This window comes from Glutamicibacter sp. NPDC088483, assembly GCF_044753145.1.
Lineage (GTDB): Bacteria > Actinomycetota > Actinomycetes > Actinomycetales > Micrococcaceae > Glutamicibacter.
This window is the reverse complement of sequence record NZ_JBIVMP010000001.1, coordinates 801290-858412: the sequence shown is the minus strand read 5'-3', so window position 1 is coordinate 858412 and position 57123 is coordinate 801290. Positions and strand designations below refer to the sequence as shown.

Genomic DNA, 57123 nt, shown 5'->3' with positions numbered 1-57123 from the left:
CTCTTGGACCCAGGCAGCGATGACCGGTTCGCGCTTGCGCCCGTGATCGGTGTAGGGATTGCCGGAGAAGCCATTGCCGTATAGCTTGTCCCATGCGGCGTTCTTGATGGACTTCTCGGTGGACAACTTGGCCACGTCCGTTGCGGTGATGCCCTGGGCCCGTGCGCGGAGCCACTCAATGCGGTTGGAAGAGTCGGCTAGAACACGTTCGAAGCATTCATGTTGGACGCCGGGCACAGTAATCACTTGACCTATTCTTCCCCATGAATGGGCAAGAACCGTGCACCTTGGGCTTCGAGCTGGCGTGAGACTAGTCGCTGGCTTCAGCGATAGCGCTCAACAGCTGATTGATAGTCGGTGTCTGGCTGGCACGGAATTTCTCCGTGCCTTCCTGCAATAGCCGAATGACCGGGGTGCTGGTGATTCCCATTTCCTCGCCGCGCTCCACCTGCTCCACGACATTGATCTCCTCGACCTCCAACGCGGGCAGCAGTTCCTGCACGCGGGCGACAGCCAGCCGCGTGCGCACGCACGGTGCGCAGAATGGTTGCGTATACAGTTCCAGCTTCATCTGTTGCCTACTGCTCCTGCTGTCGTCGTGAACTAGCTGCCGGCTGCTCCTACCGGGGGATGAGCCTGGCCGGAGGCTACTTGGAACCCTGCGCTGATGTGCGCGGGTGCCATTTGTTGAAAACATTGGGTCATGCTTGAAAATTCCCTTGGCCAACCTCCCGTACTCGCCGCTCACGGACTCTACCGCAGCTTCGGTTCCACCACTGCACTGAACGGCGTCGATCTGCAGATTTCACTGGGCCAGTCCCTTGCCATCATGGGCCCCTCGGGTTCCGGAAAATCCACGCTGCTGCACGCCTTGGCCGGTATTGAACTTCCCGACGCCGGCAGCATCATGCTGAACATCCCGGGCCGAGCACCGGTGGATATCCAAGGGCTCAAGGATAAGGCGCGCACCAGGCTGCGCCGTGAATCCTTCGGCTTCGTCTTCCAATCCGGACTGCTGATTCCCGAGCTCACTGCCGAAGAGAACGTGGCCATGGCCTTGATGATCAACGGGGTGCCACGCAACACCGCCATTTCCAGTGCCGGGGCCGCCTTGGCAGAACTGGGTCTGGCAGGAATGGAGCAACGCCGCATCGGCCAGCTCTCCGGCGGGCAGCAGCAACGAGTAGCCATTGCCCGCGCGCAGGTCACCGGGGCGATGGTGGTCTTTGCCGATGAACCTACCGGCGCGCTGGATTCAACCACGGGCTTCGAAGTGCTGGAGATCTTGCTGCAGTGCACGGTCGGTGCCGGAAAATCCCTGGTGATGGTGACCCATGATCCCAATGTCGCCGCGCGCTGCGACCGTGTAGTGCAACTGCAGGACGGCCAGCTGATCAGCGACAGCCTGCACCCATCGGCCACCGTGGATGGCGGTGCCCAGAAGTGAATATCCTGCACCTGTCATGGATGCTTGGCCGGCCGGCGAAGTCCCGGCTGGCGCCACTGGTCCTGACCGCCAGCGCCTACGCCATGGTCAGTGCGATCCTGCTGATCGTGCTGGGAGGCGCCTACTCCTTTACCAGTTTCGAATCCGCGGCCCAAGGCATGTACCTGCCATTGGCAGCGTTCGCCGTAGTGCTGCTGGTGGTCCCATTGCTGGTGCTGGGATCGGCCGCTGCCCGGCTCTCCGCGCGGTCAAATGACCGCGCCCTGTCGTCCTTGCGCTTGCTCGGCGCGACCGGGGCGCAGATCGGCCTCGTGGCCGTGCTGCAAGCCGCCGGCACGGCGTTGGCCGGCGCACTCGCCGGAATCGTACTCTACCTCCTGGCCGCACCATTGGCTTCGCTGATTCCGTTCCAAGGTGCGCCGATCGGTTCGGCCATCTATTTGCCGCTGTGGGTGCTGGCGACAGCAGTAGTCGCTGTCGTGCTCCTCTCGGCAGGCAGTGCAGCTGCCGGCTTACGCAAATTGGTGATCACCCCGTTGGCGGTGGCAACCCGCAGCACGGTGCCCACCCCCAGCTGGCTGCGCGCGGTGATCACGCTTGCCGGCATTCTGGTGCTGTACATGGTGTTCTCCAACATGGGCCAATTCGTGCAGTCCATCGCCGCGATCATCGCAGTGGTGGTTGGCGGTTTCGGCTTCGGCTTGCTGGTGATGAACCTGGTCGGTCCGTATCTGGTGGCGAAGGTGGGCAAGGCCAAGCTGCGCAAGGCCAGAACTCCGCAAGAGCTGCTGGCAGCCCGCATGATCCTGGAAAGCCCTGCCGAATCCTGGCGCCAGGTATCCGGGGTTGCCATGGCTTCGTTCGTCGCTGTGGTGGGCGGCAGCGGGGCCGCCTTGATGGAGCTGACCGGAAGCGAACTCGATCAGGGCACCTGGCTGGAGCATGTGCCCGCCGATGTCACCACCGGCGTGCTGGTGACCTTGGCGATCAGCTTCATCTGCGTGGCCGCTTCGGCGGCGATCTCCCAAAGCGCCAGTACCCTGGATCGCGCTGAGCTGTATCGCGGGCTGAACCGGTTGGGCATGCCCTACGAAACGATGAACGCCGCGCGCACCAAGTCGATCATGATCCCGGCGCTGGCTGCCTCGATCGGTTTCGCCATCGCCTCCACGGTGCTCGTGCTGCCCCTGGCCGGGGCCGCCATCCTGCTCAAGCCGCTGACGGTCATCACGGTAATTGTCTCCGTGTTACTCGGCTTGCTGCTGGTGCGGGGAGCAATTTTGGTGGCTGATCCGCGGAAGCTGCTAGCAACTAGAGAATAAAGTCTCTGGTCAGCCCACCGAAAAAACCGCCCGATTTGGTTAGGGTCACTTCAGGGTCGGTGATTAGGGACGGTTCGTGTTGCGTAATGCGCAGAGAAACGCGTATCGTGGCATACGGCCCGGATAGGCTTGCCTAACCTAGCTAAACAAAACGTTGACAGAACCTCGCATAGTCTGGAATCACCGACCCATGAAAAATTCACGTCGCGCCGGAATTTTCGCCGCTTCAACTGCCATCCTCGCCTTGGGCCTGACCGCCTGCGGCGCGTCGAGCAACTCAGCGGATCCGTCGGCTGACACTTCAGCCAAGGCCGCAGAAGACTTCACTCCGGTCACCATCGAGAACATCTATGGTGAAACCACGATCGAAAAAGTCCCGGAACGCATTGCGACCATCTCGTGGGTCAACGCAGATACCCTGCTGGCTCTGGATACCGTGCCGGTCGGCATGGACACCGACACCTACGGCATGAACGAGAACAACTCCACCGCATGGAAGGACGCCGCTCTGGAAGAGCAGGGCGCTTCCATCGGCTCCGAGAAGGCGCCCGTGCAGTACAAGGTGGGCGATGACATCGACTACACCGGCATCGCCGCCAGCAAGCCCCAGGTCATCTTCGCTCCATACTCGGGGTTGAAGAAGGAGCAGTACGAGAAGCTGCAGGAAATCGCTCCGGTCGTTGGCCCCATCGAGCCTAACTACCTGACCAGCTGGGAACAGGTCACCGAAGTTGCCGGCCAGATGCTGGGCAAGGAAGAAGAAGCCGACGCCCTGATCGAAGAGATCGAAGGCAAGCTGGCCAAGGTCGGCGAAGACAACCCAGCGCTGAAGGACACCACCTTCATCGCAGCTGACCTCTCGGCGCCGGATACCGCCTACGTCTACTCCGAAGGCGACACCCGCCCGCGCTTCCTGAGCGCACTGGGCATGACCCAGGCCGAGTACGTGCAGAAGAACGCCGCCAAGGACACCTTCTTCTTCACTGTTTCCCCGGAAAAGGTCAACGAGTGGGATTCGGACATCGTCTTCGCCTCGGCTGTTGCGGACAACACCATGGAAGACGTCGTCAAGGGCCAGCCGCTCTACGGCCAGATCCCTGCCGCGAAGAACGATGCCGTGGCACTGCCAGGCACCGATGAAGCAACACTGGCGATCTCCGCGGCTTCGCCGCTGTCCATCGAATGGGCACTGGATAACGTAGTTCCCGGCATCGTGAAGGCTGCCGACAACGCAGCTGCCGCGAAGTAGATCCGGCTAGGGATTCACTGACAGATATTGCAATTGGGCTTCCAGGGAATGGGTAGCTGCGCCCACCAAGCGCGCATCGAGGTCGGGGTAGACATGCTCCAGCAATTCAGCTGGCTGCGTGTGGACCCCGGCCTTGCCGAGTTTCTGCAAAGCCGCACGCACCTGGTCCAGCCGCGCATGCCGATGCTTGATGTACATCTGCAGCAGCGGATGCGAGGAATCATGCTGCTCGCCGTGCGCCGGATGCAAAGCCATATCGGGCAGCGCGAGCAGCCGCTGCAGGGAATCCAGGTAGTCGGCCAATGTGCCGTCCGGGTGTTCCAAGATGGTGGTGCCCCGGCCCAGCACCGTATCCCCGGTGAACAAGTGGGCAGCCCCGCCCTGGCGGATGAAGCACACCGAGTCCGAGGTGTGGCCAGGGGTGAAGACCACCTGGATGCTGGCACCGGCGGCGCTGATCGTTTCGCCATCGGTGAAGACCGGGGCATCCCGGCAGTACTGCTCCAGCGTGGCACGCACCGGCGCACCGGTCATCCCGTAGAGCGCATCGATGCCTCCCGTGTGATCGGCATGCCGATGGGTAATGAGCACCAGCTGGATGTCGAAGGCCGCCAAGGCCTGCAGATGGTCCTCGAGCTCAGGGCCCGGATCAATCAGGACGACCGGAGTTCCAGGAAGAAGTTCGTCCACAGCAGGGTCGAACAGCAGATAGGAATTAGTCCCGTCCAACGTCATTTCAGAAGGGTTCTGCGCGCGAAGCAGGCCGATGCCTGGAGCGATAATAGTGGGCAAGGGAAGAAGAGCCATAGCAATGAGTGTAGGAACCAATGACCGCGACTGAAAGTATTACGCGCCAAGCACCGGGGGCCAAGTCGCCAAAAGCCGGCCGGAAGCTCGGCGCCTTGCTGCTCCTTGCCCTGTTGCTCGGGCTGGCGCTATTCGCTTCGCTGCTGCTGGGCGCGCGAAACGTCTCGATGGGCACCGTGATCGATGCCATCTGGAATTTCGACCCGTCCAATGGCGACCAGGGCGTGGTCGCGTCCCGCTTCGCCCGCACCATCGGAGCCATCGTGGTTGGCGCTGCCCTGGGTTTGGCTGGCGCCGGATTGCAGGGGCTGACCCGCAACCCGCTGGCCGATACCGGGATCCTGGGCTTGAATGCCGGATCCTCCATGGCCGTGGTGCTGGCGATCGCGTTCCTTGGCGTCAGCTCCCTGGCTGGAATCATGGTGGCCGCCTTCCTCGGCGCTGCTGGGGTGATGGCCCTGGTTTATCTCGTGGCCAACGTGGGCCGTGAAGGCGCCACGCCCATTAAGCTTGCGCTGGGCGGTGCCGCCATGGCTGTGGGCGTGGGCGCGATTACCAATGCGATCCTGATGATTTCCGATGCCACCATGGACCGTTTCCGCATGTGGCAGATCGGCACGTTATCCAGCAACGGCATCGACACCTTCCTCGGGGCCATTCCCGTGGTGGCCGCCGGCGCACTGATCGTGCTGTCCACCGCCAAGGTATCCAATGCCGTGTCCATGGGCGATGACACCGCGATCGCCTTGGGCTTCAACTTGAACCGCGCCCGGCTGATCGGCTCCATCGGGGTGGTCATTCTCGCTGGCACCGCCACCGCCGTGGCCGGGCCCATCGCCTTCGTCGGCCTGATGATCCCGCATGCCGTGCGCTTGCTGGTCGGTTCCGACTACCGCTGGCTGATGCCAGCGAGCCTGATCGCCGGGCCGATCCTGCTCTTGCTGGCTGATACGGTGGGACGAATCATTGCCCCGCCCAGCGAGATCCAAGTAGGCGTCATGTGCGCCATGCTGGGTGGACCGATCTTCATCATCATGATGCGCAGCGGCATGAAGTCGGTGAGCCTGTGAGCACGAGCGAAATGGCAGCAGCGAACATGACCCAGCCCCGCAGCACCACGGAAACGGCCGGACCGGCGACGGCCCCGGCCTCGAAAGCCGCACCGGCGCTGGCAGCCCGCCGCAGATCCCGGGTGCGCCGCACCGCCTTGTGGATGGCCCTGGCCCTGGTGCTCGCCGTGGCGGCCTACCTGTTCTGGGGGCGGGACCGCCTTCCAGCTGCCGAAGTCTTCCAGGTGCTCAGCGGTGAAAAGGTGCCGGGCACCAGCTTCATCATCATGTCCGACCGCCTGCCGCGCATCGCGGTGGGTGCCCTGGCCGGTGCCGGCTTGGGCATTTCCGGTGCCTTGTTCCAGCGCTGGCTGGGCAACCCGCTGGCCAGTCCCGACGTGATCGGCGTGGGCTACGGCGCATCGGCGGCCGCGGTTTTCGCGATGATCACCCTTGGCTATACCGACTGGAAGCTCAACGCCTTCGCACTGGCCGGCGGGCTGCTGGTCGCTGCATTGATCTACTGGCTCTCGGCCTCGGGCAAGCGGACCGGTCCCCGGCTGATCCTGGCGGGCCTGGCCATCGGCGCGATGCTCCAGGCGCTGATCCAGTACCTGCTGACCCAGGCGCAGGTGAATACGGCCAGCGATGTGATGCACTGGCTGACGGGTTCACTGGCCTCGAGCAACTGGGAAAATGCGCTGCTGCTTTTGGCGTCCCTTGGCGCCATCGGCATCCTGTTGCTGCCCCTGGTGCTTCGCCAACTGAAAATGCTGGAGCTGGGCGAGGACACCGCGGCGGCCCTGGGGCTGCACGTGGGCTGGGCCCGGGCGATCTTGGTCTTTGTTGCGGTGGCCATGGGCGCCTTGCCGATTGCGGTCACCGGGCCGATGGCGTTCGTTGCCTTCCTGGCCGGCCCGATTACTGCCGCGCTGACCCGCGGCCCGATCAACATCCTGCTTTCCGGCCTGACCGGGGTAACGCTGGTGACTGTTGCCAATTTCTTTGCCGCGAACCTGTTCGCGGATCTTTCGCTGCCGGTGGGCGTTATCACCGGCGCATTCGGTGCACCCTTCCTGATTTGGATTCTGGTGCGCGCAAACTCAACTGGAAGCGGGGCATAACCCATGGCCACTTTGCAGGCAAGCGATCTGACCCTGGCCTATGACAAGGTCACCATCGTCGACGAGCTGTCGCTGGATATCCCTGCCGGGCAGGTGAGCATCGTCGTCGGGGCCAACGGTTGCGGCAAGTCCACCCTGCTGCGCGCACTGTCGCGGTTGCTCAAACCAGCCGGGGGCCAGGTGCTCCTGGACGGCGCGGACATCCACTCCAAGCCGGCCAAGGAAGTCGCCAAGACCCTGGGCTTGCTGCCGCAATCGCCCACCGCTCCGGACGGCATCACCGCCCGCGAGCTGATCAGCCGCGGCCGCTACCCGCACCAGGGCCTGTTCAAGCGCTTCTCTGCCGAGGACGAGGCAGCGGTTAATCGCGCCATGGAGCTGACCGGCACCACCGAGCTGGCCGACCGCTCGGTGGACGAGCTCTCCGGCGGTCAGCGCCAGCGCGTCTGGATCGCCATGGCCCTGGCGCAGGAGACCGACCTGCTGCTGCTCGACGAGCCGACCACCTTCCTGGACGTGGCGCACCAGCTCGAAGTCCTGGATGTGGTCAGCGAGCTGAATCGCAGCCGCGGGATCACCGTCGTGATCGTGCTGCACGATTTGAACCTGGCCGCCCGCTACGCCGACTACCTGGTGGCGCTGCGCCACGGCAAGATCTACGCTGCCGGCCATCCCAACGATGTGGTCACCGAAAAGACCGTCAAGGATGTTTTCGGCATGCCCAGCCGCGTGATCCCCGACCCGGTGGGCGGCACTCCGCTGGTGCTTCCCATTGGCCGCCACCGTGTGCTGCGCACCGAGCAGGTGCTCGCTTCCCAGGGCATTTTCCGTACCGAAGCTTCTGCGAAGAAAACTGCGGTGAAGCAGGCGGCAAATGTGAAGCAAGCTGCCCAAGCAGCCGCCGCGCTTGATCCGCAATCGGAGCGCCCGGCCCATGAGCATGTGCCGACGTTGGCCTTTGATACCACTGTGGTCAATAGCCAGCAGCTCGCGCCATCCTTCCGCCGGGTGACCGTCAGCGGCGAGGACCTGGAGTACTTCGGCACCAACAGCCACCCGCTGGATATGCGCATCAAGCTCTTGCTGCCACCGGCCGGCGGTACTGCGTTGACCGACGAGATCGCCTCGATGCGACCCGGGGCGATGACCAGTCCTGCCGAGCAGCAGGGCTGGTACAAGCGCTGGTTGTCGATTGATCCCGATACCCGCGGCCACATGCGCACCTATACCGTGCGGGCCTTCCGCGAAGCCGGGCACCGGGACAATATCGGGGCCACAGCCGAGCTGGATATCGACTTCGTGATGCACGGGCACATGGTTGACGGCCAGCTCCAGGGCGGGCCGGCTACGGAGTTCGGCGACCGGGCCAAGGTGGGCGACCAGCTGTTGCTGCTGGGCCCGAACAAGACCCTGAACGACTCCAGCTACGGCGGCATCGAGTTCCGCCGCGGCGAGGCAACCCGCGTGGTGCTTGCCGGTGACGAAACCGCCGCCCCGGCGATTTGCGCCATCCTCGAAGCCTTGCCCTCCAACGTCACCGGCCATGCGCTGATCGAGGTCCCGGAGACCACGGATATCCTCGGTGCCTCCACCCGCTCCGGCGTCTCGGTGCAGTGGCTGACCCGTGGCAGCCATGAGCATGGTGAATTGCTGCAGTCGGCATTGCGCCAGGTAGTCGCGATTCCAGCAGCCGGCGTGGTCCATACCAACGCCGAGCCGGAAGATATCGATGTTGATGCGGACATCCTGTGGGAGACGGGCCAGGAAAATTCCGCACCGTTCTACGCCTGGATTGCCGGTGAAGCCGGCACGGTCAAGGAAATGCGCCGTTATCTGGTGCGCGATGCCGGCGTGGACCGCAAGCAGGTAGCCTTCATGGGCTACTGGCGCCGCGGGAAGACCGAGAACTAGCCAGCAGCGGCAACCAGCGCCCGAGGCCCCGGCACGCATATGCCGGGGCCTCGGGTTCTATCCGCTAGCTGGCGGCTAGTTCTCTTTCGCCGGGTTCTTGCAAGCGCCGCGCACCGGCCTCGGGTTCTCGCGGTCCAGGATTGCCAGCAGCCGGGTGAGCTCGGCGCGGTCCTCGTCGCCGAGCTTGTCGAAATAGCCGTCCATGCTCGAACGGCGCAGTTCGGCGAGCTCGCCGAGCTGGGCGCGGCCCGTGGCACTGAGCGCAATCAACGTGGCGCGGCGATCGGCCGGATCGGGGGTGCGCACGACAAGCTCCTTGGCTTCCAGCTGGTCGACTACCTCGGTGGTCGAGCGCGCGGCGATGTGCAGCTGTTCTGCGAGCTGCGAGTTGCGCAGCCCGATCCTATCGGCCCGGGACAGCAAGGTCAGCACCCTCGATTGGTGCGGAGTGATGCCCAGGGGAGTCAAGCTGTCCCTCCACCTGCCGCGAAGCATGCGTGAAGCGTGGAGGAAAAGATCTGCCAAGTCAGGCTTGGGCTCTTCGTTCTGCATATGCTCAAGGATAGTGTGTTTCTCGGAACAATTTCAAGATGCAACCACATAGTGAGGTTCCCTCTGTTATTCTGGACTTGAGAAATCCAAAGGTAGAGGGGGAGCCCATGAGCGCAATGGGAATGCCGGGGCCGCATCCGGGCGGTGGCGGGCAAGGACGGTCCGGCAACGCCGCCCGGGACAAGCAGCGGCTCGCCGAGCATCCGGTGTCCCTGGCGCGCATCGCCGCGCTCTTCCGGCCCCATCTGGGGTCGGTGATTGCGGTCATGGCGCTGATCGTGGCAGCGTCGGTCATCGGCCTGGCCCAGCCGTTCATCATCCGCGAACTCATTGATGACGCGATTCCCAACAGCAATATCCGATTACTGCTCTTGGGTGCCGGGGGACTGGTGCTGATCTCCCTGGCTACCGCGATTCTGGAAGTCGTCCAGACCTGGCGGGCAACCCTGATGGGCCAACGCGTCATGCATGGCCTGCGGACCGGGCTGTTCACGCACCTGCAGAAGCAATCCCTGGGATTTTTCACCAACTCGCGCTCAGGGGACGTGCAGTCGCGCCTGGTCAATGACGTGGGGCAGATGCAATCGGTGATTACCAATTCGGCCACGAGCATTGCCTCGAACCTGACCACCGTTGTTGCCACCGCCTGCGCGATGGTGGCGATCTCGTGGAAACTGAGCCTGATCTCATTGGTCGTGCTGCCGCCAGCGGTGCTGCTCGCCAAGCAAACCGCGAAACTGCGCCGCGCCGTGACAGGAAAGCGCCAGCGCGAGATGTCGAATCTGGCTTCGCTGATCGACGAGCGCCTGAGCATCTCGGGGGTCCGCCTGGCCAAGATCATGGGCACTGGAGCCGCTGATGCGGCGGCCTTCGGAGAGTCCAGCCACAAGCTCATCGACCTGGAAATGAAAAGCGCTTTGGCCGGGCGTTGGCGCATGGCCACGATGAGCATCATTTTCGCGGCCATCCCCGCGGTGCTGTACATCGTGGCGGGGCTGCCCGCCACCGGGCAGGGAATGAGCATCGGCACCTTGGTGGCTTTTACCGGGCTGCAGGCCGGAATCTTCCGTCCGGTCATGGGCATGATGCAGATTTCGGTCCAGTGGGTCTCGGCCTTGGCCTTGTTCAGCCGCGTCTTCGAATACCTGGATGCGGACCAGGCGCTGCCGGTACCCCAGCGGCCGCGGGCGGTCGAACCCGGGAAGCTGCGTGGCGAAGTGCAATTGCGCAATGTCAGCTTCCGCTACCCCGAGGCGGACCGCGCCACCCTGGAACAGCTGGATTTGACTCTGGAGGCGGGAACCATGACCGCGGTCGTCGGTTCCACCGGTTCGGGAAAGTCCACCCTGGGGTCCTTGCTGCCCCGGCTGCTTGACCCCACCGAGGGCCAGGTATTGCTCGACGGCATTGACCTGAAGGAATTCGATCCTGAAGGCATCGCCCAGGCGGTCTCCGTCGTTGCCCAGGAAAGCTACCTGCTGCATGCTTCGATTCGGGAGAACCTCCTGTGGGCAGCGCCCCAAGCCACCGAGGAAGAGCTCTGGCAGGCGCTGGAAGCCGCGCAGATTGCACAGTTGGTCCGCAGCCTGCCACAGGGCCTGGAGACCCAGGTGGGGCAGCGCGGCCACCGTTTCTCCGGCGGCGAGCAGCAGCGGCTGGCTATTGCCCGCACCATGCTGCGCAAGCCCAAGGTCCTGGTGCTCGATGAGGCGACCAGTGCCCTGGACACGGTCACCGAGGCTTTGGTGCAGCGGGCGCTGGACGAGCTCGCACTGGGGCGAACCACCTTGCTGATCGCGCACCGGTTGAGCACCGTGATGCGAGCGGACCGCATCGTCGTGCTAGAAGCTGGCCGGATTGCTGAAGCGGGAACTTTTGACGAGCTGGTCCAGCTTGGCGGGCAATTCGCCCAGCTGGTAGCCAAGAGCGAACTGGCCGAACGAGCCAGCTAGCACTGGCCATCTTTCAGGCCCTGCTTTTCCAGCGAGGCCAGGATCTTCGGCAGCGCCGATTCCAATGCCGTGCGTTCGGAGGGGCTCAGGGAATCGAAGATGGTTTCACGCACGAAGCTCACGTGGGTTGGCGCGGCTTCCTCAATGGTCTTGCGCCCCTGGGCGGTGAGCGTAATCTGGTGCCCGCGGCGGTCGGTCTCATCTGAGCAGCGGCTGACCAGGCCCTTGGCTTCCATGCGGCGCAGCAGGTGGGAGAGGCGCGAACGGTCCCAGCGCAATGCGGTCGCCACGTCGGCCGGGCGTAGACTTGGTTCGGTTGTTTCCGAAAGGACAGCCAGCACCGAGTATTCACCGGAGAGCATGTTCGAATCGCGCAGCAGCTGGCGATCCATGCCGCTGGGGAACTGCCAGAGGAACTCGCGTATGGTGCGCCAGAGGTCCTGCTCGCTGTCGGTGAGCCAGAGGGTCTCTTCGCTCTTCATTCTCTTTCCTAACCATGTTGTCCCCAGAGGGGACATTCAAAATATTGTTGACGCATCAATCATCTCCTGTATAGTGGAATTTAGCAAGAGAAGATGACGTGTCAACTAAATTGTTGGCCGGAGAACTCCAAGGAGAGCAAGTTGTCGAAGATCGCTATCGTTACCGGTTCCACCCGTCCAGGACGTGTCAACCAGGGCGTCGCCCAATGGGTGCTGGCCAGGGCACAGGAGTTCGGCGGTGCCGACTACGAGCTGGTGGACATCGTTGATTTCAACCTGCCGATGCTCGACGAGCCGTTCCCGGCCGCCTACCAGAACTACCAGAACGGGCACACCAAGGCCTTCGCCGCCAAGATGAGCGAATTCGATGGATACATTTTCATTGTTGGCGAGTACAACCACTCCGTCCAGCCTGCATTGGCCAACGCACTGAGCTACCTGAATGCAGAGCTGAACAACAAGGCCGCCGGCATGGTCGGATATGGCTCCGCCATGGGCTCGCGTGCCGTGGAGCACCTGCGCGGGATCCTCTCGGAACTGCAGATCGCCCACGTGCAGAAGACCGGCATGTTCTCGCTATTCTCCGACTTCGAGAACTTCTCGGCTTTCGCTCCGACTGAACGGTCGGCCAACAGCGTGCAGCCCATGCTTGAACAGGTGCTCGCCTGGAGCAAGGCGATGCGCACCGTACGCGAAGACGCCTCGGTCAACGCCTAGACCGGGTCGAAATCGGCGGGGAGTGGAAAAGTGCATTGCGTCATTTCCATACCTGCCCAACTGCCATAGTCTCGAGGTGAATGGTTTATGCACGGGACTTCAAAATTCTTTGGAAGGAATGCGATGAGCGAGGAATATTCGACCAAGGGCGCCTACGTCACCGGCGGAGAATTCACCCGGGACACCAACTACATCCAGGACCGCATCGTCGCTGATGCCAGCGCCGAGCACTATGGCGAGGGAAACAGCCACAGCAAGATCGGGCATCCCAAGGCGGGGCTTTCGGACGGGTCCCGGCTTTGGCCGGTGGAAGCTGGCCGCTACCATCTGGTCGCAGCCCGCGCGTGCCCCTGGGCCAACCGCACCCTGATCGTTCGCCGCCTGCTGGGCTTGGAAGACGCGCTGTCCGTCGGACTGCCCGGCCCAACCCACGACGCACGCAGCTGGACCTTTGACCTGGACCCCGGGGGCAAGGACCCTGTCCTGGGTACCGAGCGGGTCCAGGAGAACTACTTCAAGCGCTTTGCCGACTATCCACGCGGCATCACCGTGCCGGCAATCGTCGATATCCCCACCGGTGCGGTTGTCACCAATGACTACCCGCAGATCACCTGGGACATGTCCACGCAGTGGAAGGAGTTCCACCGGGAAGGCGCCCCGGACCTCATTGCGCAGGACCAGCTCGATGAGATGCTTCCGCTGATCAAGCGGATTTTCACCGAGGTCAACAACGGCGTCTACCGTGCCGGGTTCGCGGGGGACCAGCAGGCCTACAACGATGCCTACGACCGGTTATTCGCCACCTTGGACTATCTCGAAGACCGGCTGGGCACCCGACGCTTCCTGATGGGTGATTACATCACCGAGGCCGATGTCCGGCTGTTCACCACGCTGGTTCGATTCGACCCGGTCTACCATGGCCACTTCAAGGCCAACCGCAACAAGCTCATCGACATGCCGAACCTCTGGGGCTATGCGCGGGACTTGTTCCAGACCCCGGGTTTCGGCGACACCATCGACTTCGAGCAGATCAAGGCGCACTACTACGTGGTGCATGAGGACATCAACCCGACCAGGATCATCCCGAAGGGGCCGGAGTTGGCCAACTGGCTCGAAGCGCCGGGCCGAGATGAGCTGGCCGAGAGCGGTCCGTTCCTGAACGGTACGGCACCGGGCGAAGTCCGGGCTGACGAGCGGGTCCAAGCCGGGCACAACCCGTTGTACCCCGCCTAGGAGCGCTGGCGATCCGCCGCGGATCGGCTCAGGAGCCCGCTATTTCGAGGGGTCCTGGGCCGATCTGTCCTATTCGAAATCGAAGCCTTGCCCCTCGCAAGCTTCCTGGAAAGCGGCCAAGTCAATAATCCGGGGATCCCCCGATTCATCGGCGGCCACCGCAGCGCTGATCTGTTCGGTGGAAGCCTTCGCCCCATGATCAGCGGCTTTCTGCATATTCGTTGCGCCGATGCCCTCGGGGTCAACCAGGCCCCCGCCAAAATGCACGCAGGCGGTATGGCCCTGGGGATCGAGCTGGCGCAGCTCGTCGACCGAGGGGCCAGCGCATGCGGACAGGACCAGAACCAGAGTGGCCAGTACAGGCAGGATTTTCTTCACATCCCAATCCTAGGCATGGACCTGGCTGGATGCTGTGATCCATTGTGCAAGTATTCCCTGGCGACATGGCCCAATGCATGGAACCGAGTGCGGGCGTCAACGTGGCAGGATTAAAGCATGACGATCATTGCAGCTGCGGATGGATCAGCCCTAGGAAACCCCGGACCGGCAGGTTGGGCCTGGTACGTGGACCAGGACAACTGGGCCGCTGGCGGTTGGGACCACGGAACCAACAACATGGGGGAGCTCCAAGCGGTGCTCGAACTCTTCCGGGCCACCGAGCACCTGCCAGAAGAAGAACTCAGGATCCTGTGCGATTCGCAGTATGCGATCAACTGCATCAGCAAGTGGATGCCGGGTTGGAAGAAGAAGGGCTGGAAAAAGGCCGACGGCAAACCGGTCTTGAACCAGGACATCCTCAAGGAACTTGACCGGGCCATTGCCGGGCGCAAGTACACCTTCGAGTGGGTCAAGGGCCATGCCGGTCATGAGCTGAATGAAGCTGCTGACGGCCATGCGCGCGCGGCTGCCACCGCGCATCAGCAAGGCTCTGCGGTCGAGGCCGGGCCGGGCTACACCGCCGTCGGCGGCCCAGCGGCTTCCCATGCTCCAGCGGCGGAAGACGCAGTGCTGGCACCCGGCGGGCCACCCGCCGCCGCACCGGAACATGGCGTGGACATCGCGGCTACCGTCTTCGAACTGGAACAAGGTTTCCTCGACCCGCAGATCCGCACCAGTTTCGCGGAACTCAACGACTTCCTGCATCCGGGCTACCAGGAAGTGACGCGCCATGGCGGCCTGCTGGATGTGGCCACGGTCCGGACCATGTTGGAATCCGGGGCGAGCCTGCCCAGCACCGGTGCGGTGCAGGTCCTTGCGGCCCGGGAAGTGGATGCGCAAATGGTGCTGCTCGCTTACCGCATGAAGCCTGCAGAGGGCCCGGTGCTCGTCGTATCTTCCTGGTGGCAGCGCACCGAAGGCGGCCTGAAGCTTCGTTTCCGCCAGGAAACGGTCGAGCAGACCGCATAGAAAACACGCGTTAAAGCAGTGATGCCCGCCAAATGGCGGGCATCACTGCTTTAACGGTTTGGGATCAGTACTGTCCCGGGCGGGTTTCGATGACGCCCTTCTTGTAGTTGATCCGGTTGACCAACCAGGTCACGGCCCACAGCAGCACGCCGATGACCAGCAGCAGGCCGGCAATCTCGTACTGGACCCAATCCTCACGCGAACGAGCCCATGGGCCGGCAAGGAACAGGCAGAAGAACACGCCGAGGATCGGGATGATCGTTGGAGCGCGGAACGCATCGGGTTCCGGCTTGTCGCGGCGCAGCACCAGCAGGGCTACGTTGACTACGGCGAACACGCACAACAGCAGCAGCGCGGTCGTGCCGCCCAGCGAGCCGACAATGCTGCTTCCGTTGCTCAGGTTCACGTAGACCACCAAGGCGATGGCCAGCACGGTGCTGAACAGGATCGCAGCCCATGGCGAGCGTCGGGTCGAATGCACCTTGCCCAGGAACTGCGGCAGCACGCCTTGGCGGGCCATGCCGTAGAGCAGGCGGCTAGCCATCAGCATGTTCATCAGCGCGGTGTTGACCACGGCGAAGACGGTCAAGAACGGGAAGATCGCGTCAACTGGCAGGTTCGGCAGGCCGATGCGCACAACATCCAGCAGGATGCCGGCATCCGGGTTCTTCGGGTTCAGCAGATCGCCGGTCGGGATCACCATGATCACCGTGACGGCCACCAGCATGTAGATCAAGGCGCAGATGCCCAGGCCGATGAGCATGATCTTCGGGAAGGTCTTCTTGGGATTCTTGGTTTCCTCAACCAGGTTCACCGAATCCTCGAAGCCCACCATCGCGAAGAACGCAATGGCAGTACCCATGGTCACGGCGGCGAAGACGCTGCGGTCGGTGGGGGTCTCGAAGACCACCAGGCGGGAAATGTCACCCTGGCCCGAGGCGATCACCGCGAAGCCGATGCCGATGATCGCGGCCATGATGGCCAGCGAAACTATGGTCAGCACGAGGTTGAACTTCACGCTCTCGCCCACGCCGCGGAAGTTGATCACTGCGAGGATCACGATGATCGCAATAGCTGCCCACATGCCCGCTTCCGGGGTGTTGGGAACACCCTCGACAAACTGGCCAATGCCAATGAGCAGGTTGCGCCCCACCAAGGTGGCCGAGGTGGCGGCGCTGGTGATGCCCGAGCAAGCCACGGTGAACGCCACCAGGAAGGTGACGAAGTGGATGCCGAATGCCTTGTGGATGTACAAGGCGGCACCGGCCGCGCGCGGATATTTGGTCACCAGTTCGAGGTAGCTGAAGGCGGTGAGGGTCGCGATCGTGAAAGCGATCAGGAACGGCAGCCAGGCGGCTCCGCCCACCTGGCCGGCAACTTTGCCGGTGATGGCGAAAATTCCGGCGCCGATGATATCGCCCATGATGAGGAATAGCAGCAGCTTCGGGCCAATCACCCTGCGGAGTTCTGTTTCTTTGCCGTCGGTAACGGCCGTGTCACTGTTCACAGTCATGCGATCGAGATCATCTCCTTCAATTTTGTAGGCAAACATTACAACTTTAGGGTCAGCGCATGAAGTGGGCAAACCGGCTTCAAGGCTGGCTCACAGACCTCGGAGTCCAGCGGTAGTGAAATGTCGATTAGTGGCTAAAACAAGCTAATGCTGTGAGCTGACGTACCTATATGCTAGGTGTCGGGTCAGCGTGTGGAGCCACCGGGTCATGGGATCGAAGCGGTTAGGGTTAGTTGATGAGAGACAAGCACTTTAAAGGATTTAGATGCAATCGGTGATCACTGAATATTTCGCGCCCCTGGCGGAAGCACTAGAGGCGCGAGCCGCTGAGGAAGAAGGCTATTCGGCGCAGCTGGCCCTGTACCACCGCGGCGAATTGGTGCTCAGCCACAGCGTCGGCGAGCACCTCTCTGGTGACGCGCTGACCTGTGTCTTCTCCTGCACCAAGGGCCTAGGCGCGCTGGTCGTGGCACTGCTCGTGCAAGATGGGCTGATTGATCCGAACGCGCCAATGGCCACCTACTGGCCGGAATTCGGGGACAACGGGAAATCCCAGCTCACCGTCGGCGAGGTGCTCAGCCACCAAGCGGGAGTGCTCGGTGTGCCCGGGGGCGTGCCCAGCGAGATCCTCTTGAACTCCGCCGAATACGCCAAGGTGCTCGCTTCCATGCCAAGCGTCTGGCCGCTGGGCCAGAACATTGTCGGCTACCACGCGATCACCATGGGCGTGCTCATGGAAGAACTGGTACGCCGGGTCACCGGCAAGGAACTGAAAGAAGTCTTCGAGGAGCGCATCCGCAAGCCGCTGGGAGCCGAAGCCTACATCGGCCAGGACCCCGCGCTGGAATCGCGCTACCGCGATGTACTGCCGGGCGCTGACGCCGCACCGGAATTCTTCGATCCGTTCTCCCCGGCCGGGCTTTCGGTGAACTCGGCCTCCGGTTTCGCGCTGGAAAACGGCCCGGTCTACAACTGGCACGAACTGGCCAACGCGCCTCAGGTGCGCGAACTGGGCCCCGCATCCATGGGCGCGGTCGCCAATGCCCAAGGGCTGGCCGCAATCTATGCCGCTTCATTCGGTGCAGTGCCGGCACTGGGCACCACCCGCGGATTCCTCACCGCCGACACCTGGCCCCAGGTTTCCACCGAACTGGTCTACGGCCATGACCGGACCAATGGACTGCTGCAGGCCTTCGCCCTGGGGTTCATGAAGGCCACCGCGCGCAACAACTACGGATCGATTTTCGCCTACGGCCATGACGGTGCGAACTCCTCGCTGGCCTTTGCTGATCCAGCCCACCAGCTGGGCTTCGGATTCATCCCCTCGCGCAATGAAGGCGCCAAGGAGATCTCCACCGGAGTCAAGCTCAGCCAGCTGGCCCGCCAGCTGATCATGCAGAAGAACATGTCGGCCCAGGCTGCCGGCAGCAACGCGTAGTAAACCCATCGGGAATGGAACGAAGCAGGAGCGAAGTGAAGAAGTTTGTGGCACTAGGTGACTCGTTCACCGAAGGCGTTGGCGATGTGGATCCGACCCGGCCCAACCAGGTCCGCGGCTGGGCGGACCGGGTTTCGGAAGTGCTCTGCGCCGAAGGCGAATGGGAATACGCCAACCTGGCGGTGCGCGGCAAGAAGATCGGGCAGGTGATCAACCAGCAGCTGGACCAGGCGCTCGCACTGGCCCCGGACCTGGTCACCATCTATGCCGGCGGCAATGACATCCTGCGCCCGAAGGCGGACCTGGATGCGCTGATGCGCGGCTATGAAGGCATGGTGCGCCGCTTTGCCGAAGCCGGAAGCGCGGTCGTGCTGTTCACCGGTTTCGACACCGTGGAATCACCGTTGTTCTCCAAGACCCGTCCGCGCACGGCCATTTACAACGAGAAGGTTCGCGAAATCGCGGACGAGTACGGCGCGGTGATCGCCGATTACTGGCGGTGGCGCGAATTCTCCGATCTGCGCTACTGGGCGGTGGATCGGCTGCACATGAACGAGCTGGGCCACACGCTGATGGCCTCGAAGGTCCTTGACGTGCTCGGCACCCATCGGATCACCGAGGGAAACTGGTCCTCCAGGATCCAGCAGCCGTCCCTGCCGGAACTGGCCGTGAACTCGCGCGGCGAAAAGCTGAAGCAGGAATTGGGCTGGGCCAGGGAGCATTTGGCTCCGTGGGTCAAGCGCCGGATCACCGGCACCTCGTCGGGTGATTCCCTGTCAGCGAAATATCCTGATTACATCCGTTTAACTGCCGACGCCAACTGAACGCATTTATGACTTTTCCGGACCCCGCTCCTGTTTGACCTTGGGGGCGGGGCAGGTAACATGGTGGTGTGCTGCAGGTCTCCGGCCGGCAGCGCGCGCCATAGACGGATGGCGGGAGAGTCCCGTTCACACCATGGACGGGCGCCGTAGGAGCAATTCCTCCCCAGGAAACTCTCAGGCACCCGTACCGCCATCATGAGGCAACTCTGGAAAGAAACCGGCCCGTTCCGGTTCACCGAAGGTGCAAGTGCCCGGCTTGGTTTGCTGGATGCGTAAAACTCTCAGGTTATGCAACAGGGATGGGGAGGTAAAAAGACCTTCCTTTGGCATGCGCCAAGACAGATCCCATGGAGATACCAGCACCATGACCATCACGCAGACTTCGGCACGAGCGAATACTGAATTCGTTTCACGCCATATCGGCCCACGTCCTTCTGACGTCACCACCATGCTTCAGACCCTGGGCTACGACAGCCTGGAAGAACTGATCGACACCGCCGTTCCGGCAGACATCCGCCAGGACTCCGCACTGGATATCCCAGACGCCCTGAGCGAAACCGAAGCCCTAGCCCACCTGCGTGCGCTTGCCTCGAAGAACGTCATGAAGACCCAGATGATCGGCCAGGGCTTCTACGACACCATCACCCCAGCTGTGATCCGCCGCAACATCGTGGAAAACCCAGCCTGGTACACCGCTTACACCCCGTACCAGCCGGAAATCTCCCAGGGCCGCCTCGAAGCCCTGCTGAACTTCCAGACCATGGTCATGGACCTGACCGGCCTGCCCATCGCCAACGCGTCGCTGCTGGACGAATCCTCCGCTGCCGCCGAAGCCGTGCTGATGATGCGCCGCGCCAACAAGAAGAAGTCCAAGGGCAAGACCGTGCTGGACTCCAACATCTTCCCGCAGACCCTCAAGGTCGTGCAGGGCCGCGCTGACGCACTGGGCTTCGAAGTCGAGGTTGCCGACCTTTCCGCAGGCTTGCCAGAGGGCGAGATCTCCGGCATTGTCCTGCAGCAGCCTGGCAACGACGGCTCGATCGCGGACCACGCTGCGATCATCGCCGCCGCCAAGGAAGCCGGCGCCATGGTTACCGTGATTGCCGACCTGCTGGCCCTGACCATGATCACCCCTCCGGGCGAGCAGGGTGCCGATATCGCCGTGGGCAACACCCAGCGATTCGGCGTGCCGCTGTTCTTCGGCGGACCGCACGCTGCCTACATGGCCGTGGCCGATGGCCTGACCCGCTCCATGCCAGGACGCCTGGTGGGCGTTTCGGCCGATAACGCCGGAGTCCCTGCCTACCGCTTGGCCCTGCAGACCCGCGAGCAGCACATCCGCCGCGAAAAGGCCACCTCCAACATCTGCACCGCACAGGCCCTGCTGGCCATCTGCGCTTCGATGTACGCCGTCTACCACGGCCCAGCCGGCCTGAAGCAGATCGCCTCGCGCGCCAACAACCACGCCCGGGTCATCGCCAGCTCGCTGGTTTCCGGCGGCTACACCCTGGCATCGGACTCCTTCTTCGACACCGTTGTAGTGAACGTCGAGAACGCCGATGCCATCATTGCCAAGGCCATCGAAGCAGGCATCAACCTGCGCAAGGTGGGCGAGACCCAGGTGGGCATCTCCACCGACGAGGCCACCACCTCGGGCGTAGTCAAGACCCTGCTTGAGGTCTTCGGCGCAGAGCTCTCGGCTCCGGAAGGCTTCGAGATCCCGGCCGGGCAGGTGCGCACCAGCGACTTCATGACCCACCCGATCTTCAACACCATCTCCTCCGAAACCCAGATGATGCGCTACCTGCGCCGGCTCTCGGACCGCGACCTGGCCCTGGACCGCACCATGATCCCGCTGGGTTCGTGCACCATGAAGCTGAACTCGGCCGCCGAAATGGAATCCATCACCTGGCCGGAATTCGCCTCGATCCACCCCTACGCGCCTGCAGCGCAGACCGAGGGCTGGCGCGAGCTGATCACCGACCTGGAAGGGCGCCTGACCGCAATCACCGGCTACGCTGGCGTTTCGATCCAGCCCAACGCCGGCTCGCAGGGCGAATACGCGGGCCTGCTGGCCATCTCGGACTACCACCGTTCGCGCGGCGAAGGCCAGCGCGATCTGTGCCTGATTCCGGCTTCGGCCCACGGCACCAATGCCGCGTCGGCAGTGCTGGCCGGGATGCGCGTGGTGGTCGTGAAGACCGCAGCCGATGGCACCATCGACGCGAATGACCTGGATGCCAAGATCGAGGCCAACAAGGACGTCCTTGCAGCCATCATGATCACCTACCCATCCACCCACGGCGTCTACGACGCGGACGTGCGCGAGGTCTGCGACAAGGTCCACGCCGCCGGCGGCCAGGTGTACATCGATGGCGCGAACATGAACGCCATGGTTGGCTTGGCCCAGCCAGGCAAGTTCGGCGGCGACGTGTCGCACCTGAACCTGCACAAGACCTTCTGCATCCCGCACGGCGGTGGCGGTCCAGGCGTAGGCCCAATCGGCGTTGGCGAGCACCTGCTGCCATTCCTGCCAGGCGATGCTTCGGGCACCTACTCCGAGCGTGACGGCGTGCCGGTGGTGGCGACCGCTTTCGGCTCGGCCGGCGTCCTGCCGATCTCCTGGGCCTACATCGCGATGATGGGCGGGGACGGCTTGACCGAAGCCACCAAGCACGCGATCCTGAACGCGAACTACATTGCCAAGCGCCTGAACGAGCACTTCCCGGTACTGTTCACCGGCAACAAGGACCTGGTTGCCCACGAGTGCATCCTGGACCTGCGCGAACTGACCGCCAAGACCGGGGCCACCGCCGAGGACGTGGCCAAGCGCCTGATCGACTTCGGTTTCCACGCGCCGACCCTGTCCTTCCCTGTGGCAGGCACCCTGATGGTGGAGCCCACCGAATCCGAGGACCTGGCCGAGATCGAGCGCTTCATTGAAGCGATGATCACCATCCGCCAGGAAATGGACGAGGTCCTCTCCGGTGCCTACAGCATCGAGGAGTCCCCATTGCGCAACGCTCCGCACACGGTCTCCGCTGTGGTCAACAGCAAGTGGGACCGCAAGTACTCGGTCGAGCAGGCGGCCTTCCCGGTCCCGGCGCTGAAGTTCGACAAGTACTTCCCAACCGTGGGCCGCATCGACGGCGCCGGTGGCGACCGCAACCTGATCTGCTCCTGCCCGGCTCCCGAAGCCTTCGAAGACTAAGGAAGAGTTAGAGATGACTGAGACTACCCAAGCACTCAAGCACACCGCGCTGCACGCGCAGCACGAAGCTCTCGGCGCCAACTTCACCGACTTCGGCGGCTGGGACATGCCGTTGAAGTACGGTTCGGAACTGGCTGAGCACAAGGCCGTGCGCTCCACCGCTGGCCTGTTCGACCTGTCCCACATGGGCGAGGTCTACCTCTCCGGCCCGGAAGCCGGCAAGGCGCTGAACACCGCCCTGGCAGGGAACCTGGGCATCATGAAGGTCGGCAAGGCGAAGTACTCGCTGATACTTGACGCCGAGGGCAAGATCATCGATGACCTGATCGTCTACCGCCTGGAAGAGGAGAAGTTCCTCGTCGTGCCCAACGCCGGCAACGCCCCGGTGGTTGCCGCCGAGCTGGCTGCCCGCGCCGCCGGCTTCGACGTCGTCGTGGACGACGCTTCGGGCCGCCAGTCGCTGATCGCCGTCCAGGGACCGAACGCCGAGGCGATTGTGCGCAAGCTGGCCGCCGACGAGGCAACCGCCCAGGCTGTCACCGAGCTGAAGTACTACGCTGCGGTGAAGGTGGTGCTCGGCGGCATCGACGTGCTGCTGGCCCGCACCGGCTACACCGGCGAAGACGGCTTCGAGCTGATCATCGAAAACGAGGATGCGGCAGCACTCTGGGAAAAGAGTGTTGAAGCCGGCAAGGACCACGAGCTGGTTCCTTGCGGCTTGGCTGCCCGCGACTCGCTGCGCCTTGAAGCCGGCATGCCTCTGTACGGCAACGAGCTGTCCCTGGAACGCACCCCGTTCGATGCCGGATTCGGTCCGGTGGTCTCCTTCAAGAAGGAAGAGGACTTCGTGGGCCGCGAAGCCCTGGAAGCGTTGCGCGGTGCGACCCCGCCACGCAAGCTCGTCGGCCTCAAGGGCCTGGGCAAGCGCGCCGGCCGCGGCGGCTACGCCATCGTCAAGGACGGCGCAACCATCGGTGAAATCACCTCCGGCCAGCCTTCGCCAACCCTGGGCTACCCGGTTGCACTGGGTTATGTCGACGCCGAATTCGGTGCAGTGGGAACCGAGCTGGAGGTAGACCTGCGTGGTAAGACTTTGCCTTTTGTCGTAGTCGAACTGCCGTTCTACACCCGAGCCAAGTAACGTTAAACATCAGTAGGGCTAAGCAAATCGCCCGCTAATTCCCTTGGGAGAGGAAATACCGTGAGTAAAGTTCTTTCGTCATTGCGCTACTCGGCCGAACACGAGTGGATCGATGCATCGTCCCCAGCAAAGATCGGCATCACCCAGGTTGCCGCCGACGCCCTGGGCGACGTGGTCTACGTCGACCTGCCAGAGGTCGGCGACTCCGTTACCGCAGGCGAGACCTGTGGCGAAGTCGAGTCCACCAAGTCGGTTTCCGACCTGTACTCGCCAGTGACCGGCACCATCGTTGCCATCAACGACGAGGCAGTGGACAACCCAGGCATCCTGAACGAAGACCCATACGGTGCCGGCTGGCTGTTCACCGTTGAGGTCGCCGAAGAGGGTCCGCTGCTTTCGGCAGCTGACTACGCAAGCGCGAACGGTGGAAACGTCGAGTAATGAGCAACCAGACTTTTGAATCCGTTGCCGCTGCAACGTTGACCCAGTCGCTGGCTTCGCTGGATCCGGAGATCGCGCAGCGTATTGACGCTGAGCTGGCTCGCCAGCAGCGCGGCCTGGAAATGATCGCTTCGGAGAACCACACGGCGCAGGCAATCATGCAGGCGCAGGGTTCGGTACTGACCAACAAGTATGCCGAGGGCTACCCGGGCCGCCGCTACTACGGCGGTTGCGAGGAAGTTGATGTCATCGAGACGCTGGCGATCGAGCGGCTCAAGGACCTGTTCGGGGCGAAGTTCGCTAACGTGCAGCCTCACTCCGGTGCGCAGGCCAACGCGTCGGTGTACCACGCGCTGGTTCGTCCGGGCGATACCGTGCTGGGGCTGAACCTGAACCACGGTGGCCACCTGACCCACGGCATGAAGCTGAACTTCTCGGGCCGCTTGTTCAACATCGTTCCTTACGGTGTGGACGAGGTAACCTATGAAGTGGACATGGACGAGGTGGAGCGCCTTGCCATCGAGAACCAGCCGAAGATGATTGTTGCTGGCTGGTCGGCGTACCCGCGCCAGCTGGATTTCCAGCGCTTCCGCGAAATCGCTGACAAGGTCGGCGCGTACCTGTTCGTGGATATGGCGCACTTCGCTGGCCTGGTGGCAACCGGGTTGCATCCTTCGCCGGTCCCGCACGCTCACGTAGTGACCTCCACGACCCACAAGACCCTTGCCGGTCCACGTGGCGGCATCATTCTCTCGAATGATGCTGAGATTGCGAAGAAGCTGAACTCGGCGGTGTTCCCTGGCCAGCAGGGTGGTCCGTTGGAGCACGTGATTGCTGGCAAGGCTGTGGCGTTCAAGATTGCCGCTTCGCCAGAGTTCAAGGAGCGCCAGGAGCGGACCTTGGCTGGTGCCCGTATTTTGGCTGAGCGCTTGACCCAGGAAGATGTTGTTGCCAAGGGCATCAGCGTTTTGACTGGTGGCACGGATGTTCACATGGTGCTCGTTGACTTGCGTAATAGCGAGTTGGATGGCCAGCAGGGTGAGGATCTTTTGGCTCAGGTGGAGATCACGGTGAACCGCAATTCGGTGCCGTTTGATCCTCGTCCGCCGATGGTGACTTCGGGGTTGCGTATTGGTACCCCGGCGTTGGCTACCCGTGGTTTCTCGGAGGCTGCGTTCGCTGAGGTTGCGGAGATCATTGCACAGACGTTGATTGCTGGTGCTGAGGGTAATGCGGCGGTGTTGCCGGAGCTGAAGGATCGTGTTCTGCAGCTTGCCGCGGCCCACCCGCTGTACCCGGAACTGGCTAAGGTTTCCGAGTAGCATCATCTGATTAGGATGTGGGCCCGGAAGGTGGAAATACTCGCTTTTCGGGCCCGCGGTCTTTCAACATCCAGAGGTCCAGGCGCTGCACGGTACGTGCGGTGGCCGCAAGCCTCTGGAACCACACTCCACAGATCCGGGGCAGAAGCTCTCGGATTACCCAAGTTCTAAGGATGTGACCCGCTATGGCGGTTAGCGTATTCGATCTTTTCTCGGTTGGCATCGGACCGTCTTCCAGCCATACCGTGGGACCAATGCGTGCAGCACACGCATTCATTGCCCAAGTAATCCGAGAAGCCCAACTGGACGCACTGGAAAATATCCGTGTTGATGTCTACGGATCCCTGGCCGCTACCGGACGCGGCCACGGCACCTTCACTGCCATCATGCTGGGGCTTGAAGGCTTCGAACCTGAAACCGTGCTGCCATCACAGGTCGATGACCGCCTGGCGGACATGGAAGCCACTGGAATCCTCCACCTGGCCGAACAGCTTGATCAGCGCAAGGACCTGAACTACAAGGTCGAAGACATGATCCAGCATCCGCTCACCGTACTGCCACGCCACACCAACGGCGTGAAGTTCATTGCCCTCGACGCTGACGGCAACGAAATCGCCAACGAGACCTTCTTCTCCGTAGGCGGCGGCTTCATCGTGCGCGAAGGCGCCGAAGACCGCATCGAGAAGAACCTCGAAGAGAAGCTGAACAAGCAGCCCTATCCCTTCACCACGGCAGCCAAGCTGCTGGAACATGTGAAGGAAACCGGCCTGTCCATTGCCGACATCATGATGGCCAACGAAATGGCCTACCGGTCCCGCGACGAGATCCGCAACGGCCTGGTCCACATCTACGAAGTGATGGAAGACTGCAAGGATTCCGCGCTGGAACGCACCGGTGTGCTGCCCGGCGGCCTGAAGGTTCGCCGCCGTGCGCCCGAATGGCATGAACGCCTGCGCAAGGAAGACAAGGACCGGGATCCGGTCTACTGGCAGGAATGGATCAACCTCGTTGCGCTGGCCGTCAATGAGGAGAACGCCTCCGGCGGACGCGTGGTCACCGCTCCAACCAACGGCGCAGCGGGCATCATCCCGGCCGTGCTGTTCTACGCCACCCACTACGCACCGGGCGCAAAGTACTGGAATGAGGAGGAAAAGCACGACGCTGTCGTACGCTTCCTGCTCACCGCTGGTGCCGTCGGCGTGCTGTATAAGGAGCAGGCATCGATCTCCGGCGCCGAAGTCGGCTGCCAGGGCGAAGTCGGTTCGGCATCATCGATGGCTGCTGGCGGCCTGGCCGAAATTCTTGGCGGCACCCCAGCGCAGGTAGAGAACGCAGCGGAAATCGCCATGGAACACAACCTTGGCCTGACCTGCGACCCGATCGGCGGACTGGTCCAGATCCCTTGCATCGAACGCAACGCCATCGCTGCTTCCAAGGCAGTGAACGCGGCGAAGATGGCGCTGATGGGCGACGGCGAACACCACGTCACCTTGGATGAAGTCATTATCACCATGCGCGAAACCGGCAAGGACATGAGCGACAAGTACAAGGAAACTGCGATGGGCGGCCTGGCCGTCAACGTGGTGGAATGCTGATTTCCCAGTAACGCATGACCCAGTTCGGGAGGCCTGCACTGCAGGTCTCCCGAACTTTTTAAATGTGATCTTGGCCCCCAAGTCCGGCAATTCCCAGCCATAGCTGATAGAACTGGGACTAGGCCCAAAGCGCGCTAGCGCAAACCAGTTTCGAGGAGGTGAGTGTCGTGGAAGACAGTTCTAGTCGATCTATGCACACGAACTCACCCGGACGCTCGTAGCCGAATCAGCCGAATCTGGCAGCATCCTGCCATGGGATCCCAACGAGTTCGTGACTCTTGTACATGTCACCGGCGCCTGGTCCTGCACGCAAATACTGACTGATTTATCTCCCTGTATTCATGGGGTGATTGAGCGGTGAGAAGTTGCTGGCAGGCTTGTATTCACGCGCCAAATGAACCATTTGGACCAAAATCATGTTTTCTCCAGAAAAGGTAGACTTCTCTACTATTTCGCGAGCCTTGCGCTCCCATCTCAATCACGCAGAATTCCAGCTCGCGGCAGGGTTGCTGGGCGGTCTGCACATCGCCCAGACCATTGAGCACCTCGAAGCACTGGATGCCACGGAGGCTGCCCTGGCCTACCGGCTGCTGGACAAGCAGGCCGCGGTACTGGTTTTCCGGGAACTCGACGCCCCGGTGCAAGCCGACCTGGTGCGGGCGCTGCAGTCGCAGACCGTCATCGATGCCTTCGCCCAGCTCCCCGCCGCGGGACGGGTAGCGCTGTTCGATGAACTGCCAGCGATCGTGGCCACGAAACTGCTGTCAGGGCTGCCGAAGGCCAAGCGCCAGGAAACCGGAATCCTGCTGGGCTATCCGGAAGCAAGCGCCGGCAGGGCGATGTCCCCGGATTTCATCGCCACCCATCCGCAGCTGTCTGTGGCCGAAACCCTGGAACGCATCAGCGCACGCCTCGGGAACTGCGAGAACGCGCAGCTCATCCTGGTGATCGATGATGAACGCCGGCTGCTTGGCACCATCAAGCTCAGCGAGCTGCTCACCGAGCCGGCCGGGACAACGATCGGAGAACTGTGCACCCAGAGCCCGGTCGTCCAGGCCTGCGAGCCGGAGACGAGCGCGGCACGGGCGGTGGTGGATCGGAAGGCAGGGATGCTCCCGGTGCTTGATCGGGAAGATCGCCTGCTGGGAGTGCTGACCTTGCCCATGGCGATCGGGATCCTTGAGGATGCCGAAGAGCGCCGCTCCGCGTACGGCTCCGGAACGGATCCGCTCTTCCGCCCTTACCTGGGGACGCCATTGCGCCACCTGGTGAAGGCGCGCGTCATCTGGCTGCTGGTCCTGGCTATCGGCGCCACCTTGACGGTCAAGGTGCTGTCCAGTTTCGAGCAGACACTGGAGTCGATGGTGGTGCTCAGCTTGTTCATCCCCTTGATCGTGGGCATTGGCGGGAACACCGGCAACCAGGCGGCGACCACTGTCACCCGTGCGCTGGCCATGGGGGATGTGCGGGGAAGCGACTTCTGGCGGGTGCTGATGCGCGAGGTGCGAATCGGAGCGGTCCTGGGACTGTGCCTGGGCGCGATAGCGCTGGTGGTGGCCGGGAGCATTTTCGAACTGCGTATCGGATTGGTGATAGGCATCAGCCTGGTGGCGCTGTGCAGCATTGCTGCCGCTGTCGGCGGGGTGATGCCGATCATCGGTAAATTCTTCAAGGTTGATCCTGCGGTATTTTCCAACCCCTTCATTTCAACCTTCGTGGATGCCGCCGGGCTGATCGTCTACCTGTCGGTGGCCGTGCTGATTCTTGGATAGCCTGCAGCTGCACTGGGGTGCGCGGAATAAATTCGCGCATCCCAGCGTCGTAACAGGTATGCCTCATAGCAAGCTCTTTACTGAATTTACTGTCCCGGCCAGAAGCGGAGAAGGCCTGAAGCTTCGCAACCGCGTCGTGCTTCCGCCGATGTGCCAGTATTCCGTGGAAAAACGCGACGGCGTTCCAACGACCTGGCACTTGGCTCACCTGGGTTCCATGGCCCATGGCGGATACTCCTTGGTGATCGCCGAAGCAACTGCGGTGGCAGCTGAAGGCAGGATCTCGGATCGCGATACCGGCCTGTGGAATGACGAGCAGGCCGAAGCCTGGAAACCGATTGCCCAATACATCCGCGCCCATGGGGCAGCCGCCGGCGTGCAGCTGGCGCACGCCGGAGCCAAGGCATCGACCTATGGCTGGCTCAAGGATCTTGAAGAAGCTGGAAAATCCGGCAGCATCAGCGCGGAAGATGGCGGCTGGGAAACCTTCACTTCCTCGCCCAGCGAGCTCTACGGGCTGAAGCCAGCTACCGCGATGAGCGTGGAACAGATCGAGGCATCGGTGCAGGACTGGGCTGATGCGGCCAAGCGTGCCGACGCGGCCGGATTCGACCTGATCCAGATCCATGCCGCGCACGGCTACCTGGTGCACCAATTCCTGTCGCCGCTGACCAATAAGCGCACCGACGAATACGGTGGCAGCTTCGAGAACCGCACTCGATACCTGCGTGAAGTCATCGAGGCAGTGGCTGCCGTGTGGCCGGAAAACAAGGCCCTGGGCATTCGCTTCTCCGGAGAAGACTGGGTGGACGATGGATGGAGCATTGCTGACACCGTTCGGATCGCCAAGGAACTCTACGGCTACGGTGTGCGCCACTTCGACCTCTCCAGTGCAGGAATTGGCAAGTTCAACGGACCGTCTGGTCCGGGCTACCAAGTGCCGTTGGCTCAGGCAGTGAAGGAAGCGCTGCCCCAGGATGCCTTCGTTACCGCGGTCGGCGTCATCACCGAGCCGATGCAGGCAGAGCAGATCGTCGTGACCGGGCAAGCGGACGGCGTCTGCGTTGGGCGCGCTGCACTGGGCTAACCGTTCGGCGCAGGAATTGGGTGCACCGATGGCATTCCCCGCCCAATACTGGCGCGGCCGCTGGTAAACGCAAGTTGCCATGCTGATTTCATCCAAACAACGACATAGTTTCTGGTTACCTCTTCCAGCCACTGAATAGTGATGTTAGGTTAGTGCCACGGATCTAGTCGCACCGCGGCCAAGGGTCGCGTGCGGAAGGGAGTCAGCATGGCACTACGCGCGGATTCTAATGGAATCGACGCTTCGCTCTATCGGAGAAACGGCTCGTGGAGCACAGCTCTCGTGGATGCATCGTTGGGAACCACTGCCGCCCAGGAAGCAGCAGACCGGCTTCCGGACGAGGTAGCCAAGCTGCTCAAGAGCCAGCAGGCGCAGCCCAGCGATGTCCAAGCACTGATCGGCGCACTGGAGCCAGCCCAGGGACTGCGAGCACCAGTAGCACGGTTCGTAGCTGTTCATGACGGCGAAATCGTCCTGAACGAAGTCATCCCAGGCCTCAAGGTCCAAACTTCATCGGTTGATGTGGGTCCGTTCCCGAACTTCACGGCGCTGGCCCGCGCCCGTGGCGGATCGTTCTCCTACCTCGTAGCTGAAGTCAGCAAGGACGGAGGCGAGGTGCACCTCTACAATACGGCGTCACCTGAACGCCTGGGCAGCCGTGGCATCGTCGGGTTGCCCGAGGAAATCCACCATGCACGCAAGGTGCCCGGGGAATACGACCAGCCCAAGGCGCAGGCCGCCGCCGATGAGATGGCTCGTCGAAACGCTGACGAAGTTGCCGAGCTGATCAGTGAAATGTCCAACGAGAACTACGTCCGACTGATCATTCTTTCGGGCGACATCAAGGCTCGTGAACTGGTGCTCGGGGCAGTACCCGTGGCGCTCAAGGACTATGTAGAAGTCATCGACTCGCATACGCGCACCGGGGGTGCGGACACCAAGCAAGTCGATGCCCAAATCACCAAGCTTGTAGAGGAAGTGAAAGCCAAGTCCCTGGCTGAATTGGAATCGAAGATCGCTGCGCAGTCCGGCAACGGCAAAGCGCAGCTTGCTGTCGGACTCGATGAAGTTGTCACTGCGCTCCAATCGGCGCAAGCCGAAATGGTGCTGGTTGGACAGTACCAAAGCGAGCATACCCTTCGCGCCTTGAGCGCCGAACCATGGATTGCCCATCAGGACGGAGATGACCATGCAGAGCTGGTCGTCGGGGAATGGCCGGCGCCAGAAGTGCTCCTGCGGGCCACCGCGCTGACCGATGCCAGCATTCGCTATGTACCGGATTCGGTGATTCCTGGCGGTGCAGGAATCGCAGCCTTGCTGCGCTGGGCCAAATCCTGAACAGTTCACTAAATGAAACGATCCGCACAGGAAATCCTGCGCGGATCGTTTTTTGCGTTCCAGCTATCTGGTGCCTAGCGATCTGACGAGCCGGCTGCCGGGGGAGCCGGTGGGGAAACATCTGAACCGTGATCGGAGTTCTGCTGCTGTCCAGGCTGATAGGCCGGAGGAGCCCAGTAGGCCTGGTTAGGGTGAACCGGTGGCTGGTTCATCTGCCATGGCTGCAGCATCGGACGGCGCTCTGCTGCTGGAATCGGGCCTGCCGTACGCGCAATGCCTTGCCTGTCTGCCAGCTTCACCAGCACGAAGGTCAATAGGGCCATGAAGCACACCGAGAAGACCAGCGAGAGCGGGTTGGATTCCGTGGCGTTCAGGTCAACTACGCCCATTGCACCGAGCAGGAACAAGAAGGTGTTGTTGATGATGTGCATCGCCATCGCTGCTTCAAGGCCACCGGTGCGCCAGGTCAGATAGCCTGCCGCGATAGCGAACGCCGCCACATCGAGAAGCCCCCAGACATCGTAGAGATGGCCGATGGTGAAGAAGGGAACTGGGAGCAGGATGGCGAACAGTGGATGCTTCAGCCAGCTGCCGATGACCTGCATGAACGCGCCACGGAAAACAAGCTCTTCAGCTGCGCACTGGAAGGGCGTCAAGAGGATCACCAGCAGGGCATAGAACAGCGGATCGGCCGGCAGGCTACTCGCCGGCACGGGTTCGGACTCGCCAATGCCCAAGGCGCCCAACCCGAAACTCAGCCCGAAATACACTGCGAACAAGATGGCGCTGGCACCCAACGTCAGGCCGAACCAGCGCCAGCGCAATTTGCCGGCGACCGATATCAGCAAGCCGACAGGCTTGGGCCCGATGAGCAAGTAGGCGAGGTAGACCGCCGGGATCATGATGATCAGGGAGACCATGGTCATCGAGAAGTCCGTCGCCGTGGCCATGTTCAGGGTTGGATCCATGAGGAACTGATCGGGAGCCTCATCTGGATTCTCCGCAGCCCACGTCAGCGGGTTCATGATCAGTGCAATGAACATCGCCAGTATGGCGATGAGCAATGCCGCGCCGTAGAAGCCAATGCCGATGCCGGTGAACGCCAGCGGTCTCCACCAGCGGTAGTTCTCACTGCGTCTCATTAGGCGATGGAACGAATAGTTCATCTCACCCTCGGCGCCTTGCGGCAAGGGTGGCTGGTTCATTGGCAAGCTCATGGCTCAATTCTCCCGTTCCGCAGTGTTTGAAGGTATGAACCTTACGGAGGATTTATCGGGTCATCCTTTTGAATATCCAGGACCAGCTCTTCGCAACGCGGTCGGCATCCAAGGCAAACTCCAAGGGGCTAGCTCTTACACTTGGAAAGAACGATTCGCCTTCTTTGATTTGGAGCAGCACCACGTGGGCCATCATCACCATAACGAACCGATTTTGCAGGATCCCCGGCGCCGGCGGCGTGCCTCGATCATCTTGTGGGCGCTGCTTGCGCCTATCGGCGCCCTGGCCCTGGTCATGGTCATCTTGTTGTGGCCGCAAGGCAACTACGACAAGTTTGCCCTGAACGGAGCCATGGACACTACCGGTGGCGCAACGATGGAAGTGGGCACTGTCACGCGCAGCACAGTCCAGGACTGCCCGTCTTCCCAAGGGTTGGAAGAAGTTGGTGGCAAGGTTCTCGAATGCCAAGTCACCTACGTGATGCCCGAATCCGGTGGCGCGGAGATCCAATTGGAAATCCCACCGGAAATGCTGCAATCACGTGATGCGCGCGCGGGCGACAGCATTCGATACCTTGATCTCTCCGCGGTGGACACCACCAGCGGCAGCCCGTACGTATTCGTTGACTTCGTGCGCACTTTGCCCATGGCACTGCTGGCCATCGCCTATGGCGTGGTCGTGGTGCTGGTCGCCGGATGGCGCGGCACGCGGGCGATGATCGGCTTGGTCGGTGGCATCGCCTTCATGATCATCTTCATGGTTCCGGCCTTGCTTGAAGGCGGCAATCCGGTCCTGGTGGGACTCACCGGTTCTACCGCCATCATGTTTGTCGCGTTGTATTTCGCCCATGGGCTGAACGCGAAAACATCCACAGCGCTGCTGGGAACGCTCTTTGGCCTAGCGGTGACCGCGGCGATGGTGCTTTGGTTGACCGATGCGGCCGCTTTGACTGGAGCCAACGATGAATCGGCAATCACCCTATCGACGGTGGCCCCGCAAATTTCCCTGCCCGGCTTGCTGATCTGCGGCGTGCTGGTTGGCGGCATGGGTGTGCTCAATGACGTGACAATTACGCAGTCGGCAACCGTCTGGGAACTGGCAGAGAGCACGCCCAAGGCCTCGGCCAGGGAACTGTTCTTCCGCGGCATGCGCATCGGCCGGGACCATATCGCTTCGACCGTATACACCATCGCCTTCGCCTACGCCGGTGCGGCCCTGCCGGTGCTGGCCATTGCGGCGCTGAGCAACCAGAGCTTCGGGGTCACCCTCGGCTCCGGCGCCATGGCTGAAGAGGTCATCCGAATCCTGATTGGTTCCATCGGATTGGTATTGGCGATCCCGGTAACCACCGCCATTGCAGTGATGGTGGTGAAAGCTACCGGCACCGGCGGTGCCCACGGCAAGCGGGCTTTGCAGAGTGTAAGCTCCGACTCCTAGGTGCGAACCATTCTCATATGTAATGTAGAATAGTTCTCAATAGCGATCCGATTTAGATGGAGACCACCATGAAGAACTACCGCTCGCTGCTCGCAGCTGCCGTCGCCCTGCCCGCTGCCGGACTGATCCTTGCCGGATGCGGTAGCGCCACAGGAAGCGAATCGAAGGAAGCGGAATCTGCAGAGATCAGCGTAGTGGCCACGACGAACGTCTACGGACAGATCGCCCGTGCCATTGGCGGAGATAGCGTGGAGGTCAGCGAGATCATCACTTCGGCCGCACAGGATCCGCACTCCTATGAGCCAACCGCACGCGACAAGCTTGCGATCTCCAGCGCGGACCTGGTCCTTGCCAATGGCGGCGGATATGACCAATTCATGGACTCTCTCGTTTCTTCGCTACCGGAAGGCAAGTCTGGAGAGATCACGCTCATGCACGCTGTGGACTCCTCGCCGGTAGCTGCGGAACCCGAAGAGGCCGGGCATGAGGGCGAAAGTGCCGAGGAGCATGCGCAGCACGCTGATGAGGGCGGCCATGAGGGCGAAAGCGCCGAGGAGCATGCGCAGCACGCTGAAGAGGGCGGCCATGAGGGCCACGACCACGCGGGCTACAACGAGCACATCTGGTACGACCTGGATTCCATGGGTGAACTTGCTGATGCACTGGCCGAGTCCTTTGCCAAGGTCGATACCGCCAACGCGGATCAGTACAAGCAGAACGCAGCAGCCTTCAACGAAGGGATCGGGAAACTCGAAGCCCAGCTCGAAACCGCCAAGCTGGATGGCAAGAGCTTCATGATGACCGAGCCGGTTCCATTCCACTTGCTGGAAGCTGCCGGCATGGAGAACACCACCCCTGAAGGGCTGAGCGAAGCCATCGAAGAGGGCGAGGGCATTGCGCCGATGACCATGAAGAAGGCTGAAGACAAGCTCGTTGCTGGCGACGCTGACATGCTTGCCTACAACGTGCAGACCGAAGGCAGCGAAACCAAGGCGCTGAAGAAGAACGCTGAGCGGGGACAGGTACCTGTAGTCGACTTTGCAGAAACCATTCAGGATGATTCCAGCTACCTCGAATGGATGGAATCCAACATTTCCGACTTGGCTTCCGCAATCAACGGCTAAACCTACGTAAACTAAATGCATGGCATTGTTCTCTTCCCAGATAACGCAAGCGACAGGTAAAGCACGCTCCCTCATTGCGGAGCGGTCTGTTCGAGCGGAGATCGCTCACTCGGACCGGGAAATCGAGCAAGCCGACCATGTGCTTTTCTTCGCCGAGGGGCCCGGGCAGTTCTACCAGCTCGGAGTCTGGCTGGGTACCTTCGAGCGCCTGGCTGCCCAGGGGCTCAACGTCGGCGTGGTGCTCATGGACGCACTAAGCGCACGACACGCGCTGGCAGAATCGAACCTGCCGATATTGTTCTCGCGTTCCATGGAGCAGATCGAGAATAAGCTGCGCGAGTGGAATACCAAATCCATCAACTACGTGAACAACGCCCAGCGGAACTTCACGATGCTGCGCTTCAACGGACCGGCGCATATCCACCTGAACCACGGTGAGAGCGAAAAGGCCTCCATGGTCTCCAACCAGCTCAAAGCCTACGATTTCGCCTGCGTGGCTGGTGCTGCCGCGGTAGAGCGCATCACCGAGAACATCTCCCGTTTCGACCCATCGCATCTGGTGCAGATCGGACGCCCGCAGCTCGATGACCTGGAATTGCCCGGCCCTTCGGAGAAGATCCGGGTTCTCTACGCACCGACTTGGGAGGGCGACTCGCAAGCCATGGCGTACTCCTCGGTGGCTACTTTGGGCGAGAGAATTCTGGCCCAGCTGAGCAACGATGAGCGTTTCGAAGTGCGTTTCCGTCCCCATCCGAAGACCGGTGATGTGTCCGCAGAGGCAAAAAAGGCCGTGGTCAGCCTGAAAAGCAACTACGCTGCCACCGTGGATGCGCTCAGCGACGCGGCGCAGTCCTTGGTCTGGGCGGATGTGGCCATCTGCGACACCTCGGCGATGGCCTATGACGCGGTAGCGCTCAACATCCCGCTGTTGCTGGCCGGAGACCCCCAAAGCAAGCTCCATTCAGGGTTGCCATTGGACCAGCGGCTGGGCAACGCCAACGGGCTGGCGCAGCGGGTTGCGGATCTTGCCGCGTCCTCGGTTGCCGGGGCGCAAAAACAGCTGGCCCAGTACTTCTTTGCCACCACAGAACCCGGGGTGGCTACGAAGAAACTGAGCCAGCTGCTTTCGAGCCTCTAACCTTCTGGGCCTAGCGCTGCTTGAAGACCGTATCCTGCCATTCGCGATGGGCCGCGGGATCATGGGAGATCATCACATGCTTGACATTGGTGTACTCATCGAAGGAATACTGGCTCATGTCCTTGCCCATCCCCGAAGCCTTGTAGCCTCCATGCGGCATATCGGAAACGATCAGGATATGCTCGTTGATCCACACGCAACCGGCCTGGATTTCGGCGCTGGCACGCATCGCGCGGTCAACGTTCTTGGTCCATGCGCTCGCCGCCAGGCCATACGGGGTGTCATTGGCCAATTCGATGGCCTCGTCATCGGTATCGAACGCCAACGCCACCAGGACCGGGCCGAAGACTTCCTGCTGCACGATCTCTGAATCCTGGGCAGCTCCCACCACCAGGGTAGGGCGGTAGAACCAGCCATCGCCCGGAAGCTGCTTGCCTCCGGCAAGCACCGTTGCTCCGGCATCCTTGGCACGCTCAACCATCGAGGAAACCTTCTGCAGGTGGGCCTCGCTGATCATCGAACCCATGTCGGTATCGGGATCGGTCGGATCTCCCACCACCATGGCCTCCATCAGTTCGGCCACCTTGCTGGTGAACTTCTCGAAGACCGAGGAATGCACGTACGCGCGCGTGGCGGCGGTGCAATCCTGTCCGGAATTGATCGTCGAGCCGGCCACCGCACCATGTGCGGCAGCTTCGATATCGGCATCATCGAAGACCACCATCGGCGCCTTGCCGCCGAGTTCAAGATGAACCCGGGTACCGGTCTCGGCCGCCATGGACATGATCTTCAGGCCCACGGCGGTAGAACCGGTGAACGAAGTCATCTTCACCAGCTTGTGGCGCACTAGGGGCGAACCAACGCTGGGCCCGTCGCCAACGACAATATTGATCACGCCGTCCGGCAAACCGGCATCCTTGGCGGCCTGGGCAAAGAGCACCGAGGTGCCCGGGGTCAGCTCGCTGGGCTTGAGCACAATCGTATTGCCGGCGGCAATCGCTGGCAGGACCTTCCACGCAGCCATCTGCAGCGGGTAGTTCCACGGGCTGATCGAACCGATCACGCCGATAGCTTCACGGCGAACCATCGAGGTGGTGTTGCCCGCATAGTCCCCGGCGGCCAATCCCTGCAAATTGCGTGCAGCGCCAGCAAAGAAATTCACGTTGTCGATGGAACCGGGCACATCGAATTGGGTCGACATGCGGATGCTCTTGCCGGTCTGAGCGGTTTCCAGGACGGCGATTTCATCGGCATGCTTTTCCAGTTCGCGAGCGAATGCCAGCAGGTGGTCGGCCCGTTCGCCCGGGGTCAGCCTGGACCAGGCCTTGAAGGCGCCGGCGGCCGCCTGCACCGCCTGGTCAACCTGCTCGCCGGTCGCGGTATCCACGTCCAGCAGCTTCTTTCCGGTGGCTGGATTCGCGCGCTCCAGCACCGGGCCGTGCCCGCGGACCTGCTGGCCATTGATGAACTGGTGTCCAAGGGAACTATCGTAGTAGGCCATGTGAATTCTCCTAGGGGGATTCAGAGGGTGAAATAGATCTTGCGCAGGGTTTCGGTGACGATCCAACGGGTTCTCATGCCCGCATGAAGCCGGACAACGCTGCCTGGAACCAGCACCAGTTCTTGGGCGCCGAAACCATCGGCTTCCAGAATCTGCACCGTCGCGCACCCGGCAAGCACCACGAAGTACTCGTCCGCTTCAATATCCTGCATGGCGCCGCGGGACATCTCCCAGACGCCGATTCCTGCATCCCCGAGGGTGCCCAGCTCGCGGTAGCCTGCGGTTGCGGATGCCTGACCGGCGACCACCTGCTCGTCGCCGATGGCAACATGCTTGACCTCAAGGGCATCGGCTTGGACGATGCCGGCTTGAAGTATTCTTCCAGGCATCAGGAATCGAACCCCATTCCGATCTTATCCATCAGCTTCAAGAAGGCCGAGCGCTCGCCTCGATTGCGATCGGCCTTGACCAGCTGGCTTGTCATCAGGTTCACGCCCACCCATGCGGCAGGTTCCGGCGGGAATGGGATCGGCTTGGTACGCACCAGTTCCAATTCGGTCAGCTCGGTCTTCTGGCCCGAGAGCAGATCCAGCATGACCCTTGCACCGAAACGGGTCGCGCCGACACCGAGGCCGGTGAAGCCTGCACAGTAGGCCACCTTGCCGCCGTAGGCCAGATCGAAGAAGGAGAAGAAGCGGGAGCAGGTATCAATGGCGCCACCCCATGCATGGGAGAACTTCACCTGTGAGAGGTCCGGGAAGCTGCCGAAGAAATGCGCGGCGAGCTTCTCGAAGGTCTGCTGGTTGGTGTCGTAGCTGGAGCGGACCTTGCCCCCGAAGTGGTAGACCGCGTCGTAGCCGCCGTAGAGAATGCGGAAGTTCCCTTCGGCGTCGATGGTTGGGCGGGCATAGTGGAACCGGTTGTTCAGGTCGGCCAAGCCCACCATGTTCTCCCAGCCGATGGCCGCGCGCTGCTGCGCAGTGAGCGGTTCAGTCATCAGCGCGTAGTCGTATACCGGCACAATGCGGGAGCGGTGGCGCTTGAGCAGAGACGGGAAAACATTGGTTGCCAGGGCCACGTGCTTGGCGGTGATCTGCCCGTCGGCGGTCAGCACCTGGACCTGCGTGCCGGCATTGTTCATCTCCACGGCGTGGGTATGCTCGTAGAATTCGACGCCTAGCTCGCTGCAGACGCGGGCAAGTTCCCAGACCAGCTTGGCGGGGTGGACCAGCGCGGTTGAGTCATGGTCACGGGCGCCGGCCAAGAAGTCTGGCGAATTGACCAGTTGCCTTACCGCGCCGGCATCGAGGTAGTCGACACCCGGTGCCTCAGCTTCCTCGGCCACCCACGCAATCTGATGCTGTTCGGTGGCCACGCTGAGCGCGCCCTCGCGGACGAAGTCCACGTCCATCGCATAGCGGCGCACCGTCGCTTCGAACTCGTCGAGGTTCTTCCTGCCCAATTCCGCAAGCAGCGCATTTTCCTTGGGCAGATGGTTTTCTCCGTTGGCCTCGCCGTGGACCAGGGAGGCTTCGCAGAAGCCGCCATTGCGCCCGGAAGCAGCCCAGCCCAAGCGCTGGCCCTCGATCAGTACAACTTTTCGGCCGGGGTTCTGTTCCTTGGCTTGGAGCGCGGTCCACAATCCGGTGTAGCCGCCGCCGATAATCAGCAAGTCGGCGGTGAGTGAGCCATGCAGCGCCGGGTGGGGTGCGGGGCGGTGCTCATGATCCAGCCAGTAGCTGGTGCGCTTGGCGCCGGCCAATGCTCGGGAGATCAGGGTGGGGGAGACTTCGGCTTCATGCCTGTCAAAAGTCAGGTCATTGGTGCTGTTCATTAGTTCTTTCCTCGAAGGTAGCGGGTTCGGCAGGCGCTATCGAGGCAGGGGAACGACCAGTGGTCCGTGCGGCTTTGCCGTCTGCTGGGCACCGGGGATGCCAGTTGAGTGCCAATCGGCGGCCAAGGCTATCCCTCTTCTCGGAAAGATGAATACAAATTGAATGTGATTCATTACTCATCTAAGCCTGCGCCGCTCGGGGTTGTCAAGGTCCCGAAGCCAAGCCGAAACCCGGCCTTCGAAACAGCAAAGCACTGCTTCGAAGACCGGGCCTGGTCATGCGGGAACCGCGACCGGTTTACCGCTAGTGAATTGATGCGCCCGTCCCGGGAAATGGCGGCTGAGCCAAGCCGCGCCGAACATCAGGAGGAATTCGGCGGCCGCAACTGCCAGCATCACCGGTGCATGCTGGGCGCCGTGCGCAGCGTGGGACGCGTGATGGCCGCCAAACCACGGCATGCCGATCACCATCGCCACATGGGCGGTGCCCATGAGCGCGCTCATCACCAGCAGGCGCAGGGGAGAACCGCCGCGCAGCACGCACCAGGAGCATTTGATGCACCACAAGGTCATGGCAAGCAATGCCAGGTTCCACCACAGGGAGTGCGGCATCAGAACCAGAACCAGCAGGTGGGTTGCGGCCAGGCCCAGCGACGCGGCTCCCAGGGCAATGTGTCCGGCCGGCACCCTGGCCGCATGGCTAGTCGCCGCTGCCACAGCAACCGTCTGATTCCTTGGTGGCGCAGCAGCCGTGCTGGACCGGGGCTGGAACATCAAGGACAGGGGAGCGGTCGAAGAAGCCCTCGGGGCGGATGGTGAAGCCAACGGTGTCCACAGGCATCATCGGCCAGTCCTCGGTCCGCGGGAAGTGGGTCAACGCGAAGGTGTGCCACAGGCTGATCTGCTCGCCGTCGATGTTCTTGTCGTCCTCGATCCACGAGCCAATGCCGTCAACGCCCGGGTTCTGGTTCACGAAGTCACCGGTTGGATAGCGGTGGCCGTCCTCCCGCTTGGTCACCCACAGGGCCTTGGAGGCGAATTCTGCGCGACGATGGATGGAGGATCCTTCGGCGGCCAGCAGGGTCGGCAGTCCCTGGGACATCAGCTTGTAGCCCACCGGCTTGCCGAGGTAGTTCTTCGAATCCGGGTTGGTCACCACCCAAGTGCGGCCGGCGGTCGGATTGCTATCGCGTACCGCCTGCTTCTCGGTAGCCAGCACCGTGTGGCTGCGGGTGAAGGCGTTGCCCCGGGGGTTCTCCTTGCTGATGGGCAGGCGCACGGCTTCTTCTTCGATGACGCGGCTGGGTCCGCCGTCCAGGGCGAAGTCCAGCCGGGCGCCGAAGATGTGCTGGTGGAAGGGCGCGCCCAGGCCAGGCGCCATTTCCGAGGAGTAGCGCTCGTCGAGCATGGCCGAGGTGAACACGATGCCGGTGGCCTTGGCCTCGAATTCGATGGTGCCATCGAGGTACAGGTACCAGTAGAAGCCGTAGTCGTAGTTGCCCACGGTCGTGAAGAAGCTGATCACCAGGCGGCGGTTGCGGCGCGTGTACTTCACGCCTGACCAGTCATCGGCGTGCTTGGAGAGGATCGAGGCGTCTTCCTCGTGCATGCAGATGCCGTTGGTGATCTTCTGCGCATTGCCATCGGCGTCGGTGACCACAGGGGAGATGTAGTGGATTTCGCCCAGGCAGTCGCAGCCCAGCTCCAGCGAGTTGGCCAGGCGCCCGATCAGGTACTCGCCGGTGTCGAAGTAGTTCTGCCAGCTGCGCACCGGGGAAGGGTCCCCGTAGGGGACTACCATTTCCGCGATGGACGCACGATCCAGGATGCGGCGTTCGGTGCCCCGATCGTTGAAGGCGATGTTGTAGAGCACCAGCCCTTCGCGCATGTCGAAACCGATATCCAGCGACCATTTCTCCCACTCGACGTGGTTGCCTGCGCTGACCGTGAAGCTGGCGCCCTCAGGCTGGGTGATCTCGATGGGCTTCTGGGTGGTGCGCACCGGGCCAGTGAGTTCCGGATCCGTGTAGTTGCCGTGGGTTTCGGGCACCGGGATGACTTCCAGGTCCAGCAGCTGGTCGATCTTTCCGGCGATGGTGTCAATGTAAACCACCAGTCCATCAACGGGATGGGCCCAGGCGGAGTCTTCGGCGAAATCCTGGCGGAAGGCCAGGCCGCGCAGGATGCGGCGCCCGGCTTCTTGCGGGTACTCGTCCTCATAGACTCCTGCGGAGAGCGGGGCAACGCGCACCTGTTCTGGCGTCAGGTTGCGCTTGGCCAGAGCGGCTGCCCACTGCGGATCGGCAACCAGGATGGCCTCCACCATTTCGAATTCCTCCAGCAGCACGGGCATCTGCCCCACCTTGGCCGGATCCAGGTCGATGCGGGAGTGCACGGCCTGCCCGACCAAGTCCAGGACGACGTCCTTGGGTGAGTTGGCCAGCTTGTCCATGAGCATGACGCGGACAAAACGTCCGGGGCGGTCAGCGCGTGGATCCTCCAGGCCCATGTAGGCGATGCGGGTGTTCTCGGTGAAAAGCTGGTGGCTGACCAGCAATTCCTTGGCGGTGGCAATCTCTGCTTCGCTGAGCAGGGTGAAATCCGTGGTGGTGGTGATTGGCATGGGATTGGCTCCTTCGGCACTGAAGTGTGATCTGCGACATTTATTATTCTCTAGTTGTAGAGAATACGGACGCGGTCAATGTGACGCAAGCCCTTGCCTGAAATAAATTGTTTTTCGCTAATCTTGAACCATGCCGAAAATCGTGGACCATGATCAGCGTCGCCGGGAGATTGTCGAAGTCACTTGGCGATTCATTGCCCGCGAAGGCATCGAGAAGCTGAATCTGCGTGACTTGGCGGCCGCAGCCGGCTATTCGAATGGCGCCTTCAAGCCCTACTTCCCGACGCGCGATTCGCTGCTGGTTGCCACGTTCCGCTACGTGGCCGAGGCTACCGACCGGCGCATCGCCCGCATGTGCCAGGGGCAAGCCGGGCTGGGTGCGCTGGAGGCGTTCTCGCGCGAAGTGCTCCCGCTTGATGAGCTGCGGCGCAATGAAGCCCGCATTGCTGTGCACTTCTGGCATCTGGCCCTCGGGGACCGTGCGCTGGCTGCGGTCAATGCGCAAACCATGGACCGGTGGCGCGAGCTCATCGACCAGTGGCTTGGGCAGCTGCTGGGTCCGGAGCATCCCGCGGCGCGTGTTGCCCGCGACTCGATGATCAATTTCCTGATGGGCGCTCAGGCCAGCAGCGTGCTCGATGAAGCTGTCAACACCGCCGAGTCGCTCGAAGCGCAGCTGCAATACCGCCTGGATGCGTTGCGCCGCCTGCACCCCCAGAGCTAGGCGGATATTCTCCGCGCGAAGAAAATAGTGACTTTTCGCTTCGCTCGGCGTACTCTCATTCGTGATGCCCGACACAGTTGATGGGCTTCAATGGGGAGGCAAGCATGTACCAACTTCAGCACGTCGATTCGTTCACCGCGTGGTCGCGGCTCATTTCCGACGCCTTCGTCAGGCTGCAAAGCGAGCAGATTTCCAGCGGCCACTTCACCGCCACACTGGGTGCCAATATGCTCGGCGATATCGGTTTGATGCGCATACATGCCAAACCCCACGCAGTGCAACGAACCGAGAACCTCACCTCCAGCGGCGACGGGGATTTCTACAAGGTCTCCTACCAGCTCGATGGCTACGGGCTGCTGATCCAAGACGGTCGCGAGACCCTGCTGGCCCCAGGGGACCTGGCGATCTATGACACGCAGCGCCCCTACACCCTGGCCTTTGAAAAGCCGGCGTCGGTGCTCGTCGCATTGGTTCCCCATGGTCTTTTCCGCCTGTCCCAGCAACAGGTCGGCCAGCTCACCGCCGTCGCCCTGAGGCAAACCCACCCGCTATCGGGAACCGTCGCCCCGTTGCTGCGCCATCTTGGCGCCAATCTGTCCCAATGGGATGAATTCGGCGGCTACCAGCTGGCGCGCAATACCGTGGACCTGCTGGCAACTGCCCTGGGCGGGGCGCTGGGCGCCGAGTGCCATGGCGATGCCAAGGAGCGGCAGCGCGAATTGGCCACCAGCTACATCGGCGCACACCTGGATGATCCCGACCTGGGACCTGCACGCATCGCTGCCGCCCACTTCATGTCCGTGCGCAGCCTGCACGCGCTTTTCGAGAACCAGCCGCTCAGTGTTGCCGCCCTGATCCGCCATCTGCGGATGCGCGAGGCCGCGCGCCTGCTGCGCGACCCGCTGCTGGCCGAACTGCCCGTCCAAGCCATCGGGTCCCGGGTCGGGATTGCCGATGCGGCCGGATTCAGCCGCATGTTCTCCAAGGAATTCGGTTCCACCCCGGGCAAATACCGCTGCGCCGGCTGAGGCGCAGGACACTCTTGTGCACGCGGAGCCAATGGTCCTGCACTCAATGCCAAGGACAAGCCCGAGCACTTGGGCGATGCTGATATCCAAGCACTCGGCAAATGGGGGATCGAATGGGACTCGAACAACGCACACTCACGGTGCCGGCTCTGGTCGTGATGATCATTGCCGCCAGCGCACCGCTCACCGCCGTGGCTGGCGGCGTGACTACCAACTACGCGGTGACCGGCATGGAATCCGTGCCGCTGTCCTTCCTCATGGTCGGTGCCATCCTGCTGGTTTTCAGCATCGGCTACACCGCGATGAGCCGCTACATCCCGAACGCCGGCGCCTTCTACGCCTACATTGCCCAGGGGCTGGGGCGGGCATTGGGCGTGGGAGCGGCAATGGTCGCCCTGGTCAGCTACAACCTCATGCAGATCGGCATCTACGGCATGTTCGGATTCGCCGCGGCATCCTTTGCCAATGCGTCCTTCGGCACCGCCATCCCATGGTGGGCCATGGCCCTGGCCGCCTGGGCAGTTGTCGGCTTCCTGGGCATGAACCGGGTCGACTTCTCCGTCAAGATCCTGGGCATCGTCGTGGCCGCAGAATTCCTCGTCGTCATCATCTACAACATCATGGCCTTCGTGCTGGCTCCCGAAGCGCCGCAGCCGGCCGCATCCTTCAACATGGCTGACGCCATCGCACCGGGCATGGGCGCCGTCATGGCCTTCACCATCGCCGCTTTCATGGGCTTCGAATCCGGAACCATCTACAACGAAGAGGTCAAGGATCCAGCACGCACCGCCCGGCGTGCCACGATGATCGCGGTCGTCATCATCGCCTGCTTCTACGCGTTTTCGGCCTTCGCCGTAGCTGTCGGCGAAGGCGCCTCGAACGTCATCGGGGCTTCGGCAGAATTCGGCCCCGACCTGATTTTCGCGTTCTTCGGCGCCAACGCGCCAGCCTGGTTCGTCGATCTGGCCAACATCCTGTTCATCACCAGCCTGTTCGCCGCGCTGCTGGCCTTCCACAACGTCATTGCCCGCTACTTCTACTCCATGGGCCGCGGCGGGGCGCTGCCGAAGTTCCTTGCCGCAACTTCGCGCACCACCCACGCCCCCGTTGCAGGCTCGCTGGCGCAGTCCACCCTCGGACTGGCGGTTATCGCCGTCTTCGCGGTGATCTCGCATGGCAAGGATCCGATGTATGTCGTGTTCACGATGTTCACCTGGATGACCAACTCGGCGGCCTACGGGCTGGTGCTGCTCATGGCACTGACCTCTTTTGCCGTCATCGGATACTTCAAGGCGAACCGCAGCGGAGAATCCCTGATAACCCGGGTGATCGCTCCGCTGGTCTCGGGCATCGCCCTGGTCTATGTCTTCGCCCAAATCGTCATCAACTTCGAAATCTTGCTTGGCATGGCAGAACCGGGAATGCTCGGTTATGTGCTGCAAGGCATCGTGATCCTGCCTGGCCTCATCGCATGGGTGCTGGCACTGGTCATCCGCTCGTCCAAACGGCGTGCACCGATGGCCGAAAAACTTCCCGTCACCTAACAACTCATTACCAAGGAGCTCAAAGATGGCTTACGCAAACGCCCAAGAACTGCTGGATGCGATCCAGCCAGCAACCGGTGGCACCGAAATCCTGGACCCGGCAACCGGTGAACTGGTTGGCCGTGTTGCCGAGCAGAGTGCCGCCGATCTCGACGCGGCCGTTGCCGCCGCAAAGTCCGCCCAGCCGGCCTGGGATGCCTTGGGCCACGACGAGCGCAAGCGCGTGCTTAATGCGGCCGCGGACAATATCGAAGCCAATGCGGAAGCGCTCGCCGAGCTGCTCTCCCGTGAGCAGGGCAAGCCGCTGAACGGGCCGAATGCGCGCTTCGAGGTCGGGGGAGCAGCCGCCTGGCTGCGCGCCGCCACCGCTTACGAAATCGAGCCGGAAGTGGTCGTGGACGACGGCGAAACCTATGCAGCCAAGCACTTCCGCGCACTGGGCGTAGTGGGCGCCATCGGCCCGTGGAACTGGCCCATGATGATCTCCATCTGGCAGCTGGCCCCGAGCTTGCGCATGGGCAACACCGTGGTGATGAAGCCCAGCGAATACACCCCGCTCTCGGTCCTGGCCCTGGTCCACGTGCTCAACGAAGTGCTGCCAGCAGACGTGCTGAAGATCGTGGCTGGCGGACGCGAGGTCGGCGAGAGGCTCTCGGGCCATCCGGATATCGCCAAGATCATGTTCACCGGCTCCACCCGCACCGGCAAGGCCATCATCCGCTCCTCGGCCGATACCGTGAAGCGCCTGACCATGGAATTGGGCGGCAACGACGCCGGCATCGTGCTCGAAGACGCCGATCCGCAGGCCATCGCCGAAGACCTGTTCTGGGGTGCCTTCATCAACACCGGCCAGACCTGTGCCGCGCTCAAGCGCCTGTACGTGCCCGAATCGATCTACGACGCGGTGTGCGATGCACTGGCCGGCGTCGCCGCGCAGATGCCCATGGGTGTCGGCCTCGACGAGAACAACGTGCTCGGCCCGCTGCAGAACAAGGCCCAGTACGACATCGTCGCTTCCCTGGTCAAGGATGCCGTGGATTCCGGTGCCAAGGTGCTGCTCGGTGCCAACCCCGATGAAAATGCGGCCGGCTACTTCTACCCGACCACGCTCATTGCCGACATCGACCCGGGCAACCCGCTGGTGGTCGAGGAGCAATTCGGCCCGGCCCTGCCGATTATCAAGGTCAAGGACACGGCCGAAGCGGTCAAGCACGCCAATGCCCTGGAAGTCGGGCTCGGAGCCTCGGTATGGAGCAGCAACCGCGAGAAGGCACTGGAAGTCGCGGCGCAGATCCAGGCAGGCACCGTGTGGATCAACTCGCACGGCACCATCGACCCGCGCATTCCATTTGGCGGCGCCAAGCAGTCCGGCTACGGCCTGGAATTCGGTATTGACGGCTTGAAGTCCCTGGCCCAGCCGCAGATCATCAAGGGCTGACGGAGACTGCGTCCTCCAGCATTCCCCGGCGGTGCCCGGTGCCTATCCAGGCATCGGGCACCGCCTATTTGCGTGCGAAGGCTAGTTGATGATCTCGGCAGTGGGGTCATCGGCGATCCTTGCGATGCGTACACGCCAGCTTTGCAAGGCTTCGGGCGACAGCCGGGTCCAATCGTGGACTTCACGGATCACCCGTACGGGGTGCGCACTGCGGTAGGAGCGCGTGGGGTTGCCCGGGAATTTCTTGTCGGTGACATTCGGGTCATTTTCATACGCCCCGGTCGGTTCCACTTCATAGACATGGGCGGTCCCCTCCAGGGCCGCACTTTCGGCGGCCAACCCCGCGCCATCGGCAAATGCCGTGAAGTAGATGTGATTCATGATGATTTCCGGACGATAATTCGACGGGAATCCGGCAGTCAAGACTTCTCCTGGCTGCAGTTCGGCTTTCGTGCCGTGGAAGAACGGGCCGTCATCAAGTTCGTTGTTCATAGGCCAAGACGCTAGTCGCCATTGCCGGTTCATGAAAGGATCCGCCGCGTATCGCCACGTATATTGGGAAGTGAACCGACGACAGTATTTGGAGAGCAACGCGTGCCTATTTTGAACAAGGACATGACCCTATGCATTTCGTTATCTGGTCGACCATCTAATATCGGCACCCGGTTCCATAATTACCTGTATGAAGAACTCGGGCTGAACTTCATCTACAAGGCCTTCTCGACCGAAGACCTCGCTGGTGCCATCGCTGGGGTCCGGGCCTTGGGCATTCGTGGCTGTTCGGTATCCATGCCGTTCAAGGAAGGCGTGATGAACATGGTCGATGAGATTGAGCCTTCGGCCAAGGCAATCGACTCGGTGAACACCATCGTGAATACCAACGGGCGACTGGTTGCTTCGAATACCGACTTCGAGGCGATCGCGACGCTCATCGAACGCCACCAGCTGGATCCTGAAAGTTCCGTGCTTGTCCGAGGCTCCGGAGGAATGGCCAAGGCCGTCGTGGCCGCCTTCCGCGAAGCCGGATTCAACGACCTGACGGTGCTGGCACGTAACGAAGTTTCCGGCCAAGCCTTAGCTGACAAATACGGTTACCGATTTACCAGTGCTGACCCGGCTCCAGGACACGAGATTCTTGTGAACGTAACGCCGCTGGGCATGGACGGAGCCCAGTCTGAGGAGCACGCATTTAGCACCCAGCAGATTGAAGCCGCACGAACCGTCTTCGACGTGGTGGCTTTCCCAAGTGAAACACCATTGATCCGCGCAACACGAACTGCTGGCAAGCAGGTGATTACCGGGGCAGAAGTCATCGCCCTGCAGGCCGCGGCGCAGTTTCAGAAGTACACCGGCCACGCACTAAGTGAAGAGCAGGTATTGCGTGCCTCAGAATTCTCCCGGGAATCCTGAAGCCCCGAATATCAGTACGCGCCCTAGTTGGCGGTATTCACCTGGCTTATGATGTTCTTTCCACGAAAAAAATACCATCAGCAGGACGAAGAACGCGATCGGCAAGAGCACGATCAATCCCATGGATAGCAACTGGAAGAATTGCGTGTTCAATGCAATTCCATTCGTGATCGGTACACCGTTCTCGGGCATGTAGTCGGCGTACCTTGCAGGCCTGGATGTCGCCCACAAGATAAAGAACCGGAAGATGAATGCACCTGCCGCGGTGATGGCGAGCGAGGGAAGCAGAAGTGACTGGTTGTCGGCACTTGTGCGCCTTATTTGGCATATACGGGCGAAGACCGATATTAGTGCCGAAGCGCCTAGACCCAGCGTGATGATCTGCAATAACCACGAATGAGCCATGACGAAAGACAAAGCCATCATCGCCATGCTCAGCGCAGTCAGGATTCTGATCTTCGACAGGAAAGTTCTAGACATGAACCGAACCTACCTTGTTAAAGGAAGAAAACCAGCGCCCGCAATTGAACACGGATGATAGATACAGCAAGGGCCCGGCACTTTCGTGCCGGGCCCTCTTGCTGGTGAGCTGCTAACCGCGCAGCACGACCTCGACTTCTTCCATCTGCTGGCCGGCAGGGTACTGGCCGTTGAACAGCTTCGAACCTGCCTCGGTGAGCACTGCCGAGAAGCGGGTCTTGACCAGGCCGAAAGCCTTCGAAACGCTGGTTTCGGTGAGCTCGGCAATGGCTACGCGTTCGCCGGCTTCGTCGATCGTGAGGCTGATGTTCTCGTCATGGTTCACGATGCGCGGTTCAAAGAGATCCAGCTTCATCATGCCGCCGTGCCCGGAGAAGGACACACGCCCGTTGAACCAGATTTCGTTTTCCGGTACCCCTGCAGCGGGGGAGACGGGGAACGCCAACGCGTTGCCTGCCTGCCATACCCCGTTGGCAGCTTCAATGCGTCCGTCGGCGAGGGAAGAAATATAGCTCACGAACGAGGTTTTCAGACCCCATTCAAGATGCGGCTGGAACGGATCGCCTGCTGGCGCACCACTTCCGGTCATTGTCTTTTCCCTCCACAGGATATCGGCGTGAAAATATGCTGTGGCCAGTATTTCATACTGGAGTTGGATCATGGCGACAGTTCTCTGCCAGCTAATCCTGCGTCATCTTCGGTTCAACTAGTGGACGGTAGGCAGACTGCATTGAGATCTGGGCATCCACGTAGCTGGTGCCATCGGCAAAGGCGATATCTGCTGTTGCCCACGACCCGTTCCAGTACTTGATCTCCAACTCGGTCGGCGAATATTCCTTCTGGACGTTCGCCACGAGGTTGCTCATCGCGGTGTTGTAGCCGGTGATGCCCATGACCAGGCAGATGGCCGTTGCCACCACAGCAATTCCGGCAGAAATGAACTCGGTGCGGATGGATGCGCGTCGCGCATAAGTCTGCTCCCCGTCACGCAGGCGGGTGAAGCCGTTGCGTCGGATCAGGGCGTGGATGATCAAGGGCAACCCGATCAGCAAGAAGATCACAGAAGCCGCCAGCGACACGAGAGGAAGGCTGAAGTCCACCGGTAGATACTCATCCATGTATTTACCCTACCCATGTCAGCGGATGACTTCTAGGGTTAAATCGCCTTGCCCGGGTTCAAGATGCCCTGTGGATCGAACACCGCGCGCACCCGTCGCTGCAGCGCAAGCGAGGTTTCCCCCAGCTCCTGGGCCAGCCAATCCTGCTTGAGCAAACCGATGCCGTGCTCGCCGGTGAGCGTGCCGCCCAGGAACTTGGCGAGGTGGAACATGTCTCCCAGCGCGGCCTTCGGCGCGCCGCTGGTGATGGATTGGCCTTCAGGCACCACGATGATCGGATGCAGGTTGCCATCGGCGGCATGGGTGATAGTGAAGATCGATACTCCGCGTTCATCCTCGATGCGCTGCAGGCCGGCGAAGGCTTCGGCTAAGCGATTGCGCGGCACGCCGATATCGCAGATCGAGGCGGTGCCCAGCAGCTCCATGCTCGGGATCGCCTGGCGCCGGGCTTCGATCAGCGCCTGTGCTTGCTCCTGATCCGTGGCGATCTCGATGTGCGCGGCCAGCGGGGCGATCGCATCCTGCAGCGCCTGCATTTCCAGCTGCGCGCCGTAGCCGTCGGTCCGCGCGAGCAGCAAAGCACCGCCGCGCGCTTCGTGATCCGTTCCGAGCGCCGCATCCACTGCCTTCAGGGTCTTGCCGCACATCAGCTCCAGCACCGAGGGGGCCAGCCGTTCGGCGATCACCGCCGAGGCGGCCTTTGCCGCGGTATCCTCATCGGGGAAGTAGGCGACCAAGGTGGAGGTGTGCTCGGGCTTCGGGCGCAGGCGCAGCAGTGCTTCAACCACAATGCCCAAGGTGCCTTCCGAACCGATCATCAGCGCATTCATGTCATAGCCGGCCACGCCCTTGATGGTCCGCCGCCCGGTACGCAGCAGCTGCCCGTCGGGCAGCACCACCAGCAAGCTGAGCACCGACTCGCGGGTCACCCCGTACTTGGCGCACCACATGCCGCCGGCGTTGGTGGCGATATTCCCGCCGATCGAGCAGATCGCGGTACTGGCAGGATCCGGGGCGTAGAACAGCCCGTGCTCCCCGGCGGCCCGGTTCACCGCCGCATTGAGCACGCCGGGCTGCACCACCGCGGTGGCTTCCACCGGATCGATTTCCAAGATCTTGTCCATCCGGGACAAGTCGAGCACGATCTGCCCGGCCTCGGCGCTGGCCCCTGCCGCCAGCCCGGTGCCGGCCCCGCGCGGGACGATCGTGGCGCCATGCTTGCGGGCCAGCTGCATCGCCAGCACCACATCATCGATGTCCTGCGCGAAGATCACCCCGTCGGCAAAGGTCGGGGGCACATAGCCGGAGCGGTCCACGCTGGCCTGCTTGCGGTCCTGCTCATCGAGCGAGGCCCGGGGATGGGCGCATAGCACTGGACTGGTCGCCACGGTAGTCATCTCGATCTCCTTTGAATGCAGATCTGGCAGGACAGCTGCGCTGTCCTGCCAGATCGGTGCTATTGAACGAACGTGTCGGCGACGGCCAAGGCCTGCTCGAGGCGATCCAGCGCCTGAATGAGCACCTCATCCTCGATGTTCATCGCCGGCACCACATGCAGCCGGTTGAAGTTCGCGAAGGGCAGCAGCCCTGCGGCCTTCGCGGCGGCAACCACCTGGTTCATCTCCGGGCTGCTGCCTCCATAGGCGGCCAGCGGCTCGCGGGTTTCCCGGTTCTTCACCAGCTCGATCGCCCAGAACACGCCGGTTCCGCGCACCTCGCCCACGCTCGGGTGCTCGGTCGCGAACTGCGCCAGGCGCGGCCCGATGATTTCCTCGCCCAAGCGCTGGGCGTTCTCCACCATGGCCTCGTCCTCCATCGCGGTGATGGTGGCTACCGCCGCCGCGCAGGCCAGCGGGTGGCCCGAATAGGTCAACCCGCCCGGGTAGACCCGCTCGCGGAAGGTCTCGAAGATCTCCGGGCTGATCGCCACCCCGCCCAGCGGCACGTAGCCGGAATTCACGCCCTTGGCGAAGGTCAGCAGGTCCGGCACCACCCCGGCATGGTCCACCGCGAACCATTGCCCGCTGCGCCCGAATCCGGCCATCACCTCATCGGCGATGTACACGATGCCGTGCTTCTTAGTCAGTTCGCGCACGCCCTGCAGGTACCCCGGGGGCGGCAGGTAGATGCCGGCGGTACCCGGAATGCTCTCCAGGATGATCGCGGCAATAGTGCCCGGGCCTTCGAGCAGGATCGTGTCCTCCAGGTGCTTCAGCGCCCGGGCCGTCTCCTCCTCGGGGGTGCTCGAATTGAAGTAGGAGCGGTACGGGTAGGCCGGGAAGAAGCGCACCACCCCATCGGTGGCGTGGTCCGAGGCGAAGCGCCGCGGATCCCCGGTGAGGTTCACCGCCAGGTGGGTGCCGCCGTGGTAGGAACGGTACGCGGAGAGCACCTTGTGCTTGCCGGTATGCAGCCGCGCCATGCGCACCGCATGCTCCACTGCATCGGCACCGCCATTGGTGAAGAAGATCTTGTCCAGCTGCCCGGGGGTGTGCTTGGCGATCAGCCGGGCCGCCTCAGAGCGCGCATCATTCACATGCTGCGGGGCGATGGTGGCCAGCTTGCCGGCCTGCTCCTGGATCGCGGCGATCACCTTCGGGTGCTGGTGCCCAATGTTCGTGTTCACCAGCTGGCTGGAGAGGTCGATCAGCGCGTTGCCCTCGCCGTCCCATACCCAGGAGCCTTCGGCCTTCAGGATGGTCATCGGGGCGAACGGCCCCTGGGCCTGCCAGGAGTGGAAGACGTGCTTGCGGTCCAGCTCATAGGCGTGCTGGCCAGCGGCGATATCCGCTGCGGAAACGCCCTGCGTCAGTGGCTGTGTCAGTGGTTCAGTCATGGGTATCAGTCATTCTGCGGGAAGCCGAGGTTGATGCCGCCGTGGCTGGGATCCAGCCAGCGCTTGGTGATCACCTTGTTGCGGGTGAAGAACTTGAAGCCCTCCGGGCCGTAGGCGTGCTGGTCGCCGAACAGCGAGGCCTTCCAGCCGCCGAAGGAGTGGTAGCCCACCGGTACCGGGATCGGCACGTTGACCCCGACCATGCCCACCTGGATCTCGTCCTCGAAGCGGCGGGCCGCGCCGCCGTCGTTGGTGAAGATCGCGGTGCCATTGCCGTACGGCGAGGAGTTGATCAGCCCGATGCCCTCGTTGAAGCTCTCCACGCGCGCCACCGAGAGCACCGGACCGAAGATCTCCTCGGTGTAGATGGACATGTCCGTGCCCACGCGGTCGAACATCGTCGGGTGCAGGAAGAAGCCCTCGCCATCGGCGTCCACGGTGCCGGTGCGGCCATCGAGCACCAGGTCCGCGCCGGCGGAGATGCCGGCCTCGATGTATCCGGCCACCTTCGCCTTGTGCTCGCCGGTAATCAGCGGGCCCATGTCGCAGCCGCGGGTGCCATCGCCCACGCGCAGCGTCTTGGCACGTTCGGCGATCTTGGCCACCAGCTCATCGGCAATGGTGTCGATCGCGACGACCACGGAGATCGCCATGCAGCGCTCGCCGGCCGCGCCGAAGCCTGCGTTGACCGCCATGTCGGCGGCCAGGTCCAGGTCGGCATCCGGAAGCACCAGCATGTGGTTCTTCGCGCCGCCAAAGGCCTGCACCCGCTTGTTGTGCGCGGTGCCGGTGGAGTAGACGTACTGCGCGATCGGGGTGGAACCCACGAAGGACACGGAGTTCACGCGCGGATCGGTCAGCAGGGTGTCCACCGCCTCCTTGTCGCCGTGCACCACGTTCAGCACGCCCTCGGGCAGGCCGGCCTCGGTGAACAGCTCGGCCAGCCAGTTGGCGGCCGACGGGTCCTTCTCCGATGGCTTGAGCACCACCGCGTTGCCGGCGGCGATCGCTACCGGGAAGAACCACAGCGGCACCATGGCCGGGAAGTTGAAGGGGGAGATGATGGCCGAGACGCCGACCGGCTGGCGCATGGACTGCACGTCGATGCCGGTGGAGGCGTTCTGCGAGAACTCGCCCTTGAGCAGGTAGGGGGCGTTGCAGCACAGCTCGACGACTTCCAGGCCGCGGGCCACTTCGCCCAGCGCGTCGTCCAGCACCTTGCCGTGCTCGGCGGTGATGATCGCGGCCAGCTCGCCCTTGCGCTCGGCCAGCAGCTGGCGGAAGTTGAACATGATCGCGGTGCGGCGGGCCAGCGAGGTGTCGCGCCACTTCGGGAAAGCCTCGGCGGCTGCGGCGATCGCATGCTCGGTGGTGGCCTTGGAGGCCAGCGCAACCTGGCGGGTGACCTCGCCGGTGGCGGGGTTGTAGATCTTGCCGGTGCGGTCATCGGCGGAGTAATTGGCGTTGTTGATCCAGTGCTGCAGGGTGCCGGTCAGCGTTGCGGTCATCGTATCGGCCTTTCGAAGTTGGGTGCCTGCCTTCATCATGGGTCATGGATGTGAGGGACGACACCATCACTGTGTCATGATTTAAGCACTAGTGCTGACGGAGTGTAAAAAATGCTGACGGTAGACGAGGTACTGCACCTGCCGGTGGTCCAAGCCGCCGACCCCCAGGTGCTCTGCGGAACAGGGATGGACGCGCCGCTTCGCTGGGTGCACGTGACCGAATCCACCGAGAACATCGACCTGCTGCTGGGCCGCGAGCTGATCCTCACGACCCTGCGCAACGTGAGCGACGTGCGCGCCTTCATCACCGCGCTGCGCGAGGCCGGGGCCGTCGGGGTCATCATCGAGGACCTTTCCGGCGCACCGCTGGACGTCGCCGACCTGGGCCTGCCGGTCATCGCCCTGCGCACCACCACCCGCTTCGTGTCCATCACCGAGGTCATCCACCAGAAACTCGTCGCCGAGCAGCTCGAGGCCGTCCAGTTCTCCCGCACGGTGCACGAAATCTACACCGGGCTCTCGCTGACCGAGGCCGACGAAGCGCAGATCGTGGACCGCACCGCGCAGCTGCTCTCGGCCCCCGTGGTCCTGGAAGATGTCCGCCACCACGTGCTCGCCCAGTCCGGCGCGCAACTGGAACACTGGATCACCCGTTCGCGCTTCGTCGGGTTCCTGGAGCACACTGGACGCGCCACCGGCACCGAGAACTGGCTGCAGACCCCGGTCGGCGCGGTCCGCAGCCGCTGGGGGCGGCTGATCGTCCCGGCCGTGCTGGAGGACGACGACCGCGCGGCCCTGGTGCTGGAACGGGCCGGCCAGGCGCTGACCATCGCCCGCCTGTCCGGGCGCGACCAGCGCGAGCTGCTCTACCAGGCGCGCACCTCCACGCTGCACGAACTGCAGGCCGGGCACAGCTACAGCGACAAGGACATCGCCATCCGCACCCAGGCCCTGGGCCTGGCCGCCGCCCCCTACTATGTCCCGGTGGTCATCTCCCTGGCCGGTTCCGGCACGCCGACCGAAACCCAGCTGGCCGACCGCGCCCTGCTCGAAGTGCTCGACCAGCTGGCCGACACCCTGCACCTGGGCATCCTGGCCGGCTCGCTCAAGCCCGGGTACCTGGGGCTGATTCTGCCGCTGCGCGCCCGCGAACTGCTGGACTCCACCCTGCAGGGCTTCACTCGCCGCCTGGCCGAGCAGCTCACCGCGCCGGTGGCCATCGGCGTGGGCCCCGAAGGCACCCTGGCTACCAGCATCGCCGGGCTGGAGGAAGCCGCGCAGGTCGCGCAGATCGTCCCGCACCTGCCCACCCGCGCCCAGCCCTACTACCGCTTCGCCGATCTGCGCCTGCGCGGGGTGCTCTCGGCCATGGGCAGCGACCCGAAGCTGCGCACCTTCGCGCTGGCCGAGCTCTCCGGCCTGCTCAACCCGCTCGACCTGGCCGCCCTTGACCTGCTCGATCTCTACCTGGCCCACGGCGGGAACAAAACCGCGCTGGCCAAGGCCGGCTACCTCTCGCGGCCCACCCTCTACTCCCGGCTGGCCAAGCTCGAAGCCAAGCTCGGGGTGCAGCTGGACTCCGCCGAATCCCGCGCCTCGCTGCAGGTGGCGCTGCTCTGGTACCGCATGCACGGCTGAGCTATCCACACTTGGCTCCCGGTGAGAAAACCCCGCAGGACGCCGCAGGCATCATGGGGGCATGAGCACAGAGCAGGCACAGGCGCTAAAGGACCTGGCCGACGCGGAAGAACTCATCGCATCGGCCACCGCGGTCCTTTCCGGCGGGCCATTGAGCCCCGGCCACGCGGCCTGCTTTGCGCAGCTTGCTGACAAGCTCGCCCGCGGCCAGAGCCGCACCCAGCTGCAGGCCGCCCATGCGCTGCGCCGCACCGGTGCCCACAAGCTCGACCAGGAATCCTTCCAGACCGTCACCGAGGCAGGCGAGCACCCGAGCCTCGCCGCATTCCAGGCGGCCGCCGGGCGCACCACCACTGCCCGCACGCATTTCAAGAACACGGCCGGGCTGCTGCACGGCTGGCTGGACATCCCGCGCAGCACGGTCCGCGACCGGCTGGCCCTGGTGGATTGCTTGCTGGGCGGTGTCGACGAGGCAGGGCAAACGCTGCCCGCCTGGTTGCCGGAACTGGCCGGGCAATTCGCCGACCCCGACGTGGATCCCCGGCTGGTGTCCTCGGCCGCGCTGAAACTGCATTCGGCCCGCAAGGACTTCGGCGAAGGCCAGGCCGGGCAGGCCAAGAAGGACCAGCTGCAAGCCGAATCGGCCGCCTTCATCCGCAGCGAACCCAAGGCCGCCCGCAGGCACATCAACGCACTGGTGGCGCAGGTGAAGTCCGGCCAGCGCCCGTTGCAGGCCCTGCTGGATGGGATCGGGATCTTCAAGAAGGGCATGCGCCAGGGCCTGGTCGAATACGTCCTGCGCGTCCTGCCCGCCCATGCGGCGATGATCGAAGCGTATTTCAACGCGCTGGACAACCCGGCCACCGTGGCCGGGAACCGCGAAGCCCTGGCGCACGCCGAGGCGCAGTTCACCGGTGCCCAGGGCAGCGGCTGGGATGACGAGGAATCGATGCCCGACTGGGCCAAAGACGGGGAACCTGCCGGATCGGCACCCGAGGGATCCGCCGAACCTGAAGAACCCGAAGAACCTGACAAACCTGACGAACCTGGAGAACCCGAGGAACCTGACGAACCCGAAGAACCTGAAGAGCCCGAGGAACCTGCCGGCCCGGCCGCCACCCAGTTCGAGGAGCTCAAGCCAGAACGACGCCGGCTCGTAGGATTCCTGGCCTTGCTGATGACCGACCGCAACCAGAGCGGTTCGCCAGGGAAACAACCCGGGTTGGCGGTACCGCAGGTGAGCATCATCCTGGATTACGAGAAGATGAGACGCGACGGCAAGGAATTCGCGGTCACTTCCACCGGGATCCAGCTATCCCGGGCGAAACCAGAGCGGCATTGTGCACGGCCGGAATCTATCCGCTGGTGCTGAACGGCCAGAGCCTGCCCCTGGATCTGGGCCGCACCCAGCGGCTGTATAGCAAGGCGCAGGGCCGCGCCATCCGGGCGGCCTATCGAGGGTGCCTGTATCCGGGATGCAGCATGCCCGCCGAACGATGCGAACTGGATCATCTCGACGCGTGGGAAAAGGGCGGCAACACGGACATCGAGTCCGCGGCCTTGGGATGCATGATCCACCATATCGGCAGG

51 protein-coding genes and 1 riboswitch (2 of these 52 only partly in view) are annotated in these 57123 nt (G+C 62.7%); of the genes, 31 read left to right on the top strand and 20 right to left on the bottom strand.

Going from position 1 to position 57123, the window contains the following annotated elements; all coding sequences use genetic code 11:
- Together ACIP6G_RS04145 and ACIP6G_RS04140 are read right to left on the bottom strand one after the other, a co-directional pair.
- Positions 1–246: the start of a YqaJ viral recombinase family protein gene (locus tag ACIP6G_RS04145; protein WP_286134416.1), read on the bottom strand. 399 nt of this gene lie to the left of the window's left edge; only the first 246 of its 645 coding nucleotides appear in the window; it begins with the start codon at positions 244–246; the stop codon falls past the left edge of the window.
- Positions 247–310: 64 nt separating this feature from the next.
- Complete coding sequence (locus ACIP6G_RS04140; protein WP_105659091.1) at positions 311–571, bottom strand: thioredoxin; 261 nt, start codon at positions 569–571, stop codon at positions 311–313.
- A gap of 132 nt (positions 572–703) precedes the next feature.
- On the opposite strand from ACIP6G_RS04140, the gene ACIP6G_RS04135 reads away from it, so the two are divergent.
- From ACIP6G_RS04135 to ACIP6G_RS04125, 3 genes are all read left to right on the top strand, one after another.
- The gene (locus ACIP6G_RS04135) at positions 704–1447 is read left to right on the top strand and encodes an ABC transporter ATP-binding protein (RefSeq protein WP_365943122.1); all 744 of its coding nucleotides are present in this window, start codon (positions 704–706) and stop codon (positions 1445–1447) included.
- Positions 1444–2769 carry an FtsX-like permease family protein gene (locus ACIP6G_RS04130; RefSeq protein ID WP_365943123.1) on the top strand — a complete coding sequence of 442 codons (1326 nt, stop codon included), beginning with the start codon at positions 1444–1446 and terminating at the stop codon, positions 2767–2769. The genes ACIP6G_RS04135 and ACIP6G_RS04130 overlap by 4 nt, the downstream gene beginning before the upstream one ends.
- Positions 2770–2959: 190 nt before the next feature.
- Positions 2960–4018 carry an ABC transporter substrate-binding protein gene (locus tag ACIP6G_RS04125; protein ID WP_365943124.1) on the top strand — a complete coding sequence of 353 codons (1059 nt, stop codon included), beginning with the start codon at positions 2960–2962 and terminating at the stop codon, positions 4016–4018.
- 6 nt (positions 4019–4024) lie between these two features.
- Here ACIP6G_RS04125 and ACIP6G_RS04120 read toward each other — a convergent pair whose 3' ends face one another.
- On the bottom strand, positions 4025–4825 hold the full coding sequence (locus tag ACIP6G_RS04120) for an MBL fold metallo-hydrolase (protein ID WP_365943125.1): 801 nt from the start codon (positions 4823–4825) through the stop codon (positions 4025–4027).
- Between the two features lie 20 nt (positions 4826–4845).
- On the opposite strand from ACIP6G_RS04120, the gene ACIP6G_RS04115 reads away from it, so the two are divergent.
- Genes ACIP6G_RS04115 through ACIP6G_RS04105 form a run of 3 tightly spaced genes read left to right on the top strand, consistent with a single transcriptional unit; the run spans position 4846 to position 8909 of the window.
- Positions 4846–5895, top strand: a complete 1050-nt coding sequence (locus tag ACIP6G_RS04115) for an iron ABC transporter permease (RefSeq protein ID WP_365943126.1) — start codon at positions 4846–4848, stop codon at positions 5893–5895.
- Complete coding sequence (locus ACIP6G_RS04110; protein ID WP_365943127.1) at positions 5892–6998, top strand: iron ABC transporter permease; 1107 nt, start codon at positions 5892–5894, stop codon at positions 6996–6998. The genes ACIP6G_RS04115 and ACIP6G_RS04110 overlap by 4 nt, the downstream gene beginning before the upstream one ends.
- 3 nt (positions 6999–7001) lie before the next feature.
- On the top strand, positions 7002–8909 hold the full coding sequence (locus ACIP6G_RS04105) for an SIP domain-containing protein (protein ID WP_105659085.1): 1908 nt from the start codon (positions 7002–7004) through the stop codon (positions 8907–8909).
- 75 nt (positions 8910–8984) lie between these two features.
- Here ACIP6G_RS04105 and ACIP6G_RS04100 read toward each other — a convergent pair whose 3' ends face one another.
- Complete coding sequence (locus tag ACIP6G_RS04100) at positions 8985–9461, bottom strand: MarR family transcriptional regulator (protein WP_365943128.1); 477 nt, start codon at positions 9459–9461, stop codon at positions 8985–8987.
- Positions 9462–9568: 107 nt separating this feature from the next.
- Here ACIP6G_RS04100 and ACIP6G_RS04095 point away from each other — a divergent pair, with 107 nt between their 5' ends.
- Positions 9569–11413, top strand: coding sequence for an ABC transporter ATP-binding protein (locus ACIP6G_RS04095; protein WP_365943129.1), 1845 nt, complete (start codon positions 9569–9571; stop codon positions 11411–11413).
- Here ACIP6G_RS04095 and ACIP6G_RS04090 read toward each other — a convergent pair.
- The gene (locus tag ACIP6G_RS04090; RefSeq protein WP_365943130.1) at positions 11410–11895 is read right to left on the bottom strand and encodes a MarR family transcriptional regulator; all 486 of its coding nucleotides are present in this window, start codon (positions 11893–11895) and stop codon (positions 11410–11412) included. The genes ACIP6G_RS04095 and ACIP6G_RS04090 overlap by 4 nt on opposite strands.
- Positions 11896–12036: 141 nt before the next feature.
- On the opposite strand from ACIP6G_RS04090, the gene ACIP6G_RS04085 reads away from it, so the two are divergent.
- Both ACIP6G_RS04085 and ACIP6G_RS04080 read left to right on the top strand, forming a co-directional pair.
- Entirely contained in the window at positions 12037–12612 is a 576-nt protein-coding gene (locus tag ACIP6G_RS04085) for an NADPH-dependent FMN reductase (RefSeq protein ID WP_365943131.1), read from the top strand.
- Between the two features lie 123 nt (positions 12613–12735).
- Positions 12736–13845, top strand: coding sequence for a glutathione S-transferase C-terminal domain-containing protein (locus tag ACIP6G_RS04080; protein ID WP_365943132.1), 1110 nt, complete (start codon positions 12736–12738; stop codon positions 13843–13845).
- A gap of 69 nt (positions 13846–13914) precedes the next feature.
- Here ACIP6G_RS04080 and ACIP6G_RS04075 read toward each other — a convergent pair whose 3' ends face one another.
- Entirely contained in the window at positions 13915–14223 is a 309-nt protein-coding gene (locus ACIP6G_RS04075; protein WP_332498779.1) for a hypothetical protein, read from the bottom strand.
- 117 nt (positions 14224–14340) lie between these two features.
- Between ACIP6G_RS04075 and ACIP6G_RS04070 the strand changes: the two genes are divergently transcribed.
- Positions 14341–15252 (top strand): RNase H family protein, encoded by a 912-nt coding sequence (locus ACIP6G_RS04070; protein WP_365943133.1) that lies wholly within the window; start codon positions 14341–14343, stop codon positions 15250–15252.
- A gap of 64 nt (positions 15253–15316) precedes the next feature.
- Here ACIP6G_RS04070 and ACIP6G_RS04065 read toward each other — a convergent pair whose 3' ends face one another.
- The gene (locus ACIP6G_RS04065; protein ID WP_400288721.1) at positions 15317–16765 is read right to left on the bottom strand and encodes an APC family permease; all 1449 of its coding nucleotides are present in this window, start codon (positions 16763–16765) and stop codon (positions 15317–15319) included.
- A gap of 274 nt (positions 16766–17039) precedes the next feature.
- Here ACIP6G_RS04065 and ACIP6G_RS04060 point away from each other — a divergent pair, with 274 nt between their 5' ends.
- From ACIP6G_RS04060 to ACIP6G_RS04015, 10 genes are all read left to right on the top strand, one after another.
- Positions 17040–18203, top strand: a complete 1164-nt coding sequence (locus tag ACIP6G_RS04060; protein WP_400288719.1) for a serine hydrolase domain-containing protein — start codon at positions 17040–17042, stop codon at positions 18201–18203.
- 35 nt (positions 18204–18238) lie between these two features.
- On the top strand, positions 18239–19027 hold the full coding sequence (locus ACIP6G_RS04055) for an SGNH/GDSL hydrolase family protein (RefSeq protein WP_365943138.1): 789 nt from the start codon (positions 18239–18241) through the stop codon (positions 19025–19027).
- A gap of 102 nt (positions 19028–19129) precedes the next feature.
- Positions 19130–19227: riboswitch (glycine riboswitch) on the top strand.
- A 164-nt stretch (positions 19228–19391) separates the two neighbouring features.
- Entirely contained in the window at positions 19392–22238 is a 2847-nt protein-coding gene (gene gcvP, locus ACIP6G_RS04050; protein WP_365943139.1) for an aminomethyl-transferring glycine dehydrogenase, read from the top strand.
- Between the two features lie 13 nt (positions 22239–22251).
- On the top strand, positions 22252–23379 hold the full coding sequence (gene gcvT, locus ACIP6G_RS04045) for a glycine cleavage system aminomethyltransferase GcvT (protein WP_365943140.1): 1128 nt from the start codon (positions 22252–22254) through the stop codon (positions 23377–23379).
- 60 nt (positions 23380–23439) lie between these two features.
- A complete protein-coding gene (gene gcvH, locus ACIP6G_RS04040; protein WP_105659073.1) occupies positions 23440–23820 on the top strand; it encodes a glycine cleavage system protein GcvH in 381 nt (126 codons plus the stop codon).
- Positions 23820–25142 (top strand): serine hydroxymethyltransferase, encoded by a 1323-nt coding sequence (glyA, locus tag ACIP6G_RS04035; RefSeq protein WP_365943141.1) that lies wholly within the window; start codon positions 23820–23822, stop codon positions 25140–25142. Before gcvH ends, glyA begins: the two co-directional genes overlap by 1 nt.
- Before the next feature lie 185 nt (positions 25143–25327).
- Positions 25328–26737, top strand: a complete 1410-nt coding sequence (locus ACIP6G_RS04030; RefSeq protein WP_365943142.1) for an L-serine ammonia-lyase — start codon at positions 25328–25330, stop codon at positions 26735–26737.
- 416 nt (positions 26738–27153) lie between these two features.
- Positions 27154–28509: a magnesium transporter gene (gene mgtE / locus ACIP6G_RS04025; protein ID WP_365943143.1), complete on the top strand. Its 1356-nt coding sequence runs from the start codon at positions 27154–27156 to the stop codon at positions 28507–28509.
- Positions 28510–28672: 163 nt separating this feature from the next.
- A complete protein-coding gene (locus tag ACIP6G_RS04020; protein WP_400288715.1) occupies positions 28673–29596 on the top strand; it encodes an NADH:flavin oxidoreductase/NADH oxidase in 924 nt (307 codons plus the stop codon).
- A gap of 207 nt (positions 29597–29803) precedes the next feature.
- Positions 29804–30934, top strand: a complete 1131-nt coding sequence (locus tag ACIP6G_RS04015; protein ID WP_286134138.1) for a hypothetical protein — start codon at positions 29804–29806, stop codon at positions 30932–30934.
- A 74-nt stretch (positions 30935–31008) separates the two neighbouring features.
- On the opposite strand, the gene ACIP6G_RS04010 is transcribed toward ACIP6G_RS04015, so the two are convergent.
- The gene (locus ACIP6G_RS04010; protein WP_400288713.1) at positions 31009–32076 is read right to left on the bottom strand and encodes a lysostaphin resistance A-like protein; all 1068 of its coding nucleotides are present in this window, start codon (positions 32074–32076) and stop codon (positions 31009–31011) included.
- Between the two features lie 259 nt (positions 32077–32335).
- On the opposite strand from ACIP6G_RS04010, the gene ACIP6G_RS04005 reads away from it, so the two are divergent.
- The 3 genes from ACIP6G_RS04005 to ACIP6G_RS03995 all read left to right on the top strand — a co-directional run bounded on the left by ACIP6G_RS04005 (position 32336) and on the right by ACIP6G_RS03995 (position 35851).
- Positions 32336–33589, top strand: a complete 1254-nt coding sequence (locus ACIP6G_RS04005; RefSeq protein ID WP_400288711.1) for a YibE/F family protein — start codon at positions 32336–32338, stop codon at positions 33587–33589.
- Positions 33590–33657: 68 nt separating this feature from the next.
- Positions 33658–34713, top strand: a complete 1056-nt coding sequence (locus ACIP6G_RS04000) for a metal ABC transporter solute-binding protein, Zn/Mn family (RefSeq protein ID WP_365943147.1) — start codon at positions 33658–33660, stop codon at positions 34711–34713.
- A gap of 19 nt (positions 34714–34732) precedes the next feature.
- On the top strand, positions 34733–35851 hold the full coding sequence (locus ACIP6G_RS03995; protein ID WP_365943148.1) for a CDP-glycerol glycerophosphotransferase family protein: 1119 nt from the start codon (positions 34733–34735) through the stop codon (positions 35849–35851).
- A 10-nt stretch (positions 35852–35861) separates the two neighbouring features.
- Here the strand turns inward: ACIP6G_RS03995 and ACIP6G_RS03990 are convergent, their stop codons facing one another.
- From ACIP6G_RS03990 to ACIP6G_RS03970, 5 genes are all read right to left on the bottom strand, one after another.
- A complete protein-coding gene (locus ACIP6G_RS03990; protein WP_365943149.1) occupies positions 35862–37352 on the bottom strand; it encodes a gamma-aminobutyraldehyde dehydrogenase in 1491 nt (496 codons plus the stop codon).
- A 20-nt stretch (positions 37353–37372) separates the two neighbouring features.
- Positions 37373–37741, bottom strand: a complete 369-nt coding sequence (locus ACIP6G_RS03985) for a cupin domain-containing protein (RefSeq protein WP_365943150.1) — start codon at positions 37739–37741, stop codon at positions 37373–37375.
- Entirely contained in the window at positions 37741–39186 is a 1446-nt protein-coding gene (locus tag ACIP6G_RS03980; protein ID WP_365943151.1) for an FAD-dependent oxidoreductase, read from the bottom strand. Before ACIP6G_RS03980 ends, ACIP6G_RS03985 begins: the two co-directional genes overlap by 1 nt.
- 276 nt (positions 39187–39462) lie before the next feature.
- Positions 39463–39903 (bottom strand): hypothetical protein, encoded by a 441-nt coding sequence (locus tag ACIP6G_RS03975; RefSeq protein WP_365943179.1) that lies wholly within the window; start codon positions 39901–39903, stop codon positions 39463–39465.
- Positions 39887–41809: a primary-amine oxidase gene (locus ACIP6G_RS03970; protein WP_365943152.1), complete on the bottom strand. Its 1923-nt coding sequence runs from the start codon at positions 41807–41809 to the stop codon at positions 39887–39889. Before ACIP6G_RS03970 ends, ACIP6G_RS03975 begins: the two co-directional genes overlap by 17 nt.
- A gap of 130 nt (positions 41810–41939) precedes the next feature.
- Between ACIP6G_RS03970 and ACIP6G_RS03965 the strand changes: the two genes are divergently transcribed.
- The 4 genes from ACIP6G_RS03965 to ACIP6G_RS03950 all read left to right on the top strand — a co-directional run bounded on the left by ACIP6G_RS03965 (position 41940) and on the right by ACIP6G_RS03950 (position 46543).
- Positions 41940–42533 carry a TetR/AcrR family transcriptional regulator gene (locus ACIP6G_RS03965; protein WP_105657060.1) on the top strand — a complete coding sequence of 198 codons (594 nt, stop codon included), beginning with the start codon at positions 41940–41942 and terminating at the stop codon, positions 42531–42533.
- Positions 42534–42637: 104 nt separating this feature from the next.
- Entirely contained in the window at positions 42638–43561 is a 924-nt protein-coding gene (locus tag ACIP6G_RS03960; RefSeq protein WP_332503671.1) for a helix-turn-helix domain-containing protein, read from the top strand.
- A gap of 113 nt (positions 43562–43674) precedes the next feature.
- Positions 43675–45105, top strand: a complete 1431-nt coding sequence (locus ACIP6G_RS03955) for an APC family permease (protein ID WP_365943153.1) — start codon at positions 43675–43677, stop codon at positions 45103–45105.
- A gap of 25 nt (positions 45106–45130) precedes the next feature.
- A complete protein-coding gene (locus tag ACIP6G_RS03950) occupies positions 45131–46543 on the top strand; it encodes an aldehyde dehydrogenase family protein (protein WP_105657057.1) in 1413 nt (470 codons plus the stop codon).
- 81 nt (positions 46544–46624) lie between these two features.
- Here the strand turns inward: ACIP6G_RS03950 and arr are convergent, their stop codons facing one another.
- Positions 46625–47035 carry an NAD(+)--rifampin ADP-ribosyltransferase gene (gene arr, locus ACIP6G_RS03945; RefSeq protein WP_365943154.1) on the bottom strand — a complete coding sequence of 137 codons (411 nt, stop codon included), beginning with the start codon at positions 47033–47035 and terminating at the stop codon, positions 46625–46627.
- Positions 47036–47137: 102 nt separating this feature from the next.
- Here arr and ACIP6G_RS03940 point away from each other — a divergent pair, with 102 nt between their 5' ends.
- Positions 47138–47953, top strand: a complete 816-nt coding sequence (locus tag ACIP6G_RS03940; protein WP_365943155.1) for a shikimate 5-dehydrogenase — start codon at positions 47138–47140, stop codon at positions 47951–47953.
- Here ACIP6G_RS03940 and ACIP6G_RS03935 read toward each other — a convergent pair.
- The 6 genes from ACIP6G_RS03935 to ACIP6G_RS03910 all read right to left on the bottom strand — a co-directional run bounded on the left by ACIP6G_RS03935 (position 47930) and on the right by ACIP6G_RS03910 (position 53895).
- Positions 47930–48433, bottom strand: coding sequence for a hypothetical protein (locus tag ACIP6G_RS03935; RefSeq protein WP_365943156.1), 504 nt, complete (start codon positions 48431–48433; stop codon positions 47930–47932). The genes ACIP6G_RS03940 and ACIP6G_RS03935 overlap by 24 nt on opposite strands.
- A gap of 112 nt (positions 48434–48545) precedes the next feature.
- Positions 48546–49022, bottom strand: a complete 477-nt coding sequence (locus ACIP6G_RS03930; protein WP_400288705.1) for an HtaA domain-containing protein — start codon at positions 49020–49022, stop codon at positions 48546–48548.
- 91 nt (positions 49023–49113) lie between these two features.
- Positions 49114–49551, bottom strand: coding sequence for a hypothetical protein (locus tag ACIP6G_RS03925; RefSeq protein ID WP_365943158.1), 438 nt, complete (start codon positions 49549–49551; stop codon positions 49114–49116).
- Positions 49552–49589: 38 nt separating this feature from the next.
- A complete protein-coding gene (locus ACIP6G_RS03920; RefSeq protein ID WP_365943159.1) occupies positions 49590–50948 on the bottom strand; it encodes an FAD-linked oxidase C-terminal domain-containing protein in 1359 nt (452 codons plus the stop codon).
- A 59-nt stretch (positions 50949–51007) separates the two neighbouring features.
- Positions 51008–52387: an aspartate aminotransferase family protein gene (locus ACIP6G_RS03915; RefSeq protein WP_365943160.1), complete on the bottom strand. Its 1380-nt coding sequence runs from the start codon at positions 52385–52387 to the stop codon at positions 51008–51010.
- 5 nt (positions 52388–52392) lie between these two features.
- Positions 52393–53895 carry a CoA-acylating methylmalonate-semialdehyde dehydrogenase gene (locus ACIP6G_RS03910; RefSeq protein WP_365943161.1) on the bottom strand — a complete coding sequence of 501 codons (1503 nt, stop codon included), beginning with the start codon at positions 53893–53895 and terminating at the stop codon, positions 52393–52395.
- A 111-nt stretch (positions 53896–54006) separates the two neighbouring features.
- Between ACIP6G_RS03910 and ACIP6G_RS03905 the strand changes: the two genes are divergently transcribed.
- The 3 genes from ACIP6G_RS03905 to ACIP6G_RS03895 all read left to right on the top strand — a co-directional run.
- Positions 54007–55533: a PucR family transcriptional regulator ligand-binding domain-containing protein gene (locus ACIP6G_RS03905; RefSeq protein WP_332485880.1), complete on the top strand. Its 1527-nt coding sequence runs from the start codon at positions 54007–54009 to the stop codon at positions 55531–55533.
- A gap of 61 nt (positions 55534–55594) precedes the next feature.
- The gene (locus ACIP6G_RS03900) at positions 55595–56905 is read left to right on the top strand and encodes a hypothetical protein (RefSeq protein WP_365943162.1); all 1311 of its coding nucleotides are present in this window, start codon (positions 55595–55597) and stop codon (positions 56903–56905) included.
- A protein-coding gene (locus ACIP6G_RS03895) for an HNH endonuclease signature motif containing protein (protein ID WP_365943163.1) crosses the window boundary here: on the top strand, positions 56899–57123 show its 5' portion. The gene runs 204 nt beyond the window's last position; only the first 225 of its 429 coding nucleotides appear in the window; the start codon lies at positions 56899–56901; its stop codon lies off the right edge, out of view. The genes ACIP6G_RS03900 and ACIP6G_RS03895 overlap by 7 nt, the downstream gene beginning before the upstream one ends.

What these genes read in the sequence shown, in the direction of transcription:
- ACIP6G_RS04140 (WP_105659091.1), bottom strand. Translation starts at nt 571, where the DNA reads ATGAAGCTGGAACTGTATACGCAACCATTCTGCGCACCGTGCGTGCGC.
- ACIP6G_RS04135 (WP_365943122.1), top strand. Translation starts at nt 704, where the DNA reads ATGCTTGAAAATTCCCTTGGCCAACCTCCCGTACTCGCCGCTCACGGA.
- ACIP6G_RS04125 (WP_365943124.1), top strand. Translation starts at nt 2,960, where the DNA reads ATGAAAAATTCACGTCGCGCCGGAATTTTCGCCGCTTCAACTGCCATC.
- ACIP6G_RS04120 (WP_365943125.1), bottom strand. Translation starts at nt 4,825, where the DNA reads ATGGCTCTTCTTCCCTTGCCCACTATTATCGCTCCAGGCATCGGCCTG.
- ACIP6G_RS04115 (WP_365943126.1), top strand. Translation starts at nt 4,846, where the DNA reads ATGACCGCGACTGAAAGTATTACGCGCCAAGCACCGGGGGCCAAGTCG.
- ACIP6G_RS04105 (WP_105659085.1), top strand. Translation starts at nt 7,002, where the DNA reads ATGGCCACTTTGCAGGCAAGCGATCTGACCCTGGCCTATGACAAGGTC.
- ACIP6G_RS04100 (WP_365943128.1), bottom strand. Translation starts at nt 9,461, where the DNA reads ATGCAGAACGAAGAGCCCAAGCCTGACTTGGCAGATCTTTTCCTCCAC.
- ACIP6G_RS04095 (WP_365943129.1), top strand. Translation starts at nt 9,569, where the DNA reads ATGAGCGCAATGGGAATGCCGGGGCCGCATCCGGGCGGTGGCGGGCAA.
- ACIP6G_RS04090 (WP_365943130.1), bottom strand. Translation starts at nt 11,895, where the DNA reads ATGAAGAGCGAAGAGACCCTCTGGCTCACCGACAGCGAGCAGGACCTC.
- ACIP6G_RS04080 (WP_365943132.1), top strand. Translation starts at nt 12,736, where the DNA reads ATGAGCGAGGAATATTCGACCAAGGGCGCCTACGTCACCGGCGGAGAA.
- ACIP6G_RS04070 (WP_365943133.1), top strand. Translation starts at nt 14,341, where the DNA reads ATGACGATCATTGCAGCTGCGGATGGATCAGCCCTAGGAAACCCCGGA.
- ACIP6G_RS04065 (WP_400288721.1), bottom strand. Translation starts at nt 16,765, where the DNA reads ATGACTGTGAACAGTGACACGGCCGTTACCGACGGCAAAGAAACAGAA.
- gcvP (WP_365943139.1), top strand. Translation starts at nt 19,392, where the DNA reads ATGACCATCACGCAGACTTCGGCACGAGCGAATACTGAATTCGTTTCA.
- gcvT (WP_365943140.1), top strand. Translation starts at nt 22,252, where the DNA reads ATGACTGAGACTACCCAAGCACTCAAGCACACCGCGCTGCACGCGCAG.
- glyA (WP_365943141.1), top strand. Translation starts at nt 23,820, where the DNA reads ATGAGCAACCAGACTTTTGAATCCGTTGCCGCTGCAACGTTGACCCAG.
- ACIP6G_RS04030 (WP_365943142.1), top strand. Translation starts at nt 25,328, where the DNA reads ATGGCGGTTAGCGTATTCGATCTTTTCTCGGTTGGCATCGGACCGTCT.
- mgtE (WP_365943143.1), top strand. Translation starts at nt 27,154, where the DNA reads ATGTTTTCTCCAGAAAAGGTAGACTTCTCTACTATTTCGCGAGCCTTG.
- ACIP6G_RS04015 (WP_286134138.1), top strand. Translation starts at nt 29,804, where the DNA reads ATGGCACTACGCGCGGATTCTAATGGAATCGACGCTTCGCTCTATCGG.
- ACIP6G_RS04010 (WP_400288713.1), bottom strand. Translation starts at nt 32,076, where the DNA reads ATGAGACGCAGTGAGAACTACCGCTGGTGGAGACCGCTGGCGTTCACC.
- ACIP6G_RS04000 (WP_365943147.1), top strand. Translation starts at nt 33,658, where the DNA reads ATGAAGAACTACCGCTCGCTGCTCGCAGCTGCCGTCGCCCTGCCCGCT.
- ACIP6G_RS03995 (WP_365943148.1), top strand. Translation starts at nt 34,733, where the DNA reads ATGGCATTGTTCTCTTCCCAGATAACGCAAGCGACAGGTAAAGCACGC.
- ACIP6G_RS03990 (WP_365943149.1), bottom strand. Translation starts at nt 37,352, where the DNA reads ATGGCCTACTACGATAGTTCCCTTGGACACCAGTTCATCAATGGCCAG.
- ACIP6G_RS03985 (WP_365943150.1), bottom strand. Translation starts at nt 37,741, where the DNA reads ATGCCTGGAAGAATACTTCAAGCCGGCATCGTCCAAGCCGATGCCCTT.
- ACIP6G_RS03980 (WP_365943151.1), bottom strand. Translation starts at nt 39,186, where the DNA reads ATGAACAGCACCAATGACCTGACTTTTGACAGGCATGAAGCCGAAGTC.
- ACIP6G_RS03970 (WP_365943152.1), bottom strand. Translation starts at nt 41,809, where the DNA reads ATGCCAATCACCACCACCACGGATTTCACCCTGCTCAGCGAAGCAGAG.
- ACIP6G_RS03965 (WP_105657060.1), top strand. Translation starts at nt 41,940, where the DNA reads ATGCCGAAAATCGTGGACCATGATCAGCGTCGCCGGGAGATTGTCGAA.
- ACIP6G_RS03960 (WP_332503671.1), top strand. Translation starts at nt 42,638, where the DNA reads ATGTACCAACTTCAGCACGTCGATTCGTTCACCGCGTGGTCGCGGCTC.
- ACIP6G_RS03955 (WP_365943153.1), top strand. Translation starts at nt 43,675, where the DNA reads ATGGGACTCGAACAACGCACACTCACGGTGCCGGCTCTGGTCGTGATG.
- ACIP6G_RS03950 (WP_105657057.1), top strand. Translation starts at nt 45,131, where the DNA reads ATGGCTTACGCAAACGCCCAAGAACTGCTGGATGCGATCCAGCCAGCA.
- arr (WP_365943154.1), bottom strand. Translation starts at nt 47,035, where the DNA reads ATGAACAACGAACTTGATGACGGCCCGTTCTTCCACGGCACGAAAGCC.
- ACIP6G_RS03935 (WP_365943156.1), bottom strand. Translation starts at nt 48,433, where the DNA reads ATGTCTAGAACTTTCCTGTCGAAGATCAGAATCCTGACTGCGCTGAGC.
- ACIP6G_RS03930 (WP_400288705.1), bottom strand. Translation starts at nt 49,022, where the DNA reads ATGACCGGAAGTGGTGCGCCAGCAGGCGATCCGTTCCAGCCGCATCTT.
- ACIP6G_RS03925 (WP_365943158.1), bottom strand. Translation starts at nt 49,551, where the DNA reads ATGGATGAGTATCTACCGGTGGACTTCAGCCTTCCTCTCGTGTCGCTG.
- ACIP6G_RS03920 (WP_365943159.1), bottom strand. Translation starts at nt 50,948, where the DNA reads ATGACTACCGTGGCGACCAGTCCAGTGCTATGCGCCCATCCCCGGGCC.
- ACIP6G_RS03915 (WP_365943160.1), bottom strand. Translation starts at nt 52,387, where the DNA reads ATGACTGAACCACTGACACAGCCACTGACGCAGGGCGTTTCCGCAGCG.
- ACIP6G_RS03910 (WP_365943161.1), bottom strand. Translation starts at nt 53,895, where the DNA reads ATGACCGCAACGCTGACCGGCACCCTGCAGCACTGGATCAACAACGCC.
- ACIP6G_RS03905 (WP_332485880.1), top strand. Translation starts at nt 54,007, where the DNA reads ATGCTGACGGTAGACGAGGTACTGCACCTGCCGGTGGTCCAAGCCGCC.
- ACIP6G_RS03900 (WP_365943162.1), top strand. Translation starts at nt 55,595, where the DNA reads ATGAGCACAGAGCAGGCACAGGCGCTAAAGGACCTGGCCGACGCGGAA.